Annotated in this window: 40 protein-coding genes and 1 riboswitch; of the genes, 28 read left to right on the top strand and 12 right to left on the bottom strand. The window is 39.0% G+C overall.

Annotated features, from left to right (window positions below; all coding sequences use genetic code 11):
- Positions 1-426 precede the first annotated feature (426 nt).
- Entirely contained in the window at positions 427-1,647 is a 1,221-nt protein-coding gene (gene hmpA, locus LRP81_RS14400; RefSeq protein ID WP_230502265.1) for an NO-inducible flavohemoprotein, read from the bottom strand.
- 131 nt (positions 1,648-1,778) lie between these two features.
- On the opposite strand from hmpA, the gene LRP81_RS14395 reads away from it, so the two are divergent.
- The gene (locus LRP81_RS14395; protein ID WP_230502262.1) at positions 1,779-2,222 is read left to right on the top strand and encodes an RrF2 family transcriptional regulator; all 444 of its coding nucleotides are present in this window, start codon (positions 1,779-1,781) and stop codon (positions 2,220-2,222) included.
- 81 nt (positions 2,223-2,303) lie between these two features.
- On the opposite strand, the gene LRP81_RS14390 is transcribed toward LRP81_RS14395, so the two are convergent.
- Positions 2,304-4,013 (bottom strand): glutamine--tRNA ligase/YqeY domain fusion protein, encoded by a 1,710-nt coding sequence (locus LRP81_RS14390; protein ID WP_230502261.1) that lies wholly within the window; start codon positions 4,011-4,013, stop codon positions 2,304-2,306.
- A gap of 322 nt (positions 4,014-4,335) precedes the next feature.
- Between LRP81_RS14390 and LRP81_RS14385 the strand changes: the two genes are divergently transcribed.
- Positions 4,336-5,001, top strand: coding sequence for a YdeI/OmpD-associated family protein (locus LRP81_RS14385; protein ID WP_317987076.1), 666 nt, complete (start codon positions 4,336-4,338; stop codon positions 4,999-5,001).
- Between the two features lie 320 nt (positions 5,002-5,321).
- Here LRP81_RS14385 and LRP81_RS14380 read toward each other — a convergent pair whose 3' ends face one another.
- The gene (locus LRP81_RS14380; RefSeq protein ID WP_230502256.1) at positions 5,322-5,960 is read right to left on the bottom strand and encodes a spore coat protein; all 639 of its coding nucleotides are present in this window, start codon (positions 5,958-5,960) and stop codon (positions 5,322-5,324) included.
- Positions 5,961-6,092: 132 nt separating this feature from the next.
- Between LRP81_RS14380 and LRP81_RS14375 the strand changes: the two genes are divergently transcribed.
- The 19 genes from LRP81_RS14375 (at position 6,093) to LRP81_RS14285 (ending at position 24,132) form a co-directional block, all read left to right on the top strand.
- The gene (locus LRP81_RS14375) at positions 6,093-6,299 is read left to right on the top strand and encodes a hypothetical protein (protein ID WP_230502254.1); all 207 of its coding nucleotides are present in this window, start codon (positions 6,093-6,095) and stop codon (positions 6,297-6,299) included.
- Positions 6,280-6,594: a YbjQ family protein gene (locus LRP81_RS14370; RefSeq protein ID WP_230502252.1), complete on the top strand. Its 315-nt coding sequence runs from the start codon at positions 6,280-6,282 to the stop codon at positions 6,592-6,594. The genes LRP81_RS14375 and LRP81_RS14370 overlap by 20 nt, the downstream gene beginning before the upstream one ends.
- Before the next feature lie 148 nt (positions 6,595-6,742).
- Positions 6,743-7,507 carry a MerR family transcriptional regulator gene (locus LRP81_RS14365; protein ID WP_230502250.1) on the top strand — a complete coding sequence of 255 codons (765 nt, stop codon included), beginning with the start codon at positions 6,743-6,745 and terminating at the stop codon, positions 7,505-7,507.
- A 665-nt stretch (positions 7,508-8,172) separates the two neighbouring features.
- The gene (locus tag LRP81_RS14360; RefSeq protein WP_230502275.1) at positions 8,173-9,501 is read left to right on the top strand and encodes a hemolysin family protein; all 1,329 of its coding nucleotides are present in this window, start codon (positions 8,173-8,175) and stop codon (positions 9,499-9,501) included.
- A gap of 266 nt (positions 9,502-9,767) precedes the next feature.
- Positions 9,768-10,934 (top strand): FtsW/RodA/SpoVE family cell cycle protein, encoded by a 1,167-nt coding sequence (locus LRP81_RS14355; protein WP_230502248.1) that lies wholly within the window; start codon positions 9,768-9,770, stop codon positions 10,932-10,934.
- A 234-nt stretch (positions 10,935-11,168) separates the two neighbouring features.
- A complete protein-coding gene (locus tag LRP81_RS14350; RefSeq protein ID WP_230502246.1) occupies positions 11,169-11,579 on the top strand; it encodes a double-stranded RNA binding motif domain-containing protein in 411 nt (136 codons plus the stop codon).
- 224 nt (positions 11,580-11,803) lie between these two features.
- Positions 11,804-12,148 (top strand): MerR family transcriptional regulator, encoded by a 345-nt coding sequence (locus tag LRP81_RS14345; protein WP_230502245.1) that lies wholly within the window; start codon positions 11,804-11,806, stop codon positions 12,146-12,148.
- Positions 12,145-12,594, top strand: coding sequence for an SRPBCC family protein (locus tag LRP81_RS14340; RefSeq protein ID WP_230502243.1), 450 nt, complete (start codon positions 12,145-12,147; stop codon positions 12,592-12,594). Before LRP81_RS14345 ends, LRP81_RS14340 begins: the two co-directional genes overlap by 4 nt.
- A gap of 130 nt (positions 12,595-12,724) precedes the next feature.
- Positions 12,725-13,405 carry an AlkZ-related protein gene (locus tag LRP81_RS14335; RefSeq protein WP_230502241.1) on the top strand — a complete coding sequence of 227 codons (681 nt, stop codon included), beginning with the start codon at positions 12,725-12,727 and terminating at the stop codon, positions 13,403-13,405.
- Positions 13,406-13,479: 74 nt separating this feature from the next.
- Positions 13,480-14,604 carry a sensor histidine kinase gene (locus LRP81_RS14330; protein WP_230502239.1) on the top strand — a complete coding sequence of 375 codons (1,125 nt, stop codon included), beginning with the start codon at positions 13,480-13,482 and terminating at the stop codon, positions 14,602-14,604.
- 3 nt (positions 14,605-14,607) lie between these two features.
- Complete coding sequence (locus LRP81_RS14325; RefSeq protein ID WP_230502238.1) at positions 14,608-15,243, top strand: response regulator transcription factor; 636 nt, start codon at positions 14,608-14,610, stop codon at positions 15,241-15,243.
- A gap of 24 nt (positions 15,244-15,267) precedes the next feature.
- The gene (locus tag LRP81_RS14320; protein ID WP_230502236.1) at positions 15,268-15,882 is read left to right on the top strand and encodes a hypothetical protein; all 615 of its coding nucleotides are present in this window, start codon (positions 15,268-15,270) and stop codon (positions 15,880-15,882) included.
- 54 nt (positions 15,883-15,936) lie between these two features.
- The gene (locus tag LRP81_RS14315) at positions 15,937-16,506 is read left to right on the top strand and encodes a DUF58 domain-containing protein (RefSeq protein WP_230502234.1); all 570 of its coding nucleotides are present in this window, start codon (positions 15,937-15,939) and stop codon (positions 16,504-16,506) included.
- Positions 16,507-16,629: 123 nt separating this feature from the next.
- Positions 16,630-17,562, top strand: a complete 933-nt coding sequence (locus LRP81_RS14310) for an ABC transporter ATP-binding protein (RefSeq protein ID WP_230502232.1) — start codon at positions 16,630-16,632, stop codon at positions 17,560-17,562.
- Positions 17,563-17,574: 12 nt separating this feature from the next.
- Complete coding sequence (locus tag LRP81_RS14305) at positions 17,575-18,837, top strand: ABC transporter permease (protein ID WP_230502230.1); 1,263 nt, start codon at positions 17,575-17,577, stop codon at positions 18,835-18,837.
- Positions 18,838-19,941: an ABC transporter permease gene (locus LRP81_RS14300; RefSeq protein WP_230502227.1), complete on the top strand. Its 1,104-nt coding sequence runs from the start codon at positions 18,838-18,840 to the stop codon at positions 19,939-19,941.
- Positions 19,942-20,021: 80 nt separating this feature from the next.
- Entirely contained in the window at positions 20,022-22,019 is a 1,998-nt protein-coding gene (locus LRP81_RS14295) for a methyl-accepting chemotaxis protein (RefSeq protein ID WP_230502225.1), read from the top strand.
- 309 nt (positions 22,020-22,328) lie between these two features.
- Positions 22,329-22,859: a sigma-70 family RNA polymerase sigma factor gene (locus tag LRP81_RS14290; protein ID WP_230502223.1), complete on the top strand. Its 531-nt coding sequence runs from the start codon at positions 22,329-22,331 to the stop codon at positions 22,857-22,859.
- Positions 22,846-24,132, top strand: a complete 1,287-nt coding sequence (locus LRP81_RS14285; RefSeq protein WP_230502221.1) for a DUF4179 domain-containing protein — start codon at positions 22,846-22,848, stop codon at positions 24,130-24,132. The genes LRP81_RS14290 and LRP81_RS14285 overlap by 14 nt, the downstream gene beginning before the upstream one ends.
- Before the next feature lie 247 nt (positions 24,133-24,379).
- Here LRP81_RS14285 and metH read toward each other — a convergent pair whose 3' ends face one another.
- From metH to LRP81_RS14265, 4 genes are read right to left on the bottom strand one after another with little or no spacing between them, the layout of a single operon-like run.
- Positions 24,380-27,841 (bottom strand): methionine synthase, encoded by a 3,462-nt coding sequence (gene metH / locus LRP81_RS14280; RefSeq protein ID WP_230502220.1) that lies wholly within the window; start codon positions 27,839-27,841, stop codon positions 24,380-24,382.
- Complete coding sequence (locus LRP81_RS14275; RefSeq protein WP_230502218.1) at positions 27,834-29,693, bottom strand: bifunctional homocysteine S-methyltransferase/methylenetetrahydrofolate reductase; 1,860 nt, start codon at positions 29,691-29,693, stop codon at positions 27,834-27,836. Before LRP81_RS14275 ends, metH begins: the two co-directional genes overlap by 8 nt.
- Entirely contained in the window at positions 29,677-30,870 is a 1,194-nt protein-coding gene (gene metC / locus LRP81_RS14270) for a cystathionine beta-lyase (protein ID WP_230502216.1), read from the bottom strand. Before metC ends, LRP81_RS14275 begins: the two co-directional genes overlap by 17 nt.
- Positions 30,867-31,985, bottom strand: a complete 1,119-nt coding sequence (locus tag LRP81_RS14265) for a methionine biosynthesis PLP-dependent protein (RefSeq protein WP_230502213.1) — start codon at positions 31,983-31,985, stop codon at positions 30,867-30,869. Before LRP81_RS14265 ends, metC begins: the two co-directional genes overlap by 4 nt.
- Before the next feature lie 103 nt (positions 31,986-32,088).
- Positions 32,089-32,207, bottom strand: a riboswitch (SAM riboswitch).
- A 428-nt stretch (positions 32,208-32,635) separates the two neighbouring features.
- Here LRP81_RS14265 and LRP81_RS14260 point away from each other — a divergent pair.
- The 5 genes from LRP81_RS14260 to cydC all read left to right on the top strand — a co-directional run bounded on the left by LRP81_RS14260 (position 32,636) and on the right by cydC (position 40,719).
- The gene (locus LRP81_RS14260; protein WP_230502211.1) at positions 32,636-33,313 is read left to right on the top strand and encodes an ABC transporter ATP-binding protein; all 678 of its coding nucleotides are present in this window, start codon (positions 32,636-32,638) and stop codon (positions 33,311-33,313) included.
- A complete protein-coding gene (locus LRP81_RS14255; RefSeq protein WP_230502209.1) occupies positions 33,300-35,792 on the top strand; it encodes an FtsX-like permease family protein in 2,493 nt (830 codons plus the stop codon). The genes LRP81_RS14260 and LRP81_RS14255 overlap by 14 nt, the downstream gene beginning before the upstream one ends.
- Before the next feature lie 157 nt (positions 35,793-35,949).
- A complete protein-coding gene (locus tag LRP81_RS14250) occupies positions 35,950-36,882 on the top strand; it encodes a hypothetical protein (RefSeq protein WP_230502208.1) in 933 nt (310 codons plus the stop codon).
- A gap of 388 nt (positions 36,883-37,270) precedes the next feature.
- Positions 37,271-39,004, top strand: coding sequence for a thiol reductant ABC exporter subunit CydD (gene cydD, locus LRP81_RS14245; protein WP_230502206.1), 1,734 nt, complete (start codon positions 37,271-37,273; stop codon positions 39,002-39,004).
- The gene (gene cydC / locus LRP81_RS14240; RefSeq protein WP_230502204.1) at positions 39,001-40,719 is read left to right on the top strand and encodes a thiol reductant ABC exporter subunit CydC; all 1,719 of its coding nucleotides are present in this window, start codon (positions 39,001-39,003) and stop codon (positions 40,717-40,719) included. The genes cydD and cydC overlap by 4 nt, the downstream gene beginning before the upstream one ends.
- 321 nt (positions 40,720-41,040) lie before the next feature.
- Here the strand turns inward: cydC and LRP81_RS14235 are convergent, their stop codons facing one another.
- The 4 genes from LRP81_RS14235 to LRP81_RS14220 all read right to left on the bottom strand — a co-directional run bounded on the left by LRP81_RS14235 (position 41,041) and on the right by LRP81_RS14220 (position 44,341).
- Positions 41,041-41,622 carry a PepSY domain-containing protein gene (locus tag LRP81_RS14235; protein WP_230502202.1) on the bottom strand — a complete coding sequence of 194 codons (582 nt, stop codon included), beginning with the start codon at positions 41,620-41,622 and terminating at the stop codon, positions 41,041-41,043.
- A 132-nt stretch (positions 41,623-41,754) separates the two neighbouring features.
- Positions 41,755-42,297, bottom strand: coding sequence for a PepSY domain-containing protein (locus LRP81_RS14230; protein ID WP_230502200.1), 543 nt, complete (start codon positions 42,295-42,297; stop codon positions 41,755-41,757).
- Positions 42,287-43,666 (bottom strand): HAMP domain-containing sensor histidine kinase, encoded by a 1,380-nt coding sequence (locus LRP81_RS14225; RefSeq protein WP_230502198.1) that lies wholly within the window; start codon positions 43,664-43,666, stop codon positions 42,287-42,289. The genes LRP81_RS14230 and LRP81_RS14225 overlap by 11 nt, the downstream gene beginning before the upstream one ends.
- A gap of 6 nt (positions 43,667-43,672) precedes the next feature.
- Positions 43,673-44,341 (bottom strand): response regulator transcription factor, encoded by a 669-nt coding sequence (locus LRP81_RS14220; RefSeq protein WP_230502197.1) that lies wholly within the window; start codon positions 44,339-44,341, stop codon positions 43,673-43,675.
- Between the two features lie 263 nt (positions 44,342-44,604).
- Between LRP81_RS14220 and LRP81_RS14215 the strand changes: the two genes are divergently transcribed.
- Complete coding sequence (locus LRP81_RS14215; protein ID WP_230502196.1) at positions 44,605-46,314, top strand: ABC transporter ATP-binding protein; 1,710 nt, start codon at positions 44,605-44,607, stop codon at positions 46,312-46,314.
- A gap of 96 nt (positions 46,315-46,410) precedes the next feature.
- Complete coding sequence (locus LRP81_RS14210) at positions 46,411-46,785, top strand: general stress protein (RefSeq protein WP_230502194.1); 375 nt, start codon at positions 46,411-46,413, stop codon at positions 46,783-46,785.
- A 39-nt stretch (positions 46,786-46,824) separates the two neighbouring features.
- On the opposite strand, the gene LRP81_RS14205 is transcribed toward LRP81_RS14210, so the two are convergent.
- Entirely contained in the window at positions 46,825-47,310 is a 486-nt protein-coding gene (locus LRP81_RS14205) for an NUDIX hydrolase (protein ID WP_230502191.1), read from the bottom strand.
- Positions 47,311-47,506 lie beyond the last annotated feature (196 nt).

Raw genomic sequence — 47,506 nt, 5'->3', positions numbered from 1 at the left:
TCAGTGTATAGACAAAGGTACATTTTTATTTAAATCCATGCAATTCTCTTGTTGATCGTAGTGGAAGACGCGCAGACTCCTCGAAAATGCTGACACATTTTCTTCGTGCGATGAATGGCTGCCGAAGCCTTCCTTGTCCTGCGGGAGGAAGGGACATGGGAAATCCCACAGGGCGCAGCCCGAGGAGGTTCCCGGACCGCCAGCGGAAAGCGAAGCGTCTGAAACGAAGATCAACAGTCAAATGCAAATTTAAAAATAATTTGGGTTTGTCAACAGTCTGAAAAGAGCAGGAAATCTCTGCTCTTTTATTTGTATTTGTAGTGTCATTTTCAATGCTAATTTTAATGAGAGTTGACCTAAAAATAGGTGTTGTCCCTCCGAAAAGAGAACCCGTTACCAATTAACTGAACTGCTTATACTATATTCTCAGCATTTTCCTTCCATATTTATGGCCGGTCCAAAGAATTCATAATGGATTTCGCTATCCTGTATACCAAGCTCTTTTAAGCCCTTTACTACTGCTTGTAAAAATGGAACTGGCCCGCAAATGTAGTAGTCAGCACCTTTTAAGATGGTGTTTTCCTCTAACCATTCTACATCGATGTAACCTTGTTTCTTAAAATGAGTGTTCATTGTATCTTGTTCGGATGGATTATCATAGATAAAGGAAAAGCGGGAATTGTTCAAACGTTCGTTTAAATGGTCTAATTCCTGTTTGAATGCCTGTAGTTTTCCATTTTTAGCTGCATGAACAAATTCAACTTGACGGTTCGGTTGTTGCTCAGCAATGCTATTAATCATGCTCATGAGTGGCGTAACTCCAACTCCCCCACTAATAAAGACGACTGGTGTTGAAGCACTATTTAAGACAAATTCCCCTGCTGGAGCGGTAATTTCTACTATATCTCCTTGATTTATATGATCGTGGAGATAATTAGAAAACACCCCTGCTGGTTTCGTTTCCTCTGCTTCACGTTTTACGGAAATACGGAAGGATTCTTTGTTTGATGCTGCAGATAAACTATATTGTCTGTTAATTAAATTGGTTTCTCCTGGAATTTTGTGACGAATCGTAATGTATTGACCAGGTTCAAAGATTGGAACTGGCGAGTTGTTAGCAGGAACGAGATAGAAGGAGGTAATCACATCACTCTCTTCGACTTTTTCCACCACCTTGAATTGTTTGAATCCCTTCCAGCCGCCTTCCTGATCCGCTGCCTGTTTATAAAGCGTTTCTTCCAGTTCGATAAACACTCCTGCAATTACGCCATAAGCATTTTTCCATGCTGAAAGGATTTCGTCTGTAGCAGCGTCACCAAGAACTTCTTTAATGGCTCTTAAAAGATGTCCCCCGACGATTGGGTAATGTTCTGGTTTCACCCCAAGACTACGGTGTTTTTGGGCTATTTGTTTTACTACCGGGATAATACTTTCCAATTTATCAATATGTGTCGCAGCTGCTAAAACTGTATTGGCTAATGCAGTTTGTTGGCGTCCTTGGTTCTGATTTGCATGGTTGAAAATATTCTGCAATTCGGGATGACTACTAAATAAATTTTTATAAAAAATGGTCGTAATTTCAGTTCCATAAACTTCTAAAGCAGGCACAGTCGATTTAATGACATCTATTGTTTTTTGAGATAACATTGAAAAATACCCTCTTTCTAGGTGTTGTAATTTTATAGTAGAATCAAAAAAATATAAAAGCAATATTTAAAATACATCTTTAATAAATTGGACACATTTTTGGAGAGAATATAAATAGGAGGAGAAAAACTATGCGCTTAACCAATTACTCAGATTACTCTCTTAGGGTGTTAATCTACCTTGCAACGGCGGAACAGGAGAACTTAGTAACCATCAAGGATATAGCAGAATCGTACGGTATTTCGAAAAATCATCTTATGAAAGTAATCTATCATTTAGGAAAAATGGGGTATATCGAAACCATCCGAGGGAGAAGTGGTGGAATTCGGCTTGCTAAACCAGCTGCAGAGATAAATATAGGTGAGGTAATTAGAAAAACAGAAGAGGATTTTTATATTGCCGAATGTTTCAATCATCAAGGAAACCAGTGTGTGATATCACCAGTGTGCTCCCTAAAGCACATTCTCCGTCAAGCTTTAGAGCAATTTCTCAGCGTTCTTGATCAATATACATTGCAAGATATTGTGAAGAACCGTGCTGTTTTAGTAGATAAATTCCTCTCCAATAAAGAATAGATTTTCAAAACATAAAAAAACAGGGCAGAAAAAATAATTTTCTGTCCTGTCTTCATCTAATGGGCTTACGGAAAGGCCAATTTAAAGTTTAAATGAACTTTTCAGCGATACAATTAAATTAAATACGATATTATCTGCAGATGAGTGTTTTGGATCGACATTAAAGTAGCCGTGACGGAAAAATTGGAATTTATCCTGTGCCTTGACATCCTTCATGTTTGGCTCGACAAAACCTTGTAAGGCTTGAAGGGAGTTTGGGTTTACTCGGTCTAGGAAGTTTTTTTCTACTTCCACAATTTCGTCCTCTTTAACCTCCACGTCTGCAACATCAGCTTTTACTTCAGCTTCCGGCTCTTCGTCTAACATGAGAGGCTCATAAAGTCGGAACTCTGCAGGAACTGCTTGGGTTGCCTCCACCCAGTGTATGGTTCCTTTTACTTTACGACCGGTAAATCCACTACCGCTTTTCGTTTCCGGGTCATATGTGCAGTGAATCTCCACTACATTTCCTTCTTCGTCCTTGATGACATTTTCACATTTAATAAAATAAGCATGCTTTAGACGTACTTCATTACCTGGGAAGAGACGGAAGTATTTCTTTGGCGGATCCTCCATGAAATCTTCTTGCTCAATATAAATCTCACGAGAGAATGGAATTTGTCTTGTGCCCATCTCTGGATTTTCCGGATTAATTTCTGCTTCAAGCGATTCTACTTGTCCTTCTGGATAGTTCGTAATGACAACCTTTAAAGGACGCAGGATACCCATCGTACGTGGTGTTTGTAGTTTAAGATCTTCTCTAACGAAATGATCAAGCATTTGAGAATCTACGAAACCAGAACCTTTAGAGACACCTGTTTCACGGACGAATGTACGGATCGCACCGGGGGTGTAGCCTTTTCTGCGCAGACCAGAAATGGTTGGCATTCGAGGATCATCCCACCCATCCACTATTCCTTCTTCCACAAATTTTCGAAGCTTACGCTTACTCATTACGGCATTCGTAATGTTCAAACGGCCAAATTCAATTTGTTGTGGTACACTTTCCATTTCCGTCTCTGCCACAACCCAATTGTATAAGGGACGTTGGTCTTCAAACTCTACTGTACAAATAGAATGGGTGACATCCTCCAGTGCATCTTCAATTGGATGAGCAAATGCATACATAGGGTAGATACACCATTTGTCGCCAGTATTATGATGACTAGCATGAGAAATTCGGTAAATAACTGGATCACGAAGGTTGATATTAGGGGACTTCATATCAATTTTTGCACGAAGTACCTTTTCTCCATTTCCAAATTCCCCTTCACGCATGCGTTGGAAAAGATCCAGGTTCTCTTCCACCGAGCGGTCGCGGTAAGGGCTGTCCTTCCCAGGCTCCTTCAACGTTCCGCGGTATGCGCGAATTTCATCAGCTGAAAGGTCTTCTACATATGCTTTGCCCTTTTTTATCAATAGAACGGCACGATTATACATTTCTTCAAAATAATCAGATGCAAAGAAAAGGCCATCCCAATCGTACCCAAGCCATTTCACGTCTTCTTTAATGGATTGTACGAATTCAGCATCTTCCTTCACAGGGTTGGTATCATCGAAGCGAAGATTGGTCTTTCCGTTAAACTCATCTGCTAAATCAAAGTTAATCACGATAGATTTAGCATGTCCGATATGTAGGTATCCGTTCGGCTCAGGAGGGAAGCGGGTAATGACATGATTTCGCTTGCCAGACTCCAAATCTTCTTTAATTATATTTCGTATGAAATTAGAGTTAGCGGGGTTATGTTCCAAGTTTTTCAACCTTCCTTATAATAGTGTTGTAAAGCATGGTTTCTGTGCTCTTGATCCTTGAATAAGAGACACCTTCGATCGTTGCTCCACACTTATGATAGTCAATATTGTAACACAAGAACTAGCAAGCGCAAATGCTTATCAGATAGCTTTTGTCAACCGAAAAATAAATAGTCAGTATATAGATTACATATCCAAATAAATATTGTCAGGCTGTATCAAGAATCCTCTTAGTAGCAAATACTATCTATTCATTTTTTACCAGTAGGATTTTTGTTATAATATGGAGAAAAGTAGTTGGAAAGAGAGGTTTATAATGCAAATGGCAAAAACAATTATTGATAAGTTGAATCTGCGAAAATACGAGAACCGTCTATTTTTGAATATTCCAGAAAATGTGCAAGATTTTGCTGAGCTAGAGCATGACACAACAATTCAAAAAGATAGCTATGACCTATTTTTTGTCTTTATTTTCAGTCAGGACGAATTTGTAAAGTATGCAAATTTTATAAATGAGAAGCAACTATTGAATGACAATGGTTACCTTTTTGTCGCATATCCGAAAAAGAACAACCCAACATATAAAGAATACATAGAGCGTGATAAATTCTATGAAGGCTTGAATGTTGACGAAGAAGGATACCTACCGAAAAGTAAGCTGAAATTCTCCCGCATGGTCAGCCTGAATGAAACCTTTACAGTAGTTGGCTTAAAGTCAGCTCCGAGGAAAAAGAATGCAAACACAAAAAATAGCCAATGCGTAGATGACTATATTCCTCACATCGAAGACATTCGAGGCTTTCTTAAAAATAACGAACAAGTATTAGCCAAATATGACGCATTAACTTATGGCTATCAAAAAGACTGGGCTCGCTATGTATACAGCGCCAAAAGAAAAGAAACCCAAGAAAAGCGCCTGCACGAAATGGAAGCAATTGTTGGGGAAGGGTATAAGTCTATGGACTTGTATAGGAGACAAAAGAAATAACAAAGGGGCTGGGACAAAAATGTTTTAGCCTAAGACAAAACCGAACTTATTCGAGTGATTGATCAAATATGTTCGGTTTTTTAGTATAAAAATATGCTTTTATTTTTTAGATTACACTAGCGATTGATTGGAGGGCAAGACGTAGACTCCTGCGGGAGAAGTGGCCAATGTGAGACCCCGCAGGCGAAGCCGAGGAGGCTCGCGGGTCACCCGCGGAAAGCGAAGTCTTGAACGGAAATCAATAGCGGTATTTATTGTCGGCCATTATATTGTTCGTCTTTTTGTTTGTGTTCTTTAGTTTTGTCCCAGCCTCTTTTCCCTTAATGAGGCAAATTTCCTTGATTTGGTACAGCTTGATAACTCTTCAACATCGCATTCATATCCTGCATATTAAGCTGTGGCACCTGATAATAACCATGTTTATTTTGATATAAGAAAATTTCATAGCTCATCTCAATAAAGTTTGGAACACTGTCAGCAATTACTCTACGTAGGACAGGATTAGTCATCTCTAATGCAGTCATAGCCAAAAGAGTAGAAAGTCCTTTTGTATGACCAAGCATATATGCAGATAATCCCTTGTCAGCTAGGTCATTAACGGATTGATTAGGCTTTTTTGGTTGTGTTGGCTTTACTCCATAAACAACATCATGTGTTTGCGTCATATTATACACTTGGGTAGAAGTAGTGGGTTTTTGACCAGTGCTAAAACTTTCCACTATCGTGTTGTACATTTGTGTTACAAATGTGGTTTGGTGCTGAAGAATGTCCTTTAAAACGGGATCTTGAATATGCTGCTCATACATCTGATATTGATCCAACATATTAATGATGCCTGCAATTACTTCGTGTGCATCAAAAATCTCATGGCCACCATGATTGTTACTCACTTGCGTTTGGGGATTGGTTGGGGGTATTTGATTGAAATTTTGCCCCTGCAGATTATTTTGATTTTGCATGAATTTAACACTCCTTAATAGTCACATTCTTTCTTAGAATGAGCTATTTTTTGTTTTTGATGTATGAAAAATGCAACCTGAAAATATATTTTTAGTGCGTATAGTTGTTCCAAAATAAAGTGGAGGAAGAGCATGATAGACACTTTAAAAACAATACTATTACTGGTGGCGATTATGGGACAGGTTGTTGGCATTGCCTTGTTGGTCTTACACGTTTGGATAGGTGTTTTATTTTTTATATTGTATGCAATTGCAATTATTGCACTTTTCCTTGTTCTAATCATCGAACGACAAAAAGAGAAAAAGGAGGATGAAAAAAATGATTATCGTAACTACTGAGACGGTACCTGGAAAGAAAATAACCGAATTAAAAGGATTTGTAAGAGGAAGTACCGTTCAATCAAAGCATATCGGAAAAGATATTCTAGCTGGCTTAAAAACCATTGTTGGTGGGGAAATTAAGCAGTATTCAGAAATGATGCAGGAAGCTAGACAAAAAGCAATTGGCAGAATGGTGGAGGATGCACAATCAAAAGGTGCCAATGCGATCGTATGTGTGAGGTTAGAAACTTCTAATATTATGGCGAATGCATCAGAAATTATTGCATATGGTACAGCTGTAATTGTGGAATAAGCTTTCTGCTTTGATAAAAACCAGAGTTTCTCCTATTTCTTCGATCACTCCCTATATGAGGTAGTCATGTCGATAAAAAAATTTACTATTACCTATTTACATTTACGCAACGTTAAGGTGTAAAGTGTAATTGTCAGGAGGTGATCAGGTGGAATATACCGTTCAGAAATTGGCCAAATTGGCTGGAGTGACGAGCAGGACACTGCGTTATTATGATGAAATTGGGATTCTCAAGCCGGCGAGAATCAATTCATCTGGGTATCGGATTTACGGATCAAAAGAGGTCGATAGGCTGCAGCAAATTCTCTTTTACCGTGAACTAGAACTTGAATTAGACAGTATAGAAAAAATAATCAATGCTCCATCCTTTAATGAATTAGAAGCGCTGAAAGACCACCGCGATAAGCTTCTGACAAAGCAAAAGCGGCTTGAAGGATTAATTGACAGCGTTGATAGGACTCTTGCTGCGAAGGAAGGGAGAATCATGATGAGTGATCAAGAAAAGTTTGAAGGATTTAAGCAAAACCTCATAGATGAAAATGAACGGAAATATGGAGATGAAATCCGCGAAAAATATGGGGATGAGGCTGTAGGAAAATCAAATGCCAAACTAAAGGGCATGTCGAAGGAAAAGTATGCTCAAGGTGAAAAGCTTGGGGAAGAAGTGCTTCAAGTACTGCACGAAGCGTTTCAAACAGGAGATCCAGCTGGTGAGCTTGCCCAAAAAGCAGCTGATTTGCACCGCCAATGGTTGGGCTTCTACTGGGATAGCTATTCAAAGGAAGCGCATGCAGGACTTGCACAAATGTATGTCGATGACGAAAGATTTACTGGATATTATGATAAAAAACAGCCAGGAATGGCAGCGTTTTTGCGTGATGCTGTGTTTGTTTATACAGGCAGAACGAATTAAAAATTTAGTTCTAGCTCCTCGAGATTGTCTCGAGGAGCTAATGGCAGCTCTCACGCAGTAAAATTTCAAAAAGTGACAAAATCTCAAGAGCTGCGCTCACGGATACTCACTATTTGAGTCACGTAAAGTGAGAATGCATGACTGAAATCATCATCATAATTCAACAACAAAAAAATCCCATCAACTAAAGTTCCTTTTTCATAAAATATGTGTAGTTCCTTTTGCATATTTGTCGGACTTTTCTCCTAAAGAGTTAGACTTTTCCTACTATTATTCTATAAAAATTGACAATCTTTAAAAACTGTAATAAAATTTTTCTTGATAGTTTATGAGTTTAGACTATCGCCTGATAGATTTGGGCTTATATATACTCCAAAGGGGAGTAGCTGACAGTTATGTCCGTCAATACGTGATGCTTATGTATCACCGGCTTAACTGGCAACATTCTAATACGAATGTTGTTTGCGAGACCTTTGCCAACTAGGTAAAGGTGCTATATTCATACAGATGATACCTTTACCAAATCATGGTAAAGGTTTTTTTATTACCCAGGTAGGAGAGGAGTTCTAATCTGAAAATCAGTGGAATATGTAAGTGGTAAAGAATTAACAAAAAAAGTGAAATTTTTCGGAGGTGAATCCCTCTAGAGAGGGAAAGAATTGGATATTGATAGTATATTGATCATTAACTTACTTTTAGTAGCTTTGTTAATCGGTTTGACAGCATTTTTCGTTGGGTCAGAGTTTGCGGTCGTAAAATTGCGTATGTCCCGCATAGATCAGTTGATTTCAGAAGGAAATAAAACGGCAGTAGTGGCTAAAAAACTTGTTACCGAGTTAGACTATTATTTGTCTGCATGTCAGCTTGGTATTACAGTGACAGCATTAGGTCTTGGTTGGCTAGGTGAGCCAACTGTGGAAAGAATACTGCACCCGGTTTTTGATAGCTTCGAGATACCGTCTACTGTATCGACAATTTTGTCGTTTGCTATTGCATTCTCACTTGTTACGTTCTTACACGTAGTAGTCGGAGAGCTTGCGCCAAAGACACTTGCTATTCAATACGCAGAAAAAATGACTTTGCTTATCGCACGACCATTATATTGGTTCGGTAAACTGATGTATCCTCTAATCTGGACTTTGAATGGTTCTGCACGTATTTTACTTCGTGCTTTTGGAGTACAGCCAGCTAGCCATGAGCAAGCCCACTCGGAAGAAGAGTTAAAAATCATTATGACACAGAGCTTTGAAAGTGGAGAAATAAATCAAACAGAATTATCCTACATGGAAAACATTTTCACTTTTGACGAAAGAGTTGCTAGGGATATCATGATTCCAAGGGTACAAATCGTCACTTTATCTAACAATATGCCTCGGGAAGAAATTATCAGTGTTCTAGATGAGCACCAATACACCCGTTACCCGATTACAGAGGATGGGGATAAGGATAATATTCTTGGATTTGTGAATGTGAAAGAGATGTTGACAAACTTTGCTGCTGGAAGAGCCGGTGAGTTAAAAGATTTCCTTCACGAACTTCCACTGATTCACGAAGTAACGTCCTTACAAGATGCTTTACTAAAAATGCAGGAAGAGCAAGTCCATATTGCTCTTGTTATAGATGAGTATGGTGGTACTGCTGGTATTATCACGATGGAGGATATCCTAGAAGAGATCGTTGGGGAAATCCGAGATGAATTTGATGCTGATGAAGTACCAGATATCCTAGAAGTAGAAAAAGACCTTTATCATATCAACGGCCTTGTTTTGTTAACTGATATTGAAATACAGTTCGGGGTTACGTTTGAAGAAAAGGAAGATATAGATACTATTGGTGGTTGGATGCAGGTAATGCTGCAGGATAAAGATGATGAAGAAGATAAAAGTGTGGAACATGGTGATAATGTTTGGACAGTTTTAGAAATGGACAATCACCAAGTTAAGAAGGTTGGCTTAAGACTTCATGCATTATCTAATCAACACCAATCAATATAAATGAAAGGCGCACCTCTTGTTTCAGGGGTGCCCTTTTCTTGTTAGTCGCATATTAAATGTGTGAAGATATTTATTAAAAAGTTGAAACCAAACTCCCTCTCAAATTGTCTAAATCTCATTGGTGCTGAACAAGTAGCGTAGCCTATGCCCTTTCTTACCAAAATTTTATCAATTGACCAACATAGCATTGTCGAATATGATTTTTAAGATTAGGATAAATATATACATGAATAAAGAATACAAAGGAAAAGGACGGAGAAGAAAAAGTGGAAAAGGACCTTAGGCCACAGCTTGATCCCACATTAATTTTTCTTATCGGAGTTATGGCGCTGGCAAGCTTACTTGCTTTGAAAAGCGTAGAACCTACACTGCCGCCAGTTTTGCAAAATATTGATTTTGTGGAAAAGCAGTTAGTGTGGTTTATTATTGGGGCAATTGGAATAGTCGTTTCGTTACTAATCCATTTCGATCATTTACAAAATTTGGCCTGGTTAACATATGGCGCTGGAGTCGTGCTGTTACTTGGCTTAGAATTTAATATCCCGCCTTCACTTGTCAGTACAATAAAAGGGGCTACAAGTTGGTATGAGTTGCCCGGGCTCGGTAATGTTCAGCCATCCGAGTTAATGAAAATAGCCATCATTCTTGTGTTAAGTAAAGTGATAGCTGATCACAGGGCTAACTATGAAGTAACGACCACACGTGAAAGCTTTATATTACTCGGTAAAATTGTTGCTGTTTCTGCACTGCCACTTTTTTTAGTAGCGAAACAGCCTGACATGGGAACGACTCTTGTCTATTGTGCGATTATTGCTGCCTTAATTCTTGTATCGGGTATTAAATGGAGCATTATTTTATCTTTAACTGGGACATGCCTTGCATTTATTGCCTTATTTCTCTATATTTTTATCGAATTTCCTACCTTTTTCCACACCTATCTGATACCGGAATATCAATTAGATAGATTTTATGGATGGCTCAATCCGTACGAATATCAAGATGAACAAGGCTTTCAATTAGTGAGATCCCTGCTTGCTATTGGTTCTGGAGAATACATGGGATCAGGCTACGGTGAGATGAATGTCTATTTGCCAGAAGCTCACACCGATTTTATCTTTGCTGCAATTGCTAGCCAATTCGGATTTATGGGAGCAACGGTTGTAATCTCTTTATTCTTTTTCTTAATTTATAAAATAACCATGGTAGCTCTTGAGTGTCATGATTTATATGGCACGTACCTTTGTACAGGAATCATCGGAATGTTGACATTTCAGGTTTTCCAAAACATAGGAATGACCGTAGGATTGCTGCCTATCACCGGTATTCCACTTCCGTTCTTTAGCTACGGTGGAAGCTCGCTTTTAACCTATATGATAGCTATTGGCATTGTCATAAACGTTCAAGTGCGAACAAGAAAATACTTTTTTACTTAACCTCTATTGTGGTGTGTTTTTGCCATGGTTTGAGGTTTTTTTATTTGCTACTTTTAAAAAATCGACTAAATAATAATGTCGGCAGGTAGAGGAAATTAGATTTAATTTTTTGACCAGAGATATCTCCATATCAGGACAAGACATAGAACAACTCATCGATTCCATCAAAAAGTATGAATGATAGCAAGACTCTGATATATAATGGAAAGTAGAGAATAGAAACGGGGGACAAACATGTTCATATTAGGACTAGTATTATTTGGCATCAGCTTTGGATTAATTGGCTTCGGCGTGTTCACTGCGTTAGTGAGATCCGAAAAGAAAAAGGGTAGACTGGCACTCGTTGGAGGAACCATCCTGCTTATAGGAACGTTTATCATGTTCACGTATATGCCACAAGCTTCTGGTGAAGAGCGAATTACCATTTCAGAAGTGGCTGTCACGGAAAATGAGAATGGTAGCTTTGCGTGTGAAATTACAGACCATGAATCTAAAATAAGCTATAGCAGTGTAGCTCCGAGTAAACAAGCAGCAGAGGAAATGTGTGCTCAATTTGAGGAAGGAAAGGAATACACTATCTTTTATGAGTATGATTTTGATGAGGATTCGTATACATTTACAGAACTTTCGAAAAAGGAAGAATGACCCAAGGTATCGTGAGTGCCTTGGGTTTTTTAGTGAAGTGTGGGGAAATATCCAAATACCGGTTTCAAATCTCTAATTAACGGCAACAAATCTCCAAATAACAGCCCCAAATACATAAATAACTCTCCGAAATATCCAAATCACCTAATATGACGAACAAAAATAATAGTTACTTGACTGTGTGGTGCACCCCACGGTTTAAAATAGAGAAGGGAGGGCAAAACATGTACAAGGTAAGTGAATTTTCCGAAATGACGGGGCTTAGTAAGGAAACATTGCGCTATTATGCAGAGGTCAAACTGATGGAACCTGCTTTTATTGACCCGAAAAACAATTACCGTTACTACGATGATGGCAGTTACTTTTTAGCACTGCTGCTTATAAAATTAAGGTGCTTCGGATTTACTATCCAGGAGATGACTTCAGTGATGGAAGATGAATCCTTTGCACATTTGGAAGACCTTCTTTTACATAAAAGAGCAAATATTCAGTTGCAAATAGAGGAACTTACCTCTAAAAAAGAAGAAATCGATGCTTTTTTGGCATCAGGGAAGGAGCATGAACAATGATCCAATGGAAGGAAGAACGCATCATCCAAGCTAACATCGAAAAAGTTTGGGAACTGTTTCTGGATAAAAATATTAAAAAAACGATGACGAAAGTGGAGGAACACATTCTAATAGAAAAATCAGAAACAGAGGTCGGTGCAAAGCACCAGCAAACATACAGGGAAGGAAAACGGGTAGAAACTTTTATCGTAGAAACACTAGCCTATGAAAATACCCCTCAAAAAAAGCACAAGAAAATTACCTTTGTGTTAGGAAAGGCATTCGAAATAACATTAGGTTTTACTTTGCAAAGGGTGGACGTGCAGCATACTAAATTTATTTATGAAGGGAAAAATGAAGGGGTTAATTTTGTTGGACGTGCGATGTTGAAGCTTGGTAGTGAAAAAAGTAACCATAAAGTGGTCCAGGAGTATTTGGATCGAGTGGAAGCAGAGGCATTAAAATAGGGAGCTGCAATATGCTGCAACTCTCTTCTTTTATATCAAAATCCCCTTAACGATCTTCCCAAATAAATAAAGGACAATCCTTTCAAATGTAGAATCCATTAAAAATAGGAAGATAGAGGAGGAAAACTGGATGACATTGAAAACACAAACCATTCATACATATACAGAAGCTGTAGAGATAATTAACAAGGTAGGAATTCTTCCATTAGCACCGTTATTTGATGACTTCCCATCACTCGGAGGTCTGACGAAAAAAGAGGCATGGCATTCTGATACCGAAGAGGACCCGTGGAAGTGGCGGACTAAGTTTGCTGCGGAAGGGCATGCAGCTTATGGGAAATTCTTAAAGAAAAAAGCAGTGTTTATTTCAAAAGATATGCTTCCTCTTATGCTCGCAGCAAAATCCTTTTCACATGAATCTGTTCAAGAACGTTACAAAAAGGGAGAAGTGTCAAGAGAGGCATTAACCCTATATTCCATCATTGAACAACAAGAAGGAATTGATACAAGACTATTAAGAGTCGAAGCAGGAATGAAAGAAAAAGAGAAGAAGAAACCATTTGATCAGGCATTACTGGAGCTACAGGGGAATTTAAATATTGTTGTTTCTGGGACAAAAGAGAAACAGGATGATAATGGAGAGAAGAATGGTTGGAGCAGTACCTCCTACGAAACGATGAAGCATTGGTGTGAAAAGAATGCTATTCCGAAAATTCGTCTTACAAGAGAAGAGGCAAGGGAGAAACTTTTATCCCATCTTTCCGTATATACGACTGATCAAACGATGAAAAAGATTAAGAAAGTGATATAAAAAGGAACACGTGGTTTTCGACCTTATAAAATAAATTCTTTGACAGCTTGCAAAACAGAAAGAAGGAAAATAAGATGCAAACAGCCCTTTTCTGGGGAAAGCTGAGCTATATTTTAATCGTTTTGTTAAGTATCCCATTCTTTTATACATTTACTGGAACCATATTGGCTGCGTACTTACTGGTTGGTGGAGCATTTCTAGGACTCTATTTTTCACTGCCGATGTGGAGAATAAAATGGCCAGTCTATTTTTTTTCGGCCTCTGTGGTAGTAGTCATGCAACAATTCATTGTCAGGCCTGCCGATTTGCTTCCGTGGCTGCTGATTTATTTTCTCCTTTTGGATGGTATGTTACATCGTCAAAAAGATCATATGGTTTCAATTCGAATAGCTACCGTGCTTCCTATCGTATTCTCCATAAGTTCGTTAGCGTTCACGTCCTCCTTTTTCTATCAAATTCTATTAATTATCTTTTTAATTGGAATTGGAGCGATAACAAATAAATATGTGGTGGAGAGTGAAAGGCTAGATAAGGACTGGAAAAGCTTGTTAGTAGAGTATCGAGATTTAAAGAGACAGTTACTAAAAAATGAAGAGGTTGCAAGAATAGAAGAGCGAAATCGGATTGCAAGGGATATCCATGATTCAGTTGGCCATCAGCTTACCGCGTTAATGATGCAGCTAGCGGTGGCAGAACAATCCTTAGAAAATCAAAAAGTGAAGAGTATTATTTCTCAGACAAAACAGCTTGCTCGGGATAGCTTGGATGGCATGAGAAAAGCTGTAAAAGCACTGCAGGGAGAAGAGGATAAAGGAATTGCATCCGTCATTCATCTTATCCGTAAACTTGAGGCGGAAAGTCAGATGAGAATTCAATTAACAACAAAAACTGGAGTGCTTTCCCATACCTTCACTAATGACCAAAATAGCTCTGTTTATCGATTTGTACAAGAGGCTCTAACAAATGCAATGCGCCATGGAGATTCCCGAGAAATTACCGTCACCTTTGAAATTCTTGGTGGGCATAGCTTTCGGGCAACCATACGAAATAAATTAGTAAGTGCCAAAAGTATCCAAGAGGGCTTTGGGATGCAAAACATGAGAAAGCGAATGGAAGACCTTAGGGGCAGGATGGAGAAAGAGATTGCTGACAACCACTTCATCGTAAAAGGGGTTTTTCCTTTGAAGGGAGAAACGTAAACCATGATAAATATATTATTAGCTGAGGACCAAGGACTAGTGAGACAAGGCATTAAAATGATGATAGAACAACATCCTGAGTATCGCGTAATTGCGGAAGTAGCAAATGGGAAAGAAGCAGTGGAAGCCTATGAAAAGCATTTAGTGGATCTAGTGTTAATGGATGTTAGAATGCCGGTGATGACAGGACTTGAAGCAACTAAACTAATCAGACATCGCGATCCCAATGCGAAAGTGCTTATCCTTACTACCTTTGCAGATGATGAATATGCGATGGAAGCCTTGAGAATGGGAGCTTTAGGATATCTGTTAAAAGACGCCGATGCAGCCAATCTGTTATCCTCCATTGAAAGCTGTTTAAACGGGGGAATTTCTATTGATGCTTCTGTTGCAGGAAAAGTAGTCCCGAAGCTCATCAGCAAACAAGAGTCAACTAGCATGGAAGCGGTAGCGCTGACAAGTAGGGAACGATCTATTTTACAACTAATTGGAGAAGGAAAGAACAATCAAGAAATTGCCGAAACGCTGCATTTGTCAATTGGTACAGTAAAAAATCACGTAACCGTCATTCTGCAAAAGCTTGGTCTAAGAGATCGTACGCAAATGGCAATTTTTGCGATAAGAAATGGATTGGCTTAAAAAGATTGGAGAGAGGGTGAATAGATGGAACCTAATCAACAAGGGTTACGAAAAGTTGAAAATGGCGCATGGATGGGCTGGTATCAAAAGGTTAACTTAGCAAGGCAACACCATTTGATATCAGGATTCTTGTTTATATTATTAGCTGTTACATTTTATGCTGATTCTACCATTCTATCATTTTTCTTTCTTACTATTTTTGCATGTTTGTGGGCTAATTATCTTTATTTGCTCTTTGTTGGGAAAAAGTTGGAGATTAGTATAGTCGAATCGAAAATAAAGCTTTTTAATGAAGAACAGGGGAGGTTAAGGCTACGTATTAGCCACCACGGCTATCTACCAATCTTTTTTGGGAAATTTCGAGTGGGTACAGATAAAAACATTCGCCTCCAGGGAGGAGAAGAGTTAATTCATCAGAATCAGGTAGATGTCTCTTTTCAACAAGTGGGTAGGAGCGTATGGGAAGTGGAGCTACCATTTACTGCTGTGAAAAGGGGAGTGGCTGCTGCAGTTGTTTACCTTGAAATAGAATCGTTTTTCGGGTGGGGGAAAGTTTTCCAACAAATGAGGAATAGAGTGAATTTTGAAGTGATTGTTTATCCAAATAGTGCGGCTGTGCATGAAATTGAAACGATTTAAGCGAAAAAACAAGGAAAGCACCCAACTAGCAATTCATTAATTGAAGAAAAAAGTATGGTAATTGGCACGAGAGATTACCAGAATGGCGATTCCTTTGGACAAATTCATTGGAAAGCTACAGCTCGAACGAATCATTTGCAGTCAAAGGTATATGAACGAACATCTCAACTAACGTGGTTGTTTATTATTGATATACATACAGTTGATCTGGAAGAAAAATTACGTGGCGTGGCATACCTATTACGATATGCTACAAAGCAAAGTATCTCATACTCTATACTCGTTAATATCAAAAAATTCGGGAAGCCGTCCTACATAGAGTTGAACATCGGGGGTGGAAAACAACAGTTCCAAGCGGCATTATTACTTCTGGCACGTATAAAGGTGGAAAATGTCATCATTCCACCTTCCATGTTTACAAAAATAGTGCATCAACATGCACCTTCCTTTGCATATGCATTCATTTGTGCAGAGCAGCGAGTGTATGAGAAATGGGAACTCCAGATTGATGCATATTTAATCGAGTTTGTTAGTAGGATGGGTAAACTTAAAGATATACCAAAGAAAACAAAGAAAAAGTATGAGGGTGAGGTACCTATAAGGTACCCACTCTTTATTTTTTAAAGAGATGAAACCCAAATGAAAAAAATGACTAAAGTCACTTCTTCTAAACATATTTAATGACCTTATGCAGGTTAAGTTCTTCTTCAAAAACCGTATAGTAAAACTATAAAGGAGGTTTTTCTCATGCTTGAAGCTATTCAATTAACGAAAACATTTAAAAACACCCAAGCTGTAAAAGGGGTAAATTTATATCTAGAAAAAGGAGAAACAGTTGGATTACTTGGACCAAATGGAGCAGGTAAATCTACTACTATTTCTATGCTTTCCTCGCTCGTTCATCCTACAAGTGGTGATGTGCTCTTAAAAGGGGAAAGTGTCAAAAATCAACCAAAGCACCTTCGAGAAATTTTAGGAGTAGTGCCACAAGAGATTGCGGTTTTCCCGGATTTAACCGCTTTAGAAAACATGAGTTTTTTCGGTCAAATTTATAAACTCCCAAAGCAAGGGCTAAAGCAGCGTATTGAAGAAATGCTCACATTAGTTGGGCTTGAAAAACGTCAGAAAGAAATAGTGAAAACCTTTTCTGGTGGGATGAAACGCCGTCTAAATATTGCAGTTGCTCTTCTCCATACTCCTCAAATTTTAATTATGGATGAACCCACAGTCGGTATTGATCCACAATCAAGAAATTATATTTTGGAAACTGTAAAAAAATTAAATGAAGAAAAGGGTATGACGGTTCTATATACGAGTCATTACATGGAAGAGGTTGAGTTTTTGTGTAAACGGATTTATATCATGGATCGTGGAGAGGTAATTGCTTCTGGTACAAAAGATGAAGTGAAAAACATTCTTTCTTCCGAACACACGATTGAGGTAGAGGTAGAAAAAATAATGCCAGATTTTATGGCAAAGCTAGATGCAATTCCTGCTATTTCGTCTGTAACTACTACTGAGGAGAAAATTGTTTTACTTGCTCCGAAAAATATTAATCTATTAGAAGATGTTTTCTCTGCAGCTAAAGAAACTGCTTGTACTCTAAAAGGAATCCAAATAAAGGCGCCAACGCTTGAGGATGTTTTCTTGCATCTGACAGGTCGTACGTTAAGAGATTAGGAGGAATAGAGCATGTTGAAAGCCTTTATATATAAGGATTTCCTTCATTTGTTACGTGATAAAAAAGAAGTGCTTATGCTCTTGGCGATGCCCTTTATTCTAATTAGTATTCTTGGCTTTGCTTTTGGTGGAAGTGGAAATAATGGCCTCAGCCTGCATACCCATGTCGCAGTGGTAGATGAAGGAAGCTTAGAAGAGGGACTAGAACAATTGCAAGAATGGATGGGCTCACAAGGAATTCCTGAGTCAGCGCAGCAACCAATCCTAATGACTGCTAGAGAAACATCGCTGCCTGAAGTACTTATTAACAATGTTATGAAAAAGAATCTGACAGATCTCGTGACAATTGATGAAGTGTCAGATACAAATGCAGCAGTGGAGTCAACAAAATATGCTGGAGTAATAAAAATTTCAGCGGAATACCGGCTGGAAACATGGAAATCTCAGTTTTTTGATGAACCTACAAATCTTCAGCTAGAATTGCTTCTCAATAGGGATAAAGGATTAGAAGCGAGTGTTGTTTCAGACATAGTAGAAAAAGTTACAGAGCAATTAAGGCTTCAGACGGTTTTGACCAAGGAGGCACATGCAAATAATCAGTTATCCTTAGACTTACCATCCTTGTTAGAAATAGACGGGGAGAAAGTTGCTTTGGATGGAAAGAAACCAGTAAATTCCTTTGAGTATTTTGCAGTAGGTATGAGCACAATGTTCGCTCTTTATGTCATTTCTTTTGTTGCGGGATATGCCTATTATGAAAAAACAACATTTGTTTATGACAGGATACTACTATCCAATACTTCTCCATTCATTTATGCAACAAGTAAATGGATTTCAGCAGTGTTCATTTCGTATTTACAGCTATGTATCCTATATGGATTAGCTGCTTTAGTTTATAAAGTTTATTGGTCTGATCTCCTTGCCTTTTTCATACTAACTTTCTTCTTTAGTTTAGTAATAGGGTCAATGACGGTGCTGATTACCGCACTAAGCTATCGTTATAACACCAATCAAATATCCTCCATTTTTTCTGCATTTCTTGTTAGTGTTTTTGCATTTATAGGAGGCAGCTTTGCTTCATGGAGGGAATTTTCAGATACGATGTATCAAATGGGCTCATTTACCCCAAACGGTGCAGCGTTGCAAGGCTATGTCAAGATTCTTAGTGGAGGAGGCTTAAGTGATATTACGCCAAATTTATGGAGTCTCACTGTATTAAGTGTTCTTATGCTAGTCATTGCTATCCCATGCTATCCAAGAAGGAGGTCGAATTAGATGAAGGCAATTCTACTTAATCATTTGCAGCAATTAAGAAGGCAACCTTTTGCCTTCATTGCAATGCTAGTACTCACCGTTGTGTTCGCCATGGCAGTAGGGATGGTAAATAAGCCAAGCCAATCAGAGATACCTGTTTTTTCAAATGAACTTAGTGAAAGTGAGCAAGCTTCCCTTTTGAAAGCACTTAATGAAGGAACGGAACAAACGTCCTTTGTCGCGGAAGAGGGGTCAGTAGTGATGGATAAGCTGGAGAATGGAATAATAGATCTAGGAATCCAAATAGAGAGAGATTCTTATAAGCTTTATATGACGATTGATGATCCGCAAAATTCTTTTATAGAATCCCATATCGGAACAGTACTGCAAACTAACCAACTCTTATCTTTTGCCGCAGATCAATTAAACACCACGACAGAAAACCTACAGGATAAAGTGGAAAATGAGAATGAGTTATTTTCCTTTACGAAGAAGTCCTTTAATGAACGAGATTTCATTTATGATAACTCGCTGCAAGCATTATTTGGATTTTCATTATTCTTTGTCATGTTTACGGTTAGTTTTACAGTAAGTACCCTCCTTGATCAAAAAAGAAATGGAATATGGAACAGAATGGTGCTGTCTCCGTTAACCAAAACACAAATGTATTTTGGGCATATAAGTTATAGCTTTCTCATTGGATATTTACAACTAACGGTAGTTTACCTTTTCTTCCACTTTATTATTGGGGTAGAGCTCTATGGAGGCTTCCCACTTATTCTTGTTGTCGTCATTCCGTACCTGTTTGCGCTAGTTTCTCTAGGTGTGCTCATTAGCTCCCTAGTGACGAACCCAAGACAATTGGATGCTATCGTTCCTCTAATTTCTGTCAGCATGGCAATGATTGGTGGAGCCTATTGGCCACTGGAAATTGTCCAAACCAAAGCACTTCTATTCCTCTCTAAACTGGTTCCTATAACATATGGAATGGAAATGTTAAAGGGTGCCACTATTCTGGATTGGTCGTTATCCCAGTTTTTCCTTCCAGCATCGATATTGTTCTGTATGGGTGTCCTTTTCATGGGTATTGGACTCAATTTTATGGAGAGGAAAGCGAGTATTTAAAGAATAAATGTTTTGTATAAATAATTTCACTCCTTTGTCGATATAATATTTAGTTGTTAAAAGATAAAGGAGTTAACGTTATGTTTCAATCTTTAAGAAGTAAACTAGTATTTTCATTTTCAGTATTAATTGTCTTAATTATTGCAATTGTCGGTACAATTACGTACGCACAAACGAAAAAAGAAATAGAAAACGATGTCATTTCCAGCGCAGAAGCGGCTATGGAAGAATTAGAGAATACAATAGACATCTACTTAAATAACTATGCTAATATAATTTCTGCGTTTGGTAGTACACCATTAGTTTCTGATTACTTAAAAAGCGACACACCAGAAAATCGCAAAAGAATGCTAGACGGATTTAATCAATTAATGTGGAATTTTCCAGATATGCAGTTCTTCTATATCGCCACTCCGGATAAAAAAATGTATTCCGTACCGGATATTAAGCTAGCAGCGGATTTTGATCCAACTACTAGAGTATGGTATATAGATGCTATTCAAAATCCGTCAGAGGTTATCTATACGGATGTGTATACAGACGCAAATACAAACACGCCTATTGTCACACTCGCTAAAGCTGTACGAGAAAATGGAATTATTAAAGGTGTCCTTGCGACAGATATTAATCTTTCATCCTTAGAAACTCTTGTTGCAGAAACAACATTAGGATATGAAGGCTATAGTATTTTATTAGATAAGTATGGTGTGGCACTTGTTCATCCAACATTAATGGGAGAAAATTTGTTAGATATGGATCTCCCATTCATAGAGAACATGTACCAAGAGCAACTCAACGGTGTGGAAAGGTACGTCTACGATGGGGAGAAAAGAGTGCTTGCCTATAACACAGTCGAGGAGACAGGCTGGAAAATTGCTGGCGTGTTTACAGAGAAAAACATGCTCCATTTGGCCAACAGCATGCTGCAAAACATTATAATCGTTGGTCTTATCGCAATAGTAGTAGCAAGTGGGCTCACAGTCCTTTTAGCTAGATTTATTACGAAACCGATTTCCTACCTAAATGAAGAAGTAAATAAGGTTGCCTCTGGTGATTTGACAGGTAATATTCATGTTCGCACCAAGGATGAAGTGGGGCTGTTAGCACAATCCTTCCAAGCCATGCTTATCAACATGCGTGAAATGATAAGTACAGTAGGGAATTCCTCACAAAAAGTAAAAGCTGCAGTCGAGGAAATGAGTGCTGTCACCGAAGAAGTCTCCGCCACTGGTGATGAAATGAACCGTGCCATTGAAGAGCTTTCCAAAGGAGCAACTCAACAAGCAACCGATCTGGAGGGAACCAGTACACGTACGCAAAACCTTGCAGAAAACATTGAGGACGTCCTCTCCAAGCAAGAAGAACTGGAATTATTATCTGGCCAAATAATCGGTGCAAATGATGCAGGACTGCAAAAGTTAGAAAGCTTAAAAGGACATACGCAAGAATCAAGAGAAATCATCACAAGCTTGCATGCACTGTTATTGCAATTTACCGATAAAATAAAAAGCATTGAAGATATTACACATTCTATTAACGAAATCTCGGATCAAACTAATTTGCTTGCTTTAAACGCGAGCATTGAAGCTGCTCGTGCCGGTGAACATGGCCGCGGATTTGCCGTAGTCGCAACCGAGGTGAGAAAGCTTGCCGAGCAAACAGCAGACTCCACCAAGCATATAAAAGGAGTCATCTCCAGCATCCAAGAGGAATCTACTGTCATCCTCTCAGAGATGGAACGTACGAATGATATCTCAGAGGAACAAAGCGTGGCAGTGAAAAATACGGGAGAATCATTTGGAGAGATTGCCACCAATATCAAGTCTATCATTGGGTTCATTGAAAACATTATGGATAACATGAACGCCATGAATGAATCAAAGGAAGAAGTACTAGCATCTGTCCAAAGCATTTCTGCTATCGCTGAGCAATCTGCAGCAGGTACAGAGGAAATCGCTGCCTCCACCGACGAGCAAGTCAAAGCGATCTCCAGCATTGCATACTCTGCTGAAGAGTTGCTTGCAATGAGTGAGGACTTAAGTGAATTGATTAAGAGATTTAAAGTGGAAGAAGAATAATAGATTGCCCCAGTCGTGGAAGTGCGGCTGGGTTTTTTTGTGGGAGGAGTAGACGGTCGGCAAAATTTGTCGAACAAAGTGAACGTCGATATATTGCCATAATCGTCGATAAAATCATAGAACCGTCGATATATCTTTATAGCCCTTTATAGCCGTTGATATTATAATTTTTCCCTCGATATTCTCCTCTCTTCGCTCATAAAAGAAATAACTTCCCCAAAATTTTTCCTAAAAACGATAAAAAATTTAAAAATAAGGAACGTTTTCTAAAACTCGCTTGTCTAATAAACGAAAGGAGGTACTAAACAAATGAAAAATTGGAAAAAACTCTTTAAGCCAACTCAACCTGGACCAACATTTGAAACACTAATTAAAAACGAACAAGAAAAACTCTATAAAATTGCCTTTTCTTATATGAAAAATGAACAAGATGCACTGGATGTCGTGCAGGAAGCCATCGTGAACGGCTATAAAGCTTTCGATAAGCTGCAAAAACCGCAATATTTCTCTACTTGGATAACTAGAATTCTTATTAACACAGCAATCAACGAACTAAGAAGAAAGAAAAAAGTAACCTTTTTAGAAATTGAAAAATACGAACAACCAGCAAAAGACACTCAGCTTTCCATACATAGGTTAGACCTAGCAGAAGTGCTGGAAAGATTAAAGCCAGAACAAAGAACCTTGCTTATGATGCGGTTCCATTATGGATATTCCATCAAGGAAATAGCCCAAATCTTCGACAAGCCAGAGGGCACCATCAAATCACAAATTCATCGGACATTAGCGCATGTAAAAGCAGAATTGGACGAAGGAGGAGAAAAGTATGGAGAAGCTTAGCCGTGATATAAACACAGAATTCGAAGAAATGTATGTTCCGAAAGAAGAGCTAAACAAACGTGTCCAACAAGCATTAGAGATGGGACAGAAACGAGAAAGAAAGAGATCCTCAAGAATGCAAGCCTGGAAGGTGAACATTGCTGCAGTATTAGTAGTCGGAATCATCGCCGTTCTTTTCCAAAATGATCTTTGGAATAATGATTCAACAACTGGGTTTGGGAACGAACAAGGGATTTTATATATGTATGGGGGCCCAGGCATAAAACAAGTGGCACAAGAGGGTAGGGTGACAACACTGGATTTGGAACAAGAAATACCAGAAATGGAAATTTCCATTAAAGAAGCTTATTTTGATGCTGGGACAGCTCTGGTTGGGTACCAAATTAAAGCTCGTGAAGCCTTTAATGGTAATATGCTTGCTTTCTTGTCTGCCCAATCTGATAAAGATTACAGATATATTACTTCAAGGGGATTAGATGTAGAGGCACAACAAGGAGAAGAGGGTATATTTTATTTTCCTAATTCTGCCGAACTCATTAAAAACGAGGATTTTCATTTAAGATTGGTATTCATACTAAATGGAGAAGTAAAAGAGGTGAATTTTCAATTTGAGATGAAAGGTGAACCAATGCTAGTAGAGAAAGAAGTAGGTTTACGAGCTGAAAATGAGACTGGTGCTTGGTTCAGAGTAGACCGTGTGAAAGAAACAGTGTCTGAATTTCGTGTAGAAACAACTATGGATTTTCCAGAAATCAGTGAGTTCCCTGAAGAAACTTCTATACATACATTATTGATAGGATACTCTAAAGATGGCACTATAAAAAATGCACCTCAGGTTAGTTCAAGTTTTTCATACAATCATTATGACAAAGAATATTATACTCACACAGAAGCGTATGCTCCACTACGAGATATAGAAACTACTAAAGTAATCCCATACTTAAGAAAGTGGAATGTGGATCCAATTATTCAACCACTAAAACAAGGAACAATCCTAACAACGGAAAGAGGACAAATTCGAGTAGACTCTATGAAAGTAATAGCAAATGAAATTATTGTAAAGTTGGCAAAAGGAAATGTGCCAGCAGAATATGCAGCAAGCTTTATCCAATTATCCGACTCAGATAAATACTGGTACACTAGCAGTTATTTTCAAGAGAATGGAAACTTCGTTGAGGTTAGTTTTCCAATCAAAGGGAAAAAGGACAATCTAGAAATTATCTATCATCCTATTGAGGAGTTCTTCGAAGATCTTGCGGTAGAGCTGGAATAATAAAAGAGGGAAGTAACCAGACTGTGGTTACTCCTTCTTTTTGACAGGTTTAAATGGTTATTTTTCCTATAAAAGGTAAGGGTTTAAAGTCAGGTATTCTGGATTAATTATCCGTAATACCGGATTTAATATTGAGCGATCCGGATTAAATAACAGCCAATCCGGATTAATTAACGCAATATCCCACAAAAAACTAGCAGAAAAGAAGCCGCACTCAACAAAACTCGGCTCATTCCTGCTTATTTGTCTACAAAACATTAAAATATCTAGCCTCCGGATGTGCAAATACGATCGCTGACACCGATGCTTCTGGTTCCATCATAAATCCGTCGGTGAGCTTGACGCCAATGTCCTCTGGCTGAATTAATTTAAACAGCTTTTCTTGGTCTTCTAAATTTGGACAGGCTGGGTAACCAAACGAGAAGCGTTGGCCTTGGTATTTGGCGGCGAAACGTTCTTTCATAGTGAAGTTCACCGCATCGGGGAAGCCCCAGCGGTCGCGCATTTGCTGGTGGACAAGCTCGGCTAACCCTTCTGCCGTTTCCAGTGCTAATGCTTGTAAGGCATGGCTTTCTAAGAAACGGCCTTCTTTTTTATAATTGGCAGCGAGTTCACGAACTCCTTTTCCGGCTGTGACAGTGAACAGACCGACATAGTCCATGACACCACTCTCACGTGGCTTGACATAGTCTGACAAGCACAGATGAGGTGCTTTTTCCTGTCTAGGAAACTCGAATTGTTCTATTACTTTTGATGGGTCTTCTGGGTTGTAAATGAACAAGGTATCATCCTCTGACTGGGCAGGGAAGAACTGGTACATAGCAGCTGGTGTAATCAGGTTCTTCTGTTTTGCCTCTGTTAAGAGGTGATCTACTACGTCCTTCACCTGCAAGGTTCTCGCGTCACCCTCCGCTAGTAGTCTTTCAATTTTACCCTTTACTCCTAGGTGGTGACCAATGAGCATTTGCATGTTGATATACGGCTCAACGTGAGAAACGGAAATGTTTCGTAGTAAGTGACGCTTTGTATCATTTGGTTGAAAGACCCGCACATTTCTCGAAACGGTAGAGCGCATTTTCACAGCTGTTGCGACGGATGCACCAGTCGTAACAGTAACTTCCGTAGCTGCTTCACTTAGTTTTCGTTTCTTTTCTGCTTGTTCAGCGACAAGTAGCTCAAACTCATCTGGTGAGCGCAATTGGTTTGCTAACGATAGACCGTTCATCGCATCTTTTGCATATAGTACAAGGCCTTCGTATTCTTTTGAGATTTTTTGGTCTGTGAACTTCCTGGATAAGGCTGCGCCACCAACTAAAATAGGAACAGAAATATCGGACTGTTTCATATCCTGCGCGGTAAGGACCATCTGCTGCGCGGATTTTACGAGTAGACCAGATAAACCGACGATATCTGGTTTTTCTTTTTTAATAGCTTGTATTAAATCAGTGGAAGTGACCTTGATTCCAAGATCCACCACATCATAGCCGTTGTTGCTTAAGATAATGTCGACTAGGTTTTTCCCGATATCATGCACATCTCCTTTTACAGTTGCTAAAAGGATTTTTCCTTTGGAGGAAGAGGTGTCGCTTGCTTCCATATGCGGTTCTAAATGGGCAACAGACGCCTTCATCACTTCCGCACTTTGGAGAACTTCGGCTACGATGAGCTGGTTGTCATTAAATAGACGGCCTACCTCTTTCATTCCTGCCATTAAAGGGCCATTGATAATGTCGAGCGGGGTAGGGAATGCTGCCAAAGCAAGATCTAAATCAGGGAGAAGACCTTCCTTTGTCCCTTCCACGACGTAATAGGCAAGGCGCTCCTCTAATGGCATATCTGGAATATTGGACTTGGCTTCTTTCTTTTTCCCTCTGTAAAAGTCGGTAAAAACTGCGAGGGATTCGTCAGTTGTGTCAAAAAGTAGAGTCTCGGCCATCTTGACTTCTTCATCAGGAATGGACGCAAAACGCTCTAGCTTTTCAGTATTAACAATAGCGTAGTCAAGACCAGCCTGTGTACAGTGATAAAGATAGACAGCATTTAGTACTTCACGGCCAACAGGTGGTAGTCCAAACGAAACGTTACTGACACCAAGGATGGTCAGGCAAGCTGGAAATTCCTCTTTTATGAGTCGGATGCCTTCCACTGTAGCATTAGCAGAACCGATATATTGTTCATCCCCGGTGCCGACAGGAAAGACGAGCGGATCAAATATAATATCAGAAGGGGCTACCTTATATTTGTTAACTAACAAATCATAAGAGCGCTTAGCAATTTCGAGCTTGCGTTCTGCTGTCACACCCATCCCTTTTTCATCAATTGTCCCAACAACAAGAGCTGCCCCGTATTTGTGAACGAGCGGAATGATTGCTTCAAAGCGCTCTTCGCCGTCTTCTAGATTAATAGAATTGATGATTGCCTTTCCTTGAGAGTGCTTTAAGGCGATTTCAATGACGTTTTCATCAGTCGAATCTATGACAAGTGGTGCTTTAACTTTTTTCACCACTTCTTGAACAAATTCTTTCATATCTTCTAGTTCTTCACGATCTGGGTCTGCTAGGCAGATGTCGATTACATGTGCACCGCCACGTACTTGGGCACGGGCTATTTCTGCTGCTTCTTCAAATTTTTTCTCGGCAATGAGTCGTTTGAATTTACGTGAGCCAATGACATTCGTTCTTTCACCAACCATTATAGGACGAAGGGAAGGGTCATCATAAATAAAGGACTCGATGCCTGAAACGCTGTGATGATCGACAACGTCCGAAACACGTGGCTTTTTATCCTTCATTATCTCCGCAATTGCCTGAATATGATCTGGAGTTGTTCCGCAGCAACCACCAACTATGTTTAACCAGCCTTGGTCAGCAAATCCACCAAGCTTGGCAGCAAGGGATTGTGGTGTTTCATGATAGTTTCCTTCTTCATCTGGCAGTCCTGCATTTGGATAGCAGCTCACGGCACTTTTGGAAAGATTGGAAAGTGTGCGGATATGGTCCTGCATAAATTCTGGACCAGTGGCACAGTTTAATCCAACGGCAAGTGGTTTCATATGCTCCACTGAGATGTAAAACGCATCTATCGCTTGGCCTGCAAGGGTTGTTCCCATTGGTTCAATTGTACCGGAGATAATGATAGGCACAGTAATGCCTGTGTTATTAAAAGCCTGTTGAATGCCGAGGAATGCAGCTTTTACATTTAATAAGTCTTGGCTTGTCTCTACAAGTAAACAGTCAGAGCCGCCATCCAATAAACCCCGGGCTTGCTCTTCATAAGATTCTGTCAGAGAGTCGAATGTCGTTCCTCCCGTTACACTTAAGGTTTTAGTAGTAGGTCCAATCGAGCCTGCGACAAAGCGAGGCGTTTCTGGAGTGGAAATCTTAGCGGTTGCACGCTTGGCAATTTCAGCTCCTAATCTATTAATCTCATAAGCTTTAAATCCTAGATTATATTCATCAAGAACGAGGTTTGTACCCCCAAAGGTGTTTGTTTCCACAATATCAGCACCAGCTTCTAAATAGGAGATATGAATCTGTTCGATTACGTTTGGAGCTGTGATATTCAAGTTTTCATTACAGCCGTCCAGCTCTTCTCCACCAAAATCTTCAGGGGTGAGGTTTGCCTGCTGTAGCATCGTTCCCATCGCGCCATCCATGATGAGGATTTTCTTTTTCATTTGTTGTTCTAGTAGTGTGATAGGTTTAGACATTTTGAACCCTCCTGGATGTATGAGACGGACCGTATTTTTTTGCGTAACTTGCTAGCTCCACTGTAAGCTCATAACGCATGAACGGAGTGATAAGATAAATACCATTAAAGAGCTCAAGTGCTGCATCAAGCAGACCTTTTGCGATGTTTAGGCCCTCAAGACTAGCCTGCTCTGGATTATCTCGATAGCTGTTCATTGAATCAAGTATTGGCTGTGTTAGTTTGATTCCGGGAACTTCATGGTGTAGAAAATTGGCATTTCTACTGCTTGTCAGTGGCATAATCCCAATATAAATGGGAGCATTAATATGTTTGGTTGCATGATAGACCTCTAATAGCTTTTCCTCTGAAAAGACAGGTTGGCTAATAAAATAGTCTGCACCAGCTTCGATTTTTTTCTCAAGGCGTTCGACAGCTTTATCGATAACGCGCACATTCGGATTAAAAGCCGCACCAACCGAAAAGCTAGTACGTTCACCGAGTTCTTTTCCTGAAAGAGAAACCCCTTGGTTAAACTGTTTAATCATATTAATCAAACCAAAGGAAGTGACATCGTAAACGGAAGATGCACCAGGAAAATCGCCAACCTTTGTTGGATCTCCTGTGATGGCAAGTATATCATGGATACCTAGCTGGTGTAGCCCCATTAAATGTGACTGTAACCCGATTAAATTTCGGTCACGACAAGTAATATGAATAAGCGGCCGTAAGCCAACTTGTGATTTTACAATGGACCCAAGTGCGGTGTTGCAAACTCTTGGTGATGCTAAGGAATTATCCGCCATGGTAAGCGCATCGATACCAGTGTCCTTCAAGGCTTGTGCACCACGTAAAAACTTATCTGTATTTAGTTTTCGTGGAGGATCAAGCTCTACAATAATCGACTGCTCCTTTTTTGCTTTTTCAAAAAGAGGGGTAGGTACATCCTTCTTTTGCGAAGGGATGACAATCGTTCGCTCCCGTCTCTTAACCTGTTTTTCCTTTACAGGAGATACATCTCTTAATGCTTCTGAAAATGCTTGGATATGGGCAGGCGTTGTGCCGCAACAGCCCCCAAGTAGTCTTACTCCTTGATCTCGGAAGGCAAGAGCTGTCTCTTTAAAATAACCAGCATCACTGTCATACTCTAGTTTTCCATCTACATAAGAAGGAAGACTAGCATTTGGGTATGCGGACAAGAATGCATGCTTTGGAATTGATACCTCTTCTAACGTTGAGATCATATGATAAGGTCCAAGCCGACAATTTAGCCCGACTATATCAGCCCCAAATGCCTCTAAACGATTCAATGCGTCTGTAATCGGAACACGATTTTGCAGGTACCCGACTTCCTGTAGTGAAACTTGGGAGATAATAGGTAAATCCGTTTCTTTTCTGGCAATCTGTAAAACTGTTTCTAACTCCTCTAAATCATAGAATGTCTCTAGTAAAATTCCATCGACACCTTCAAGTAAAAGACAATAAAGCTGTTCGCGAAATGTTCTTTTAATTTCTTCAAGTGGTATCGTTTCAGGCTTAATGGCACGAATTCCTCCAATCGTACCGACCACATGTGAACCAGTGTGATGTAAAACGGCTTTTTTAGCCAGCTTTACAGCAGCACTGTTAATTTCTTTTACTTGATCCTGTAAACCATAGCGCTCAAGCTTGTGATAGTTGGCAGCATACGTATTTGTTTGAATAATGTTCGCACCAGCATTCAAATAAGCTTGGTGTATATGGAATATTTGGTCAGGGTGGGACAGGTTCAGTTCTTCAAAGCAACTATCTGATCCATACGAATAAAGGAGGGTTCCCATTGCACCATCTGCAATTAAAATTCTATCCTGCTGTAAACTATCTAAGATTCCCATGATATACCCTCCGTTGTTCGGTAAATGCGTTTGCTGCTAGATGTAATGCTTGATCAAAATCGGCGATAAGATCGTCTACTTGCTCTAACCCGACAGAAAGACGAAGTAAAGAGTTGGAAATTCCTCGCTTTAAGCGCTCTGCTTCAGGCATAGCAGCATGCGACATCTTTGCTGGAAAAGATAGAATCGATTCCACCGCACCTAAGCTGACAGCAAAAACAGGAATTTCTAGGCTGTTGACAAAGGTGCGAAGGTCAACTCCATCTTTAAGTTCAAAAGATAGTACTGCTCCAGGTCCTTGCGCCTGCCTGTGCTGTAAGGTAAACCCTGGATGAGTCGTGAGACCTGGAAAATAGACGCTTTTAATGGCCGCATGTTTTTCAAAATAATGAGCTAGTTTGTTAGCGGATTTAATCGATTGTTCTAAGCGGACGTGCAAGGTTTTTAGTCCACGTAACACAAGCCAAGCATCTTGTACCCCAAGAACCGCTCCGAAGGAATTTTGTAAGAAGGCAAGTCGTTCCGCAAGCACTGGATCCTTTGCAACTGCAAGTCCTGCCACCACATCACTATGTCCTGAAAGAAACTTAGTCGCACTATGGAGAACAAGATCTGCTCCAAGTTCTAACGGCTTTTGTAGCGCTGGTGTTAAAAAGGTGTTATCTACAAATGTTAAGGCATCTATACTTTTGGCAAGCGCTGATATTGCGCTTATGTCGGTAACCTTTAATAACGGATTAGAAGGTGTTTCTATATAAAAAAGCTTCGTGTTTGGTTGAATAGCGTTTTTAACAGAGTCAATATTCGTCATATCCACAAATGTATGTGTGACTCCGTAACGTGAGAGGACTTCTGATACCATCCGGTACGTACCGCCATATACATCCTCTGAAATGAGGACGTGATCTCCTTGTGATAATAATAGAAAGGACGTGGAAATAGCTGCCATTCCAGAAGAAAAAGCAAACCCTCTCGTTCCTTCCTCAAGGTGGGCAATGGTTTCCTCTAACGCTTCTCTCGTTGGATTTGCGGAACGTCCATAATCATATTTTCCAAAAGAGTCGATATCAGATTGATGAAAAGTAGAAGCATGCTGAATAGGCACACTTACCGCTCCGTTGCTTTTATCAACCTTGTGTTGGTTATGCAACAGCTTCGTTTGAAAAGAATAGCTCATGATAGGACCTCCTTTTGAATGGAAGCTGCCTTTAATGCTGCCTCTAAATCCTGAATGAGATCTTCTACATCCTCAATTCCGACAGAAAAACGAAGCAGTCTGTTACATACCCCGGTTTGGATGCGGATATCTTCAGGAATATCGGCATGTGTCTGAGTAGCTGGATATGTAATAAAGCTCTCTACTCCGCCAAGACTTTCTGCAAATGTGATAAGAGTCAGATGCTGAAGGAGCGAATTGACCCAAGCCTCCTCTTGAATTCGAAAAGAAAGCATTCCACCTCTACCAGGATAAAGGACATCTGTAATGGCCTCATGCTTTTCTAAATAAGCAGCAATTACTTTAGCATTTTTTTCATGGCGCTCCATGCGAAGGGATAGCGTCTTCATGCCTCTAATTAATAGCCAAGAGTCAAAGGGACTTAACACCGCACCTGCTGCATTATGGTGAAGAGAGAGTGCTTCACATAGCTCAGAACCTTTTGCCACAATTAGACCCGCAAGGACATCATTATGACCACCAAGATATTTTGTAGCGCTATGGATGACAATGTCAGCTCCAAGTTTTATGGGATTTAAAAGAACAGGAGTGTAAAAGGTATTATCACAGATCAGTAGAATTCCATGTGCCTTTCCGAGCTGTGACACGGCTTCCAAATCTGTTTCTACCATCAGGGGATTGGTCGGAGTTTCCACAAAGATGGCTCTTGTTTGTGGAGTAATAGCTTCTTCTATTTGTGCTAAGTCAGTTGTATCCACATACGTACAACACAGTCCCCATTTTTTATAGCCTTCCTCTAATAAACGATACGTTCCTCCGTACAAATCCTTGCAAACAATGAGCTCGTCACCAGACTTGAAAAGAGAAAGAATCGTTAAAATAGCTGCCATACCGGAACTACAGGCATATCCTTGGTCGCCACCTTCAAGCTCTGCAATGGCATTTTCTACTACGTGCCTAGTTGGATTACCTGTTCTTGTATAGTCATAGCCTGTCGATTGACCAATGCCCTCGTGACGATAAGCAGTTGAAAAATAAACAGGGGGATTTACTGTTCCAGTAGCAGACTCACTGCGATTTCCTATTTGCGCTAGCTTCGTATTTGTTTTATACATGAAAAAGGCCTCCTATTAACTGGTGATCATCCAGAGAGTGAGAGGCGTTTTAAAAAAATAAAAAGCCTTCTTAAGAAGAAGACTTTGATTAGAAAGTTCATTCTTCTCATCTATGTGAGCAACACTGCTCACTGGAATTAGCACCTTTTCATCGCCAACTATTTGACGTTGATGGTTGCTGAGGTGTCTTCGGGCCATTCCCTCAACCTCTCTGGATAAGAAAGTTTACATATAAAATTATCAGAACAATTTAATTATTTTTCTAATTTACAACAGGTATGAGGGAAATGCAATGGTTTTTTATAAAATCAGGTTAATTGATTTATAAAGTTGAACGGATTTTGCACGTAATCCCTGGTCAATTCCTTTTTAAAATTAATAGATGAAAAAATTATTAAAATATTTAAAATATATGTTTGCAAGCTTAAAATTATACATGTATAATTTTACTGTTGTTGCTAAAGGTTACATAAATTAGAAATTTTAGGCAGGCTTTTAATATAGCAAATACTGCATTACGACCCTATACATAGTAACTGGTTATTCTTATGCTAAAGTTTGGAAAACTAAAACATGTTTTTAATAATTTTTGAATAAGTAGCTGAAAAGCTGCTTATTCATTAGTGATTTAAGAGAAGGAGTTATGATCATTGATACACTTACAAAATGCTACATTACAATATAATATGTCGAAAACCCCTATTTTTTCAGATGTAACTCTACATATAGCTAAGGGGGAATGGATTTCCTTAATAGGACCTTCTGGATCTGGTAAAACATCACTGTTAAATATCATAGGCGGTAGCATTGAATTGTCCTCTGGAAAAGTATTTATCGAGCAAACGGATATACAAACTCTATCAATCAATGAAAAGCAACTATATGTAAGAGAAAAGATTTCAACCGTTTATCAACAATTTCGGTTACTTCCTCAATTTACAGTATTAGAAAATATTATGCTGCCTCTTATCCCATACCGTGACCGTAAAGTAATTCAAGCAAAAGCGTTAGAGCTGATGGAAGATGTGGGATTGGAGGAACATGCAAAGAAGCTGCCAAGTCAACTATCAGGAGGACAACAGCAAAGGGTTGCTTTTGCTCGGGCCTTAATAACAGAACCTGATATACTCTTATGCGATGAACCAACAGGAAATTTAGACCATGATAACCGCAACAATATATTAGAACTCCTTTCTGTTGTTCATAAAAAGGGAAAGACAATCGTCTTGGCTACACATGATGACTTCGTAACGAAAAAAAGCGACCGTATCATCACATTCACGGGGAATACCATTCACATAGGAGGCGATAAAATTGCTTCGCTATAGCTGGAGAGCCGTGAGAAGTCGCTATAAACTGTCTCTTATTCTTCTAATCTCGATGGTGATTTTGCTAGTAGCAAGTTCTGTAAGTATCTCTTCCGTGCTAACGATTCAAACAAATGTGAGAGAAAGTATACAGGAACATGCTAGGGGAAGTTATGATATTTTAATCCGTCCCGCAGAAGCAGCTACTTCTGTCGAAAAGACATTAGGAAAAGTAGAAGAAAACTACTTAAATTATGGAGCTGGCGGTATCTCATTAGAGGAATGGGAAAAAATAAAGGCATTATCAGAAGTAGACATTGCTGCTCCTGTTATATCTTTAGGATATTTTACAGGAGAAAATAAGTCCTTAGCTTTAGATTACCCTTCTAAAAGTAGTTATATTTCTGGTTACTTTGAAACGTATGATGGTGTAAACCATTATGAGGTTGAAGATACTTTTGGAGTTTATTACATGTTAGAGCAAGAGGGTTATCCTGAAAACGGGTTTGATTTCTTAAAACGATTGGGTGTAGGTTTTACTGGGGAAGGAATGAGTCCTGAATTTGATATCCCTATAACTTATGATCTAACTGTAGGTGTAGATGTAGAAGAAGAGCAAAGATTAACTGGAATTGACCTATCTGCTTTAAATAATGAAATTCCCCATCAGATGGCAATGGCCTTTGAGTCCTTAAATGTGGAAAGAGAAATCCGTCTTATCTATTTAGAGGATTCCTTTTCACCATTAAAACTGCAAGTAAATGTAAAAGATTTAAATTGGGGAACACAAGACACTATTAATTTAAAGGAAAGTTTAAACCTATCAGAAAATGAGCCTTTATTTTTGTCTGAACGGTTCGAAGGATTAATGGAAGAGTTAGAGATGGACTACTTATCAGATGACAAATACACTTTTGATATGTCGAAATACATTACTCCATTTCTGTATAATCCATTAATTGTAGATTACGATCATACAGTAAAAACTTCTGATAATTTCTCTTCTTCATTAGGTGAATCTTCTCATTTCTACAAGATTAATCCTATTGATTATATGATTAATTCAGACGGTACTCTTACAGTAAAACAAGTAGGAGAACATTTAGGAGTACCAACATATAGAGATATGAATTTTCAAGGTGTATCAGTTGCGACTGTTGCAGGCACTGATAAAACTATTCCTTTTATCTTATTTCCTGTAGGTTCTTTTACTACGGTGGAGTATCAAAATACGTTATCTTCTAGTCCTCTCGGTATATACCAACAAGCACCTACCATTACTTTAGATGAAGAACAACCGTTACATGAAACGCTCACACCTGGAAGCTTTATTAGTTCACCAGCAAAAGGGATTATGAGTTTAGAAGATGCTGCTTACATTAAAGGAGATTCCCCTATTGATGCTATAAGGGTGCGTGTTTCCGATATTAAGGAGTATGATGATGAAGCTATCGCTAAAATTGAAGAGGCATTAATAAAAATTAGCCAAATTGGGAATTTTCAAATGGACGTGGTGGCAGGGGCATCTATATCAAAGATGGCTATAGATGTAGAAGGAATTGGAATGGTATCACAGCCATGGACAAGTCTTGGTGCTGCCGCTGAAATAGCGGATGGGTGGAATGGGACGAACATCCTTGTTACAGGTTTATTCTTTCTCATTGGACTTCTATACCCACTAAACAACGCCTTCTTCCGTAATAGAACAAGTATTGAAGATAAAAAAATCATTTCTGATTTAGGGTGGAAGCCATCTCATATCAGAAAGCTCTACTTTATGGAGAGTGCCATTATCCTTGTTTTAGCAGCACTTGGGACAAGCTTGGCACTAATCATTTTGTATACTTATGGGTACGTTCATATTATGTCGTTTCCTTATGTTCTCTTATCTATTATCATCGCATTAGTAGTGACATGGCTCATCAATAGATTTCAAAACAGTAGCTCCACCAATAAAACAGAATCTCCTAAATTTAAAACTTTGTGGCTTAGAAGTCTCTACTACTTTAGACATTTAATTGTATTTTCTTTTTTACAAATCGTTTTATTAACTGTCATCATCACTTTTATACCTGTTAACTTATATCAAACAATATTAGCAACTGGGGATACCAATCTTGGAGAATATATAAATGCCACAGTTCTTGTTTTTGTGATTATTATATTCCTAGCAGCATTGATCCTCACAACGGCGACACTTAGTGAGACAATCTCTTCTACTTTGCACATCCGAAAAGATGAGGTAATAACCTTAAAAGATATCGGATGGAAAATCAAAGATGTAAGAGGAATTTTAGTGAAAGAAACAATGGTCTGGATGATGATCGCTGTAATTTGTGGATTTGTAATAAGTTTAACGATGACCTTGATGTTTTATCCTAACATGTCGGCAAACGTGGTATTCATTAAAATTATATGTAGTCTTTCATTTAGCATTCTCTGTTTCATCATGATATATATTTTAATGACACGTAGGTTAAAAAGTTATGGGACAACTTAAAAGAATATGACCCGACTTAAAAATGTCCCCCTCCACCAAGCTTGGTGAGGGGGACTTATTATTTCAAATTCGATGTTCTCATTTATAAAAAGCTCTTTTCGGATTTTTCAACAAGGGTCAGGATAGTGGTAGATAATAACCTATTGGGGATGAAATGATGATAAGAAGTTATTATAGAGTAAAACCTAATATTTCTCCAAATGTCGAGGCTTTAAAAGAAGTTCTCTCCAAATGGTTGGGGGATGACACTTTCTCCCAGCAATACTTTTTAAGAGGACTCAACACCAAGCATAGACTGTGTACTTATGAAGCTTATGAAAGTGAAAAATTGGTAGGTTTAATAACTGCGTGGAATTCTGAATTTCACCCGTATTGTACCTACTTCGCAATGGTTACGGAAGCGCATATGGGATATGAAATAGAGACTGTATTGGTTAATGCTTTATTGAATGTTGAAAAGATTAAATTTCCTCTGCAAACATCCATTTGGGAGTCGTCTTATAGATTAAAATCATTCTATGAACAAAGTGAGTTTTTAGAAGTCAGAAGAACATATATGCCATCATTAATGGTCTCAAAGGTTGATATAGAGGGAATATTTCCGGAATTTAACCAACAAGATATTTACATAAAAGACATGAAGAGTATAGGTAATCAACAAGAACTAATAATACAGTTAATTAACCTTGTTAAAAAAAACTATGAAGTATCTCATACTATAAATCCTGTTTCTGTTCAAAGCTTTGAGACATGGAAAAAATTAATCTTTAATAAAGATTTGATTGAAGATGGAAGTTATATTGTATTAAAGGATAATGAAATACACGCATACTCTTTATTACATTATTCAAATACACCAAATAAATTAGATTTTGGTTGGAGAGGTACCAAAAACAATAATGATATGAGATTAATGTTAATGCTAACAGCACTTCAGATAAATTATGCCGAGAAAAAAGGAATACATACTATTGAAGCTGAAGTTGATTCAACAGATAAATTTTCTATTGAAATGTTAAAATTCTTCCCATTCTCTCCAACGCCGTCATTATTGACATTTCAAAAGCTGCCCCAAGATGTACAGTTATAGCAAGGTTTGAAATACCTTAATATGAAACTGGATTTCTACAAGACTCCAGTTTCCTGGCGGGATGTTAAGAACGTTCCGCCAATAGCTTTCAATGGTTATTTAAAGACTATCCACAGTTATCCCAGAGATAACCTTATTTTGCCGTCACGTTTTACCTTCACACTTCCATCCAAGAAGCAAACTATCCCTCTTTAATGTGTCATCTAATCTTTCCAAACCCTGTTACCAATAAGCTAAAATCGGGAACACTAATAATAAGTCATAAAATGGTCAATCACCAAACGAGAAATTACCTTGCATATGCTATATAATAAAGATACATAAAGTATGTGAAGTTTTTCACAACATAAAACTATCCCAACCTAAACGGAATAAAGGGGACATAAAAATGACCGATTTAAAATCTATCGCAAAATCATATAGAGGCACAAGGATAACATTAATAATTATTGCTGTCTTAACAGGCTTGACTATTATTGGGCAGGCGTACTTTTTTGTGACTATTGTCGATCGAATTTTTTTACGTGGGCACTCCTTTCAAGAAATCATCCCGTTTCTTGCAGGTTTATTAGGTGTTTTGGCTGCGAGGGCTATCCTTACCTATTTCAACGGAATTACTGGAGTAAAGCTAGCAACGAAAGTAAAAAAGGATTTTCGAATAGCCCTGCTAAAAAAATATTCTAAAAGTCCTGTGCAGGCTGCACTAAAAGGGCAGTCCGGTCAAAAGGTTAGTGTCATGATGGATGCCGTCGATGAAGTGGATCCGTATTTTAGTAAATATATTCCACAGGTCATTCAATCGAGCATCATCCCGATCATTATCCTAATAGCAGCATTCAGTCAGCATGTGAATACCGGTTTGATTATTCTGGTCACTGCACCTTTTATTCCAATTTTCATGATTGTTGTGGGACTAAAAACGAAGAAGAAATCAGAAGAGCAAATGGAAAAGCTGAATGCTTTTTCGGGAACCTTTTTAGATACATTACAAGGCTTAACCACCTTAAAGCTGTTCAATCGTTCCAAAAAGCAACAACAAACGATTGAAGAGAGCAGTCATAGCTTCCGGGATGCCACGATGGAAGTGTTGAAAATAGCTTTCTTATCATCGCTTATGCTCGAATTTATTTCTATGCTTGCCATTGGACTTATTGCACTTGAGGCAGGATTACAGCTCGTTGTTTTTGAAAATATCGGTTTTTTCACCGCTTTCTTTGTTCTCGTCCTTGCACCTGAATTCTATCTGTATTTAAAAGAACTCGGAAGTGCTTTTCATACAGGACGGGGTAGCATGGGTGCAGCGAAGAAAGTGACAGATGAATTAAATGCAGAAGAGGCACCTGTAGAGTGGGGAGAAGAATCACTTCCAAATATGGAAACTCCACCTTCATTAGAGCTCCGCGATTTAGGTTTTCGGTATAGAGACGAAGGGTTTGCTCTTCAAGGTATCGCTGCTTCCATCAAACCGTATAGTCAAATCGCGCTTGTTGGAAAAAGTGGTTCAGGGAAATCTACTTTGCTTAATCTAATATCAGGGCTTATTCGTCCGACAGACGGAACAGTAATGGTAGAAGGAAAGCCTCTCTTTGATTATCAGGAGAAAGCCTGGTTTGATAAAGTAAGTTACATTTCACAAAACCCATATTTATTTGCAGGAACCATTGCTGATAATATCGCAATTGGTGGAAAAGCAGATGCCACAGAGGAGGAGCTAAAGATTGCTGCAGAAAAAGCAGGTATCCTTGCGCTAGTGGAATCATTGCCAGAAGGCTTTCAAACTAAGATAGGAGAGGGTGGTCGTGGACTTTCAGGTGGAGAAAAGCAGCGTCTCGCTCTTGCCCGTGCATTCCTGAAAAAGCCATCCATTATTTTATTTGATGAGCCAACAACAGGTTTAGATTTAAAAACCGAAAAGATTCTTCAAGAATCGATGAAAGAGCTAGCCAAAACCTCGACAGTCATTACGGTTGCCCATCGACTTCATACGATAAAAAAGGCAGACACCATTCTCTTTTTAGAAACTGGCAGCTTAGTAGCAAAAGGAACTCATCATGAGCTTCTCCAGACTGTACCTTCGTATCAACAAATGGTGTCTGTTCAGCAAGGAGGGAATGCCATATGAAAGAGCTTCGTCATGTCACGTTCCTTGTGATGAAGGAAAGAAAAGACGTTTTGCTTTCCATCATTCTAGGGTTTAGCGCCGGAATTTCCGCTGTGGGACTCTTTGCATCAAGTGGATATTTGATATCCAAAGGAGCCTTAGTTCCACCAATTTATACGTTAACAGTGATGATCGCGCTACTAAAGCTTTTTGGCTTTGCAAGAGCCTTTAGCCGATATGGAGAACGGTATTTTTCACACCGAGCAACATTTACGATACTAAGTAATCTGAGGGTTTCTTTTTATAAAAAAATAGAACCACTAGCCCCAAGGATTTTTCAAAAATACAGAAGTGGGGACTTACTTGCCCGTATTGTAGGAGATGTAGAAAGTCTGCAAAATTTCTTCCTAAGGGTTTTCTATCCACCTGTTGTCTTAGTAATCGTTTTTTTAAGCACCATTCTTTTTATTTCATACTTCTCGGTAATTCTGGCGTTTGTGATGCTGCTAGGTTTATTATTGACTGGATTTGTTGTACCAGCCATTTTCGCGCTCGACCAGCGGAAGCTTCAACGCAATGTTAGAGAGGGAAGAGCGAGACTTTCCACCGAAGTGACGGAACTATTTTATGGCTTTCGGGATTTGAAAATATATCAGCAGTTAGAAGAAAAAGAAAAATTGCTTACAGAGGTAGCAGGGGACTATGTTGTAGAGCAAGAGACAGAAGGAAAGCAGGAGATTTTCAATCATTCTGTTAATACATTCGTGACGCTTCTCGTATCCTGGTTGATTCTGGCCTTAGGCGCATACCTGACAGTTCAAGGTCAATTTGAAGGACTGTTCCTTGCAATGCTTGTCATGATCTCTCTTACTGTATTTGAAAATGCTGCGCCAATGGCGGTTTTCCCAAATCATTACGAGGATAGCAGGAGAGCTGCCGGTCGTTTGGAGGAAGTAGTGGAGAATGAAGTAGTGGAGTATGTCTCGGAGGCTACTAATGTGTTGCCGGACAATGAAGCACTCTCGTTTCATATGAAAGATGTCAGCTTTACGTTTCCGGGTGAGTCCAGTTCAACTTTGGCTAATGTGAATGTAAGTTTTGAGTCAGGTACAAAAACTGCCATTGTCGGCCCAAGTGGTTCCGGTAAATCGACATTGCTGTATTTGTTGTTAAAGCTGCATCAACCAGATAACGGTACGTTTACGCTAAATAATTGGAACTATTCTTCTGTTTCTTCAGAAGATCTGTGGAGTAAAAGCAATGTCGTACTCCAAGAGAATCATTACTTTTACGGAACTATTCGTGAAAACTTGGCCATTGCAAAAGAGGACATCAAAGATGAAGAAATGTTAGAAGCTCTTGGTATGGTAAAGTTGAACCACTTTTCCTTGGAAGATCGTGTCCTGGAAAAAGGAGAAAATCTTTCTGGTGGAGAGAAGCAACGCCTTGCCATTGCACGTGCTTTTCTTAAGGGTCAACATGTATGGCTGCTGGATGAACCGACATCTTCTGTGGATGCTGTGACAGAGAATGCTATTTTTGAAAAACTGTTTGAAAAGGCAAAGGATGACACGTTAGTACTGGTCAGCCATCGCTTAACAGGTTTAGAGAGAATGGATCAGATCATTGTGATGGAAAATGGAAACGTGGTAGAAGCAGGAACTTTTGATGAGTTGATGAAAGCAAAAGGCTATTTCTATGAAATGAAAGAGATTGAGAAAAGTGTGTTTATGTGAGTTATTGTGCCACTTAAGGGGATTTTTAAGGACCTTGAGTGGTTTTTTACGTGGGAGTTGTATGATTGTCTTTTGAATTGTAAAAGTAAACAGAAACTATCATAAAAAAGTTTTCAGCTGTTGATTGGAGCAAAAGGAGCAGACTCCTAGAAAATGCGAGCATTTCCTGCGTGCGATGTAATGCTGCCGTAGCCTTCCTTGTCCAGCAGGAAAGTAGCGGTAATCTGCTCAAGTCCGCCACTCTGAAATCAAACACAGAAGTAAAAAAAGCTGTCAGAAAGCCATGTATCATGACTTCCTGGACAGCCTTTTCTAACAAACTTAGTCATCCCACTCTACATATAACACTTTCCCAGTCACTGCATCCACATATACTGTTACGTCGTCATCGTCACCTTGGTTTGTGTCAATTTCTACTTCATAAACGAGCTTTCCATTTTCACGGTCTAACTCGATGTCATCAATTACTCCGTTCACTTCATTTAGTGCTACTTCTTCTGCTTCTTCAAAAGAAATGCGGGGGCTGTTTTCTCCATTAGTTCCTTCAGAAGTTACGCGTTGACGCTTTTTCCCGTCGCGCTCATCTCTTTCTTCTTTAAGGATATCGCCAGTTTGTGCATCTACTTTGAAGTCATATTCATATTCGTCATTTTTCACTTCAATTTCGTAAATAATTCTGCCGTTTTCGCGATCTTTTTCGGCTTCTTTAATGACGCCGTTCTCCACTTTTTCTAAGACGATTTCACTTGCTTCTGAAATGGAGATTCCATTTTGTTCGTTCGTTGGGTTAGCTACGTTCACTTGTTTCAATTCCATATTGTCATCTTTTTTCAAAGCCTCTGCACCAACGCTGATACCTCCAATTAATAGGGCACCTGTAACCACGGTTGCTAAAAGTTTCATAAAAGAATTCCTCCTAATGTTTTGTTTGTATTGCTTGCTACAGTTGTATAATAGCCAGCGAACATTAATAGAAAAGGAGGAAAAGATTAAAATTTTTTAATCTAAGATAAGGAAAACTCAGTCTAGATACTATTAATCCCATGTTAAAGAGAGAATTTCCCCAGTATAAGCGTTAATAATAATCGTTGCTTCTGTGTCATCATTGACTTCGATTTCAACTTCATAGACTTTTATGCCATTCTTTTCATCAAGCTCGATATCTTCAATGGCACCATGTACCTCGTCAAGTGCAATCTCTATCGCTTGATCTTTTGTTAGCATGCTTGGCTTTGGAGTATCTTGTGGTGTTTCGGACTCCTCACCATCTTGGCCGTTAGGTTGAGAGTCTTCACCTTTACGGTTTATCAGCTTTAGTGAGGTGATTTCCCCGGTTAGCCCATTTACTAGCATTTGATATTGACCCATATCATTTTCCATTAATACCACAAACGTTTTATCGTTTTTTTCCAAAGAGGTGATAGAGCTTCCTCCGTATTGACTTTCTACTATTTCTCGAACAGTCAATTCAGAGACCATCTCCCCTTCTTGATTAGATAGTAGGTAATAAACAGCGATACCTAAAAGTAGGACGAAGATGACAGCGAAAATAAGCAGATAACCTTTGTTATTTCTCATATTTAATCACCGTCTTTTCTTGTTTTGGCAAAGTAATACGGACGGTCGTGCCTTTTCCTTCTTCACTTGTGATAACGATACTCCCTTGGTGAGCGTCCACTATTTGCTTTGCTATGGAAAGACCTAAACCAGACCCACCACTTTCTCGGCTTCGGGCTTTATCGACTCGGTAGAATCGGTCAAAGATTTTGTCCAAGTCATCTGAAGGAATACCATCACCTTTATCGATAATGGTAACAGAGCAACCATCAGCTGCTTCCATTAGTTCCATTAAAATATCATGATCACTATACTTTCTTGCATTATCAAGAAGAATATAGAGCAATTGCTTTATTTTATTCGTATCTGCAAAGACGTGAAAATCGTGTCCTTTTTCTACAATGGTAATGTTTCTGTCAAAGGATATTTCCATATTATGGGCAGCTTGTCTGGAGAGAGACAATAGGTCCGTCTCTTCTTTGTGTAATGCGATATGATTATCTGCATTGGCTAGCTGGAGCATCTGCTCTGTCATTTCTTTCATTCGAATGGATTCAGAATAAATGGCTTCCACAGATTCCTCCAGGAGCTCCGGTTTTTTCATTCCCCAGCGTTTTAACATGCTTGCATAGCTTTCAATGACCGTTAATGGCGTCTTCAATTCGTGGGAAGCATCTGAAACGAATTGCTGCTGTTTTTGAAAGTTTTTTTCTAAAATATCAATCATTTGGTTGAAGGTGGAACCCATCATATACAATTCGTCCTTTGATGTTCCTTCTAGCTTCAGCTTTTTGTAATCCCCTGTTTGTTGGATTTGTTTCATTGTTTTTGTCATGGCATATATCGGTGTTAAAATTATTCTACTCAACACGTTTCCAAAAAAGATAGCCGGAATGATGATAAACAAAGAAGCAATCAATAAAACAACTAAAAGGGTATCAATGGTTCGCTTAGAGTCTTCCAGGCTTTCGGTTACCTCCAGCATAACAATATTACCGTCTGACCAAATTAAAGGATAAGAAACGACTGCATAAGGATTTCCATCAAATGTTCGAACATCTGAAAATTGCTGGTTCTGGAATTTGGTTGGGATTAATCGCATATCATACTCTTTTGCACTATTAGCAACAGAGGTGTTTTCCTCTGTGACAATGCGTATCATTCCATTTGGGGGAAGATAAGCGTGCAGAAGCGCACTAAAATCTGTCTCATTTTCACTAATTGCCGTTGTAACAGCCTCTGTCACAGATTGTGCATGTTCCTTAACCCGGTTTAAGTCGTTATCTAATATATTTTTTTGGAATAGAAAATAAATAGCGCCATTAACTAATAAAAGCATGATCAGCAGCCATACCGTAGAGAACAGCAGAATCTTCTGTTTCAGTTTCATTTTTCGTTACTCCTTCAGTCGATATCCGATACCACGGACAGTTAGTAAGACATCTGCTAAATCAAGTTTTTTTCGCAGATGTCTTACATACACATCCACAATATTAGTGTCGCCATAATAATCAAAGCCCCAAACTCTGGTGAGAATTTGTTCGCGATTCAAGGCAAGGCCGCTATTTTCAATGAAAAATACAAGTAAATCAAATTCCTTTGGTGTCAAATCAACACTTACATCTCCACGGTGGACCTCACGAGCTTTCTCGTTCACAGTCCAATCTTTTACCTTCAGAACACTTGTCTGTTCAGGTTTAGTCTGTATCGTCCGCAGACTTGCTCGTACTCTAGCCAAAAGCTCTTCTATTTCAAAAGGCTTTGTAATATAGTCATTAGCTCCTAAATCTAGCCCACTAACTTTATCAGGAATGGAGTTGCGGGCTGTCAATAAAATAACAGGTGTGTGAGTATCCACTGAACGAATTCTCCTTAGTACCTCCAGCCCGCTTAATTCAGGTAGCATCACATCTAATAAAACGAGATCCCAACTTTGTGATTTGAATTTATCCAGCCCGCTTAACCCGGTAAAGGCAGCGTCTGTCTCATATCCTTCATGTTCGAGCTCTAACTGCAACACACGGGCAATCTTTTTCTCATCCTCTATAATCAAAATATATGCCATGGCGCTCACTCTTTCCGATTAGTCTTTGTTAAATAGAATACTGTAGTACCTAGCCGTTCGGTCAAGATGGAGAGACCCAACCTTATCAAGGCTTCTTCCGTTTATCTTTTTATCATAACTTTTCTTCTTCATCCTAACAAATGTCGTTGACGTAAAAGCGTTGTTGATAGTATAGTTGTTTTTAGTGATAATGATTATCATTAGGGAGACGAAATTTTTATAAAATAAAAGGTATTTGCATACATAAATAAGGAGGTAAGTCTGTGGTTCGTCGTTTTTTTTCCTATTATAGGCCATATAAGTGGCTTTTTATCTTGGATTTTTCATGTGCTGTCTTGGTAGGTATTTTAGAACTTGCCTTTCCGGTAGCTGTGAACCAGGTCATTGATCGTCTGTTGCCTCAGCAAAACTGGAGCTTAATTGTTTGGGCTTGTATCGGATTGTTGGCTGTGTATGCCATTAATACAGGGCTCCATTATGTCGTTACCTATTGGGGACATATGCTTGGAATTAATATTGAAACGGACATGCGTAGGAAATTGTTTCAACATATGCAGAAGCTGTCATTTGGTTACTATGACAATAACAAAACAGGCCACTCTATTTCCAGGCTAACGAAAGATTTAGAAGAAATAGGAGAAGTAGCTCATCATGGGCCTGAGGATGTATTTGTGGCATTGATGACCCTTGTCGGTGCCTTTGCCATCATGGTGACCCTAAATTGGAAACTAGCAGTCCTTTCATTTTTAGTAATACCGTTACTTATCATACTTGCAATTTATTTTAATAAAAAGATGACTAGTACGTTTCGAAAAATGTTTAGCGATGTGGCAGAAATAAATGCACGGGTGGAAGATAGTATTGGTGGGATCCGTGTTGTTCAAGCTTTTGCAAATGAAAAGCACGAGCAGAAGCAATTTGCAGTTAACAACGAGAACTACCGGAATACGAAGCTTGCGTCCTACAAAATTATGGCACAAAACATCACAGCAAATTATTTGCTAATGCGGCTTGTGACATTGTTTACTCTTCTGTTTGGTACATTTTTTGTCATTAGAGGAGAGCTAAGCCCAGGGCAATTTGTAGCATTTATTCTCCTTTCTAACATTCTATTAGGACCTATTCAAAAGATTAATGCAGTTATAGAAAGCTATCCTAAAGGGATCGCTGGATTCAAACGCTATACAGAAATAATGGATACAGAGCCAGATATAGCAGATGCACCAGATGCTGTCCATGCGGAACTAGATGGAGAAATTCATTATCGAAATGTTTCGTTCGGCTATGAAGGAAATGAAAAAGTATTAAACAACATCAATATGTCCATTAAGGCAGGAGAGACAGTAGCGATCGTCGGTCCATCCGGAGCTGGAAAAACAACTCTTTGCAGCTTACTTCCACGCTTCTATGAATTGGAGCAAGGAAGCATATTGATAGATGGGTATGACACTCGTGAATTAAAGCTGGAATCTTTACGAAGTCAAATCGGGATTGTGCAGCAGGATGTGTTCCTTTTTTCAGGCACCATTCGCGAAAATATGTCTTATGGGAAGCTTAATGCAACAGATGAAGAGATAATGGAAGCAGCGCGACGATCTCAGCTAGATGAGTTCATTGCAACTCAGCCACAAGGATTAGACACTGTCATTGGAGAACGCGGTGTCAAGCTATCAGGCGGTCAAAAACAAAGGCTTGCTATTTCACGTATCTTTTTGAAAAATCCACCGATTCTTATATTGGACGAGGCAACATCTGCACTCGATACCGAAACAGAACGTGCCATTCAGACGTCTCTTACAGAGCTTGCCAAAGACAGAACCACACTTGTAATCGCCCACCGACTAGCAACCATTAAAAATGCCGACAGAATCATGGTGGTTACTAAAGAGGGGATTGCCGAGTCAGGACGTCATGAGGAATTATTAGAATCAGAAGGGATTTATAGCAGACTCCATCAAGCACAATTTGGATGATAAAAAGACCTAGGTAATTTAAGGAATTGTGTTTTCAGTGCCTATCTTACGGGAATGTAACCAATAAGCAAGTCGCATTTCCGAGGAGGGATTTACATGCAAAAAACACTATTAGGAGTCTACGATACAAATAAAAAAGCAAGGAATGTCGTAGAAGGCTTAATTGTTCAAGGATATACAGCCGAAGAAATTGTTATTGTGGCATTAGAGGATACGCTAGGACATGATTTTCCGATTGGCACCCGTCTTGAACGGATTGCCACGGAGGAAAAAGACACTGTAGTGGATAAATTAAAGCATTCTTTAATGCCAGAAGAAGCAATGGCTCCCAAAGGGGTGGGCAATAAGCTAATAGAAATGGGGCTTTCAGACAGGGAAGCACCTATGTATGCTACAGATATTGAAAACGGGAGAATCGTAGTTCTCGTTAATAAATATGTAAGCAAAGAAGCACGAATAGTTGCACCTTGAGAACGACCAGAAATGGTCGTTTTTTTGTAGGTTTAAAAGCTATTTTAATGCGCAATCCAAAATTTCCTGATAAAGAGTGTGCCATTTGTGATAATAAGAGGAAACATCAAAAGGGTTTACAAACATACGTTGAGCGGATTCGTACCGCCCATCAAATGGAAGCAATTTTGAAATAGTCATTTTGTAGAATATTTGATATCCAATCATAGGATATGAATTACTCTCTGTCCATAATGGATTTTCACTGTGGTCAACGATTATGTGTCCTAATAAATTACATTCTCCTTCCACATAACCCTCTTCCATTGCTTCCCGTTTAAAGCAACCCTCTGGGGTTTCGCCAGCTTCAATATGTCCTCCAGGAAAATCCCATCCTCTATGGTTTAAATCTACCAATAATACTTTTTCTTCTTGAAAACAAAAGCCGTGTGCACTTGTAATTAAATCATATGGAGGAAGTACGCTGCTTTTTTTCCAAGTTAATTTAACTCTGGATTCTCCCCAATTTACAAAAGTAGTAGTCATTGTTATCCTCCAACATAATCAATTGGTATTAATGGTCTAATTTGGAAGCTGTGATAACCTAAATATATCATACGTAGAATTAGCAGGGAATAATGGCTTTTTTGCCTGAATGCCTAAAAATGGAAAAAAGGAAAAATCGGGCACTCAAAGAGCAAACTAGTGCCCGAAAAACCAGAAAGTAGAAAAATCGGGCACT

Source organism: Sutcliffiella rhizosphaerae (genome assembly GCF_917563925.1).
Classification (GTDB): Bacteria; Bacillota; Bacilli; order Bacillales; family Bacillaceae_I; genus Sutcliffiella_A; species Sutcliffiella_A rhizosphaerae.
The sequence above is the reverse complement of the archived record's forward strand: the minus strand, read 5'-3'. Positions and strand labels throughout refer to the sequence as shown.

Coding starts and splice junctions, on each gene's coding strand:
- hmpA (WP_230502265.1), bottom strand. CDS start 1,647: ATGTTATCTCAAAAAACAATAGATGTCATTAAATCGACTGTGCCTGCT.
- LRP81_RS14395 (WP_230502262.1), top strand. CDS start 1,779: ATGCGCTTAACCAATTACTCAGATTACTCTCTTAGGGTGTTAATCTAC.
- LRP81_RS14385 (WP_317987076.1), top strand. CDS start 4,336: ATGGCAAAAACAATTATTGATAAGTTGAATCTGCGAAAATACGAGAAC.
- LRP81_RS14380 (WP_230502256.1), bottom strand. CDS start 5,960: ATGCAAAATCAAAATAATCTGCAGGGGCAAAATTTCAATCAAATACCC.
- LRP81_RS14375 (WP_230502254.1), top strand. CDS start 6,093: ATGATAGACACTTTAAAAACAATACTATTACTGGTGGCGATTATGGGA.
- LRP81_RS14370 (WP_230502252.1), top strand. CDS start 6,280: ATGATTATCGTAACTACTGAGACGGTACCTGGAAAGAAAATAACCGAA.
- LRP81_RS14350 (WP_230502246.1), top strand. CDS start 11,169: ATGTTCATATTAGGACTAGTATTATTTGGCATCAGCTTTGGATTAATT.
- LRP81_RS14345 (WP_230502245.1), top strand. CDS start 11,804: ATGTACAAGGTAAGTGAATTTTCCGAAATGACGGGGCTTAGTAAGGAA.
- LRP81_RS14340 (WP_230502243.1), top strand. CDS start 12,145: ATGATCCAATGGAAGGAAGAACGCATCATCCAAGCTAACATCGAAAAA.
- LRP81_RS14335 (WP_230502241.1), top strand. CDS start 12,725: ATGACATTGAAAACACAAACCATTCATACATATACAGAAGCTGTAGAG.
- LRP81_RS14330 (WP_230502239.1), top strand. CDS start 13,480: ATGCAAACAGCCCTTTTCTGGGGAAAGCTGAGCTATATTTTAATCGTT.
- LRP81_RS14325 (WP_230502238.1), top strand. CDS start 14,608: ATGATAAATATATTATTAGCTGAGGACCAAGGACTAGTGAGACAAGGC.
- LRP81_RS14320 (WP_230502236.1), top strand. CDS start 15,268: ATGGAACCTAATCAACAAGGGTTACGAAAAGTTGAAAATGGCGCATGG.
- LRP81_RS14315 (WP_230502234.1), top strand. CDS start 15,937: ATGGTAATTGGCACGAGAGATTACCAGAATGGCGATTCCTTTGGACAA.
- LRP81_RS14310 (WP_230502232.1), top strand. CDS start 16,630: ATGCTTGAAGCTATTCAATTAACGAAAACATTTAAAAACACCCAAGCT.
- LRP81_RS14305 (WP_230502230.1), top strand. CDS start 17,575: ATGTTGAAAGCCTTTATATATAAGGATTTCCTTCATTTGTTACGTGAT.
- LRP81_RS14300 (WP_230502227.1), top strand. CDS start 18,838: ATGAAGGCAATTCTACTTAATCATTTGCAGCAATTAAGAAGGCAACCT.
- LRP81_RS14295 (WP_230502225.1), top strand. CDS start 20,022: ATGTTTCAATCTTTAAGAAGTAAACTAGTATTTTCATTTTCAGTATTA.
- LRP81_RS14290 (WP_230502223.1), top strand. CDS start 22,329: ATGAAAAATTGGAAAAAACTCTTTAAGCCAACTCAACCTGGACCAACA.
- LRP81_RS14285 (WP_230502221.1), top strand. CDS start 22,846: ATGGAGAAGCTTAGCCGTGATATAAACACAGAATTCGAAGAAATGTAT.
- metH (WP_230502220.1), bottom strand. CDS start 27,841: ATGTCTAAACCTATCACACTACTAGAACAACAAATGAAAAAGAAAATC.
- LRP81_RS14275 (WP_230502218.1), bottom strand. CDS start 29,693: ATGGGAATCTTAGATAGTTTACAGCAGGATAGAATTTTAATTGCAGAT.
- metC (WP_230502216.1), bottom strand. CDS start 30,870: ATGAGCTATTCTTTTCAAACGAAGCTGTTGCATAACCAACACAAGGTT.
- LRP81_RS14265 (WP_230502213.1), bottom strand. CDS start 31,985: ATGTATAAAACAAATACGAAGCTAGCGCAAATAGGAAATCGCAGTGAG.
- LRP81_RS14250 (WP_230502208.1), top strand. CDS start 35,950: ATGATAAGAAGTTATTATAGAGTAAAACCTAATATTTCTCCAAATGTC.
- cydD (WP_230502206.1), top strand. CDS start 37,271: ATGACCGATTTAAAATCTATCGCAAAATCATATAGAGGCACAAGGATA.
- cydC (WP_230502204.1), top strand. CDS start 39,001: ATGAAAGAGCTTCGTCATGTCACGTTCCTTGTGATGAAGGAAAGAAAA.
- LRP81_RS14235 (WP_230502202.1), bottom strand. CDS start 41,622: ATGAAACTTTTAGCAACCGTGGTTACAGGTGCCCTATTAATTGGAGGT.
- LRP81_RS14230 (WP_230502200.1), bottom strand. CDS start 42,297: ATGAGAAATAACAAAGGTTATCTGCTTATTTTCGCTGTCATCTTCGTC.
- LRP81_RS14225 (WP_230502198.1), bottom strand. CDS start 43,666: ATGAAACTGAAACAGAAGATTCTGCTGTTCTCTACGGTATGGCTGCTG.
- LRP81_RS14220 (WP_230502197.1), bottom strand. CDS start 44,341: ATGGCATATATTTTGATTATAGAGGATGAGAAAAAGATTGCCCGTGTG.
- LRP81_RS14210 (WP_230502194.1), top strand. CDS start 46,411: ATGCAAAAAACACTATTAGGAGTCTACGATACAAATAAAAAAGCAAGG.
- LRP81_RS14205 (WP_230502191.1), bottom strand. CDS start 47,310: ATGACTACTACTTTTGTAAATTGGGGAGAATCCAGAGTTAAATTAACT.